At 40.0% G+C, this 57,671-nt stretch carries 56 protein-coding genes and 1 pseudogene; 17 read left to right on the top strand and 40 right to left on the bottom strand.

Annotation, left to right across the window (positions count from 1 at the left end; translation table 11 throughout):
* Positions 1–210: 210 nt before the first annotated feature.
* Positions 211–1,164, bottom strand: coding sequence for a stage II sporulation protein M (locus H6G28_RS28980; RefSeq protein ID WP_190676118.1), 954 nt, complete (start codon positions 1,162–1,164; stop codon positions 211–213).
* Positions 1,165–1,440: 276 nt separating this feature from the next.
* On the opposite strand from H6G28_RS28980, the gene H6G28_RS28975 reads away from it, so the two are divergent.
* Positions 1,441–2,295, top strand: a complete 855-nt coding sequence (locus tag H6G28_RS28975; protein ID WP_190676116.1) for a glycerophosphodiester phosphodiesterase family protein — start codon at positions 1,441–1,443, stop codon at positions 2,293–2,295.
* A gap of 16 nt (positions 2,296–2,311) precedes the next feature.
* Positions 2,312–3,094: an RDD family protein gene (locus tag H6G28_RS28970; RefSeq protein WP_190676114.1), complete on the top strand. Its 783-nt coding sequence runs from the start codon at positions 2,312–2,314 to the stop codon at positions 3,092–3,094.
* Positions 3,095–3,212: 118 nt separating this feature from the next.
* Here H6G28_RS28970 and H6G28_RS28965 read toward each other — a convergent pair whose 3' ends face one another.
* From H6G28_RS28965 to mfd, 10 genes are all read right to left on the bottom strand, one after another.
* Positions 3,213–3,560 (bottom strand): DUF5615 family PIN-like protein, encoded by a 348-nt coding sequence (locus H6G28_RS28965; protein WP_190676112.1) that lies wholly within the window; start codon positions 3,558–3,560, stop codon positions 3,213–3,215.
* Positions 3,550–3,933: a hypothetical protein gene (locus H6G28_RS28960; protein WP_190676110.1), complete on the bottom strand. Its 384-nt coding sequence runs from the start codon at positions 3,931–3,933 to the stop codon at positions 3,550–3,552. The genes H6G28_RS28965 and H6G28_RS28960 overlap by 11 nt, the downstream gene beginning before the upstream one ends.
* A 35-nt stretch (positions 3,934–3,968) precedes the next feature.
* A complete protein-coding gene (locus H6G28_RS28955; protein ID WP_190676107.1) occupies positions 3,969–4,928 on the bottom strand; it encodes a restriction endonuclease in 960 nt (319 codons plus the stop codon).
* A gap of 149 nt (positions 4,929–5,077) precedes the next feature.
* Complete coding sequence (locus H6G28_RS28950; protein ID WP_190676105.1) at positions 5,078–5,338, bottom strand: hypothetical protein; 261 nt, start codon at positions 5,336–5,338, stop codon at positions 5,078–5,080.
* A gap of 9 nt (positions 5,339–5,347) precedes the next feature.
* The gene (locus tag H6G28_RS28945; RefSeq protein WP_190676103.1) at positions 5,348–5,911 is read right to left on the bottom strand and encodes a Uma2 family endonuclease; all 564 of its coding nucleotides are present in this window, start codon (positions 5,909–5,911) and stop codon (positions 5,348–5,350) included.
* Positions 5,912–5,924: 13 nt separating this feature from the next.
* Positions 5,925–6,146 (bottom strand): type II toxin-antitoxin system HicA family toxin, encoded by a 222-nt coding sequence (locus H6G28_RS37040; protein ID WP_190592818.1) that lies wholly within the window; start codon positions 6,144–6,146, stop codon positions 5,925–5,927.
* On the bottom strand, positions 6,143–6,361 hold the full coding sequence (locus H6G28_RS28935; protein ID WP_199332963.1) for a type II toxin-antitoxin system HicB family antitoxin: 219 nt from the start codon (positions 6,359–6,361) through the stop codon (positions 6,143–6,145). The genes H6G28_RS37040 and H6G28_RS28935 overlap by 4 nt, the downstream gene beginning before the upstream one ends.
* Before the next feature lie 330 nt (positions 6,362–6,691).
* Positions 6,692–7,252: a hypothetical protein gene (locus H6G28_RS28930; RefSeq protein WP_190676101.1), complete on the bottom strand. Its 561-nt coding sequence runs from the start codon at positions 7,250–7,252 to the stop codon at positions 6,692–6,694.
* Positions 7,252–8,637 (bottom strand): AAA family ATPase, encoded by a 1,386-nt coding sequence (locus H6G28_RS28925; RefSeq protein ID WP_190676099.1) that lies wholly within the window; start codon positions 8,635–8,637, stop codon positions 7,252–7,254. The genes H6G28_RS28930 and H6G28_RS28925 overlap by 1 nt, the downstream gene beginning before the upstream one ends.
* 218 nt (positions 8,638–8,855) lie before the next feature.
* Positions 8,856–12,473, bottom strand: coding sequence for a transcription-repair coupling factor (mfd, locus tag H6G28_RS28920; protein ID WP_190676097.1), 3,618 nt, complete (start codon positions 12,471–12,473; stop codon positions 8,856–8,858).
* Between the two features lie 350 nt (positions 12,474–12,823).
* Between mfd and H6G28_RS28915 the strand changes: the two genes are divergently transcribed.
* A complete protein-coding gene (locus tag H6G28_RS28915; RefSeq protein WP_190592814.1) occupies positions 12,824–14,149 on the top strand; it encodes a hemolysin family protein in 1,326 nt (441 codons plus the stop codon).
* A 232-nt stretch (positions 14,150–14,381) separates the two neighbouring features.
* Here H6G28_RS28915 and H6G28_RS28910 read toward each other — a convergent pair whose 3' ends face one another.
* From H6G28_RS28910 to H6G28_RS28885, 6 genes are all read right to left on the bottom strand, one after another.
* Complete coding sequence (locus H6G28_RS28910; protein WP_190676095.1) at positions 14,382–15,563, bottom strand: aldo/keto reductase; 1,182 nt, start codon at positions 15,561–15,563, stop codon at positions 14,382–14,384.
* A gap of 544 nt (positions 15,564–16,107) precedes the next feature.
* Positions 16,108–16,359, bottom strand: a complete 252-nt coding sequence (locus H6G28_RS28905; protein ID WP_242048449.1) for a hypothetical protein — start codon at positions 16,357–16,359, stop codon at positions 16,108–16,110.
* Between the two features lie 286 nt (positions 16,360–16,645).
* A complete protein-coding gene (gene leuD, locus H6G28_RS28900; RefSeq protein WP_190676129.1) occupies positions 16,646–17,251 on the bottom strand; it encodes a 3-isopropylmalate dehydratase small subunit in 606 nt (201 codons plus the stop codon).
* Between the two features lie 109 nt (positions 17,252–17,360).
* Positions 17,361–18,764 (bottom strand): 3-isopropylmalate dehydratase large subunit, encoded by a 1,404-nt coding sequence (gene leuC / locus H6G28_RS28895; protein ID WP_190676093.1) that lies wholly within the window; start codon positions 18,762–18,764, stop codon positions 17,361–17,363.
* A gap of 147 nt (positions 18,765–18,911) precedes the next feature.
* A complete protein-coding gene (locus tag H6G28_RS28890; RefSeq protein ID WP_190592811.1) occupies positions 18,912–19,367 on the bottom strand; it encodes an NUDIX hydrolase in 456 nt (151 codons plus the stop codon).
* A gap of 48 nt (positions 19,368–19,415) precedes the next feature.
* The gene (locus H6G28_RS28885; protein WP_190592810.1) at positions 19,416–20,633 is read right to left on the bottom strand and encodes a TetR/AcrR family transcriptional regulator; all 1,218 of its coding nucleotides are present in this window, start codon (positions 20,631–20,633) and stop codon (positions 19,416–19,418) included.
* 175 nt (positions 20,634–20,808) lie between these two features.
* Between H6G28_RS28885 and H6G28_RS28880 the strand changes: the two genes are divergently transcribed.
* A complete protein-coding gene (locus H6G28_RS28880; protein ID WP_190592809.1) occupies positions 20,809–21,666 on the top strand; it encodes an acyl-CoA desaturase in 858 nt (285 codons plus the stop codon).
* 207 nt (positions 21,667–21,873) lie between these two features.
* Here the strand turns inward: H6G28_RS28880 and H6G28_RS28875 are convergent, their stop codons facing one another.
* The 3 genes from H6G28_RS28875 to H6G28_RS28865 all read right to left on the bottom strand — a co-directional run bounded on the left by H6G28_RS28875 (position 21,874) and on the right by H6G28_RS28865 (position 23,724).
* Positions 21,874–22,272 (bottom strand): TIGR02588 family protein, encoded by a 399-nt coding sequence (locus tag H6G28_RS28875; RefSeq protein ID WP_190676091.1) that lies wholly within the window; start codon positions 22,270–22,272, stop codon positions 21,874–21,876.
* On the bottom strand, positions 22,269–23,126 hold the full coding sequence (locus H6G28_RS28870) for a TIGR02587 family membrane protein (protein WP_190676089.1): 858 nt from the start codon (positions 23,124–23,126) through the stop codon (positions 22,269–22,271). Before H6G28_RS28870 ends, H6G28_RS28875 begins: the two co-directional genes overlap by 4 nt.
* Before the next feature lie 94 nt (positions 23,127–23,220).
* The gene (locus H6G28_RS28865) at positions 23,221–23,724 is read right to left on the bottom strand and encodes a methylated-DNA--[protein]-cysteine S-methyltransferase (RefSeq protein WP_190676087.1); all 504 of its coding nucleotides are present in this window, start codon (positions 23,722–23,724) and stop codon (positions 23,221–23,223) included.
* A gap of 149 nt (positions 23,725–23,873) precedes the next feature.
* Between H6G28_RS28865 and H6G28_RS28860 the strand changes: the two genes are divergently transcribed.
* Positions 23,874–24,416, top strand: a complete 543-nt coding sequence (locus tag H6G28_RS28860) for a Uma2 family endonuclease (protein WP_190592805.1) — start codon at positions 23,874–23,876, stop codon at positions 24,414–24,416.
* 224 nt (positions 24,417–24,640) lie between these two features.
* Here H6G28_RS28860 and H6G28_RS28855 read toward each other — a convergent pair whose 3' ends face one another.
* The 3 genes from H6G28_RS28855 to cysS all read right to left on the bottom strand — a co-directional run bounded on the left by H6G28_RS28855 (position 24,641) and on the right by cysS (position 29,731).
* The gene (locus H6G28_RS28855; protein WP_190592804.1) at positions 24,641–25,984 is read right to left on the bottom strand and encodes a TldD/PmbA family protein; all 1,344 of its coding nucleotides are present in this window, start codon (positions 25,982–25,984) and stop codon (positions 24,641–24,643) included.
* A gap of 83 nt (positions 25,985–26,067) precedes the next feature.
* Positions 26,068–27,507, bottom strand: a complete 1,440-nt coding sequence (locus H6G28_RS28850) for a TldD/PmbA family protein (RefSeq protein WP_190592803.1) — start codon at positions 27,505–27,507, stop codon at positions 26,068–26,070.
* Positions 27,508–28,264: 757 nt separating this feature from the next.
* Positions 28,265–29,731, bottom strand: coding sequence for a cysteine--tRNA ligase (cysS, locus tag H6G28_RS28845; protein ID WP_190676085.1), 1,467 nt, complete (start codon positions 29,729–29,731; stop codon positions 28,265–28,267).
* 277 nt (positions 29,732–30,008) lie between these two features.
* On the opposite strand from cysS, the gene H6G28_RS28840 reads away from it, so the two are divergent.
* The 5 genes and pseudogenes from H6G28_RS28840 to H6G28_RS28820 all read left to right on the top strand — a co-directional run.
* Positions 30,009–31,151 (top strand): CobW family GTP-binding protein, encoded by a 1,143-nt coding sequence (locus H6G28_RS28840; protein ID WP_190676083.1) that lies wholly within the window; start codon positions 30,009–30,011, stop codon positions 31,149–31,151.
* A 46-nt stretch (positions 31,152–31,197) separates the two neighbouring features.
* Positions 31,198–31,641 (top strand): D-aminoacyl-tRNA deacylase, encoded by a 444-nt coding sequence (gene dtd / locus H6G28_RS28835; RefSeq protein ID WP_190592800.1) that lies wholly within the window; start codon positions 31,198–31,200, stop codon positions 31,639–31,641.
* A 163-nt stretch (positions 31,642–31,804) separates the two neighbouring features.
* Positions 31,805–32,140 carry a photosystem II reaction center protein Psb28 gene (gene psb28 / locus H6G28_RS28830; protein ID WP_190592799.1) on the top strand — a complete coding sequence of 112 codons (336 nt, stop codon included), beginning with the start codon at positions 31,805–31,807 and terminating at the stop codon, positions 32,138–32,140.
* 613 nt (positions 32,141–32,753) lie between these two features.
* Entirely contained in the window at positions 32,754–33,257 is a 504-nt protein-coding gene (locus H6G28_RS28825) for a MogA/MoaB family molybdenum cofactor biosynthesis protein (protein ID WP_190676080.1), read from the top strand.
* 147 nt (positions 33,258–33,404) lie between these two features.
* Positions 33,405–35,540, top strand: a pseudogene (locus H6G28_RS28820) (esterase-like activity of phytase family protein); the annotation flags it as partial.
* Between the two features lie 109 nt (positions 35,541–35,649).
* Here H6G28_RS28820 and H6G28_RS28815 read toward each other — a convergent pair.
* Together H6G28_RS28815 and H6G28_RS28810 are read right to left on the bottom strand one after the other, a co-directional pair.
* Positions 35,650–35,844, bottom strand: coding sequence for a DUF433 domain-containing protein (locus H6G28_RS28815; protein ID WP_190676076.1), 195 nt, complete (start codon positions 35,842–35,844; stop codon positions 35,650–35,652).
* A gap of 213 nt (positions 35,845–36,057) precedes the next feature.
* Positions 36,058–36,465, bottom strand: coding sequence for a hypothetical protein (locus tag H6G28_RS28810; RefSeq protein ID WP_190676074.1), 408 nt, complete (start codon positions 36,463–36,465; stop codon positions 36,058–36,060).
* A 620-nt stretch (positions 36,466–37,085) separates the two neighbouring features.
* Between H6G28_RS28810 and H6G28_RS28805 the strand changes: the two genes are divergently transcribed.
* Positions 37,086–37,979, top strand: a complete 894-nt coding sequence (locus H6G28_RS28805; protein WP_190676072.1) for a phytanoyl-CoA dioxygenase family protein — start codon at positions 37,086–37,088, stop codon at positions 37,977–37,979.
* Here H6G28_RS28805 and H6G28_RS28800 read toward each other — a convergent pair.
* Both H6G28_RS28800 and H6G28_RS28795 read right to left on the bottom strand, forming a co-directional pair.
* A complete protein-coding gene (locus H6G28_RS28800) occupies positions 37,971–38,834 on the bottom strand; it encodes an HIT family protein (protein ID WP_190676069.1) in 864 nt (287 codons plus the stop codon). The genes H6G28_RS28805 and H6G28_RS28800 overlap by 9 nt on opposite strands.
* 150 nt (positions 38,835–38,984) lie before the next feature.
* Positions 38,985–39,395, bottom strand: coding sequence for a hypothetical protein (locus H6G28_RS28795; RefSeq protein WP_242048450.1), 411 nt, complete (start codon positions 39,393–39,395; stop codon positions 38,985–38,987).
* 297 nt (positions 39,396–39,692) lie between these two features.
* On the opposite strand from H6G28_RS28795, the gene H6G28_RS28790 reads away from it, so the two are divergent.
* Positions 39,693–39,965, top strand: coding sequence for a hypothetical protein (locus H6G28_RS28790; protein ID WP_190676126.1), 273 nt, complete (start codon positions 39,693–39,695; stop codon positions 39,963–39,965).
* A 29-nt stretch (positions 39,966–39,994) separates the two neighbouring features.
* On the opposite strand, the gene speB is transcribed toward H6G28_RS28790, so the two are convergent.
* The 4 genes from speB to pyrG all read right to left on the bottom strand — a co-directional run bounded on the left by speB (position 39,995) and on the right by pyrG (position 43,653).
* Positions 39,995–41,032 carry an agmatinase SpeB gene (gene speB, locus H6G28_RS28785; RefSeq protein ID WP_190676066.1) on the bottom strand — a complete coding sequence of 346 codons (1,038 nt, stop codon included), beginning with the start codon at positions 41,030–41,032 and terminating at the stop codon, positions 39,995–39,997.
* Between the two features lie 61 nt (positions 41,033–41,093).
* Positions 41,094–41,228, bottom strand: a complete 135-nt coding sequence (locus H6G28_RS37505; protein WP_277883264.1) for a hypothetical protein — start codon at positions 41,226–41,228, stop codon at positions 41,094–41,096.
* Between the two features lie 253 nt (positions 41,229–41,481).
* On the bottom strand, positions 41,482–41,904 hold the full coding sequence (locus tag H6G28_RS28780; protein ID WP_190592790.1) for a hypothetical protein: 423 nt from the start codon (positions 41,902–41,904) through the stop codon (positions 41,482–41,484).
* Between the two features lie 111 nt (positions 41,905–42,015).
* Positions 42,016–43,653, bottom strand: a complete 1,638-nt coding sequence (pyrG, locus tag H6G28_RS28775; protein ID WP_190592789.1) for a CTP synthase — start codon at positions 43,651–43,653, stop codon at positions 42,016–42,018.
* Positions 43,654–43,742: 89 nt separating this feature from the next.
* On the opposite strand from pyrG, the gene H6G28_RS28770 reads away from it, so the two are divergent.
* Positions 43,743–45,578 (top strand): N-acetylmuramoyl-L-alanine amidase family protein, encoded by a 1,836-nt coding sequence (locus tag H6G28_RS28770; RefSeq protein ID WP_190676064.1) that lies wholly within the window; start codon positions 43,743–43,745, stop codon positions 45,576–45,578.
* 112 nt (positions 45,579–45,690) lie between these two features.
* Here the strand turns inward: H6G28_RS28770 and crtC are convergent, their stop codons facing one another.
* The 3 genes from crtC to H6G28_RS37500 form a co-directional block, all read right to left on the bottom strand.
* The gene (gene crtC, locus H6G28_RS28765; RefSeq protein WP_190676062.1) at positions 45,691–46,563 is read right to left on the bottom strand and encodes a cyanoexosortase C; all 873 of its coding nucleotides are present in this window, start codon (positions 46,561–46,563) and stop codon (positions 45,691–45,693) included.
* A gap of 37 nt (positions 46,564–46,600) precedes the next feature.
* Entirely contained in the window at positions 46,601–47,209 is a 609-nt protein-coding gene (locus tag H6G28_RS28760) for a hypothetical protein (RefSeq protein ID WP_190676060.1), read from the bottom strand.
* Between the two features lie 707 nt (positions 47,210–47,916).
* The gene (locus H6G28_RS37500) at positions 47,917–48,042 is read right to left on the bottom strand and encodes a hypothetical protein (protein ID WP_277877271.1); all 126 of its coding nucleotides are present in this window, start codon (positions 48,040–48,042) and stop codon (positions 47,917–47,919) included.
* 18 nt (positions 48,043–48,060) lie between these two features.
* Here H6G28_RS37500 and H6G28_RS28755 point away from each other — a divergent pair, with 18 nt between their 5' ends.
* Positions 48,061–48,735, top strand: coding sequence for an N-acetylmuramoyl-L-alanine amidase family protein (locus H6G28_RS28755; protein ID WP_190676058.1), 675 nt, complete (start codon positions 48,061–48,063; stop codon positions 48,733–48,735).
* Between the two features lie 7 nt (positions 48,736–48,742).
* Here the strand turns inward: H6G28_RS28755 and H6G28_RS28750 are convergent, their stop codons facing one another.
* From H6G28_RS28750 to H6G28_RS28740, 3 genes are all read right to left on the bottom strand, one after another.
* Positions 48,743–49,006: an element excision factor XisI family protein gene (locus H6G28_RS28750; protein WP_313950013.1), complete on the bottom strand. Its 264-nt coding sequence runs from the start codon at positions 49,004–49,006 to the stop codon at positions 48,743–48,745.
* Between the two features lie 251 nt (positions 49,007–49,257).
* Positions 49,258–49,956, bottom strand: a complete 699-nt coding sequence (gene plsY / locus H6G28_RS28745; protein WP_190592784.1) for a glycerol-3-phosphate 1-O-acyltransferase PlsY — start codon at positions 49,954–49,956, stop codon at positions 49,258–49,260.
* Between the two features lie 276 nt (positions 49,957–50,232).
* Positions 50,233–51,711: an amidohydrolase family protein gene (locus tag H6G28_RS28740; RefSeq protein ID WP_190676056.1), complete on the bottom strand. Its 1,479-nt coding sequence runs from the start codon at positions 51,709–51,711 to the stop codon at positions 50,233–50,235.
* Between the two features lie 270 nt (positions 51,712–51,981).
* On the opposite strand from H6G28_RS28740, the gene H6G28_RS28735 reads away from it, so the two are divergent.
* Positions 51,982–52,776: an aspartyl/asparaginyl beta-hydroxylase domain-containing protein gene (locus tag H6G28_RS28735; RefSeq protein WP_190676054.1), complete on the top strand. Its 795-nt coding sequence runs from the start codon at positions 51,982–51,984 to the stop codon at positions 52,774–52,776.
* A gap of 75 nt (positions 52,777–52,851) precedes the next feature.
* Here H6G28_RS28735 and H6G28_RS28730 read toward each other — a convergent pair whose 3' ends face one another.
* Together H6G28_RS28730 and H6G28_RS28725 are read right to left on the bottom strand one after the other, a co-directional pair.
* A complete protein-coding gene (locus tag H6G28_RS28730) occupies positions 52,852–53,829 on the bottom strand; it encodes a DUF4437 domain-containing protein (RefSeq protein WP_190676052.1) in 978 nt (325 codons plus the stop codon).
* A gap of 58 nt (positions 53,830–53,887) precedes the next feature.
* Positions 53,888–54,340, bottom strand: coding sequence for a hypothetical protein (locus H6G28_RS28725; RefSeq protein ID WP_190592780.1), 453 nt, complete (start codon positions 54,338–54,340; stop codon positions 53,888–53,890).
* A 145-nt stretch (positions 54,341–54,485) separates the two neighbouring features.
* Here H6G28_RS28725 and H6G28_RS28720 point away from each other — a divergent pair, with 145 nt between their 5' ends.
* Entirely contained in the window at positions 54,486–54,884 is a 399-nt protein-coding gene (locus tag H6G28_RS28720; protein ID WP_190676050.1) for a nuclear transport factor 2 family protein, read from the top strand.
* 35 nt (positions 54,885–54,919) lie between these two features.
* On the opposite strand, the gene H6G28_RS28715 is transcribed toward H6G28_RS28720, so the two are convergent.
* Positions 54,920–55,396: a hypothetical protein gene (locus H6G28_RS28715; RefSeq protein ID WP_190592778.1), complete on the bottom strand. Its 477-nt coding sequence runs from the start codon at positions 55,394–55,396 to the stop codon at positions 54,920–54,922.
* 239 nt (positions 55,397–55,635) lie between these two features.
* Here H6G28_RS28715 and H6G28_RS28710 point away from each other — a divergent pair, with 239 nt between their 5' ends.
* Complete coding sequence (locus H6G28_RS28710) at positions 55,636–56,664, top strand: 1-acyl-sn-glycerol-3-phosphate acyltransferase (RefSeq protein WP_190676048.1); 1,029 nt, start codon at positions 55,636–55,638, stop codon at positions 56,662–56,664.
* Positions 56,665–57,671 lie beyond the last annotated feature (1,007 nt).

Raw genomic sequence — 57,671 nt, 5'->3', positions numbered from 1 at the left:
CCGAGACGCTGGACTCAGGGTAAAAAAGTCAAAAGGAAAAAGAAACAATGTTGTACCATAGAAATCATATTTGATTTTTGAAAAAAATCAGTACACCCAGATCAGGCTTCTTTCCTACTCCCGACTCCCCATTCCCTACCTACACAAATAAATTCAGAAATCAAACCGGATTCCTATAGTTCTACTAAGAAGGACTAGAGATAAAATTGACTAACCACGTTTGCGGTTACAATACAACACCAAAAATACAAATAATCCTAGTCCCGCAAGATATTTAATTGGGTCTGGGACATTGGGATTAGGCGAAAAAAAGCCTTCTATTGTACCAGCAATAATTAACATAGGTACAATCCCAAAAACTAATTGTGCCGCTTGAAAACTATAGAACTTTAACGCATCACCACGGCGATATTTACCAGGAAATAAAATTGCTCTAGCTAATAATAAACCTGCACCACCCGCAAAAAATATCGCAGGTAATTCCAAAGCCCCGTGGGGAAAAACAAACGCCCAAAAAGGATAAGCTAAATTATTTTGACCGACTAAAGTACCAACAGCACCAATTAATAAACCATTAAATACCATTAAATAAGTTGTGTATAATCCCGCCGTAATTCCCCCAGCAACCGCACCAAAAGACACCGAAAGATTATTAATCATGATGCTGCTGGATGCCAAAGGTTCAACTCCCACAATCGACCCCATCCATAATTTATGCTCATCCCGTACCTGAGAAATTAAGTGTTGTGGCACTACTAACGACATAAATGTTGGGTCTTGCCAAGCATACCACCAACCAACCACTCCCCCCAGCAAAAACAAAGCTGTAGCCAAAGCAATATAAGGAAATGTCTGCTGTACAACTAACGGTAAACCCCAACGGTAAAATTCCAGCGCCGCCCGCCATTCTTGTCGCCGCGAACCTTGGTAAATTTGGGTGTAACCGCGAGTTGTTAAAATTTGCAAACTTTGGATTAAAGTCTGACCAATTTGTTGTGTACGGGCGCGGGCTAAATCCGCCGCCACGGAACGATATAAACTGGCTAATTCCCTAATTTCTCCAGCGCGTGCTGATTTCAGTCCTTTTTTTTCTACTTGCTTTAATAAAGCATCCAAACGCTGCCAATTTGGTTCTCTGCGGGTAATCCATCGTTGAATATTCATAGAGTCGGGGAGTAAGGAGTAGCTTGGTAGAAGGGGGACAAGGAAGACAAGGGAGACACGGAAGACACAAGAAAAAACTATAAATTACATCTTCATCAAGAAATGATATGAGCAATTAGGATTCATTTTCTAAAATTTATTCCCTAACGCAGCCTAAAACCTCAATTATGTCTACATTTGTTAATTACGAATTACAAATTACGAATTACGAATTGCTATAACCTACCTTAAGATAGCCACAAATTCACAACTGTACTTTCAAGGAAATTTGGCATCATGTCGGGAAATATTGGTTCTCCAAGTCCTATACAACCACTCAGTGTGGGAAATGTTGTCAGTGCAGGTATAAGGCTATATCGCTCTCATTTGAAGGATTATTTTTTATTGGCATTAAAAGCTTATGTCTGGATATTAGTACCTATATATGGCTGGGGAAAATGTTACGCCCTCATTGCGCTAATTTCGCGCTTGGCTTTTGGCGAACTAGTTAATCAACCAGAAAGCATCTCATCAGGCGAACGCTTTGTCAATTCTAGAATGTGGCAATTTTTACTGATGACGCTGTTAATGGGTTTTTTAGGCTTAGGTATTGTGTTGGGAATGGCTATTGTATTTGGGCTGTTTGGTTTTTTGTCAGCAGTCTTAATTGGGGGATCTGGTCAACAGGCAAATCCTGCTAGTGTGATTTTATTGGTTGCGATCGCCATTATCGCAGGCATTGGAATTTTTCTGGGAGTTTTTTGGTTTTTAACTCGATTTTTCTTGGTTGATGTGCCTTTAGCTATTGAGGAAAATATTGACGCGACATCATCTATTAGTCGTAGCTGGGAGTTAACCGAAGGTTATGTGTGGCGGATTGTATTAATTTCCTTTATTACTTTTTTAATTACCATCCCAATTCAAATTCTCGTGCAGATTATTACTAGTATTCTTCAGGTGGCTTTTTTTGCAATTAGTGGAGAAGATTCTGGATTGTTTGCGCTGCTTTATTTTGTCTTAGTTCTGGCTTTAAGTTTTACTAGTGGTGCGGCAATTGTACCATTGTGGCAAGCAATTAAAGCCGTGGTTTATTATGACCTCCGTAGCCGCCGGGAAGGGTTAGGCTTACAGTTACGCGATCGCGAAATCTAAAGTAAAAATATTATTTATGCACTTTTTTAACCGCGTTAAATTCCGCACCCCCGAAAGCGTCGAACTAGAATTTACCCTCGCTGGGATAGGAAACCGTGCTTGGGCTTTGGTAATTGACTATCTGGCATTAGCTGTAATTATCTTAGTGTGCGTCTATGCCTGGATTTATGTATCTGGTCAGTTAGCTGATATTTTGGAACAACAAGAGGCTATTGGTTCACAAGTAGGACTTTGGCTAGTTGCCATTACCTTTTTACTTCTCTTCGGAATTTACGTTGGTTATTTTGTATTTTTTGAAACTCTATGGCAAGGGCAAACCCCAGGAAAACGCTTTGCCAAAATTCGGGTCGTGCGAGATGATGGTAGACCCGTTGGATTAGCACAGACAACTTTACGCGCCTTACTCCGACCTTTAGACGAATTTTTCTTTCTGGGTGCTTTTTTTATTATGTTTAGCAGCCGTGAAAAACGCCTGGGTGATTGGGTCGCTGGTACAATTGTGATTGAATCTGAAATAGCCACACCATCGGCAACTTTCACAATCTCAGAACAAGCAAAGTCACTTTACACAGAATTGCTAGATATTGCTGATTTATCGCAATTATTACCAGATGATTTTGCCGTAATTCGAGAATACTTGCAGCGACGTGGCGCAATGGCAACTAAATCAAGAGTAGCACTTGCTTCTAAGTTAACTCAACAAGTCGCAGCCATTGTTAACTTAGATAACTTGCCAGCAGTTGCGCCTGATATTTTTTTAGAAGCTGTTTATTTAGCTTATCAACACAAAGAATTTTAGTCTTATTTATTGGTATTTAACTCTTGGGTTTTGCCTGCACGAAATTTTGCGATTTAGCGATCGCCTCAGAGCAAGCTTTTCGTTGGAGAGATGAACTGGTGATTACAGAGGTTGAGAGTCAATAATTCCATTGATTAAGAATCACGAATTGATTATTAAGTATGTATTCTGCTGCTTCCAAATTTGCGATCGCCTTTACGATTAACTGATAGCTCATATTTTTAGTAGCATCAGAATTTTGATAAACAGCCAAAATTCCTGAATGTACTGGGTTGGCTTGATGCAATTCCTGGAAGTCATCACAGTTGCGTGTAAGTAGCACTCGCTGATTTTGCCTAGCGTAGTTTAGTACAACTGAATCGGAACGATTCATTAAACCTGCTGTATTAACTGTGACCACATCATAACCTGCTGCTTGTAGAAGATTGACCAAATATTTTGCCTGTGAATCCTCATCAAGCAGCATTCGTAGACTCAAGTGGGACTCCTTTTGCTTCTAAGCGATGACGTTCTTCGTCGGATTCTAACTTCAGTAGTTCTTGATGACTCTCACAATAACTAATCGCTTCATAAATAGCAGATATCGGTAAATCCCAATTTTCTGCTGCTTCCTCTGGCGACATCTGATTTACCATCATGTCTTGCCAAACAGTTGAGGCAAGTAATTTACGCCCTTTAATATAAAGTTGTTTCCGCCAACTGTGAGGACGTGCAACTAGATATTGCCAGTTATCCATCTGAGGCGTGTCTTGCAGGGATTGAATTACAGCACTGATGAGAGCAAGGCGATCGCTCACAGGAAGTTTACAAGCTTGTTCCTTCAGTTCTTGCAAGGACATAAGAAAACGCTCGAACAGGGTTTGGCATCTCAATTTTAGTATACTAATTTTCCATCAAGTTGTACTGCTTCCACTTTAGTTCTCAAAAGAGACTCAAAACTATCATTACCTTCCAAAAGAAGTACAAATTCCTTTAAAGTAAAAAGTACGATTAGCTTTTGACTGAGTGCTTTTTTTATATCAATAATTGCTGCATCCGTATAACCTGATTCAGAAATGAAAATGCCACGAGCATCACTCCTCAAAAATATTCGCATCATATGCTGTGCTACATCTCCAGGGCTTAATGCTTCTTTACACCATTTCATCTCGACTAAATACAAATGGTTGTTAACCTCAATTGCACCATCAATTTGTTGAATTATTCCTTCGTTATTTTCTCCAGTTATAGTGAAGGATTCTCTCACCAAAATATTCTCACTTTCAAAAAAAATATTTAAAATACTTTCTAGTTCTTTACCTCGCTTTTGAGGATTAGTTTCCTGATATAGCTTGATTAATTCAAACTTAATTTTTTCTCGTTTCTGTCTCTTAGATTTTAGTGCATCTACTCTTGCTTGCTCTTCGGCTTGACGTTTTTTCCTATCTTCTTGAAGATTTGACTCAATCACTTGCTGCATTCTGGTAAAATAGTCTTTAACATTGACTATCTCTCTCACCTTAGCAACTAACCCCATAGCTAGTATTTGATCGTTATCCCAACACCTAGAAAAATCCTCAAACTCAGTAACTCTTTTAACAATTTCCCTTCTTTCACGCAGTGCATCCTCTCCAGCTTCGTTAAGTCTAACTAATGTTCTACGAGCAATTTCATATTTGTTAATACTGCTTGGATCTTTCTGAAGTTGTTCGCTGATATCTGCTAAAGTTTTTTGGCTAACTCCTGCACTGGAAAAAAATATTAAAACATCTTTCTTGCTCTTACAAAGTTTAGGAATAGTATCTACTAACAGATTTAGAAAATCAGGTGTAAAATGGTATACTTGTCCGCCCATATTTTTAGTTTTTTAACAAAAATAACAATAATTTTATTTTTAAATTTTCTTTAAGAAGCTTGAATTTATAACTTTATAAAAATCATTATACAACAGAGTTTTTATAGTATAAATTATACCTCTACATATAGCAAATACATCAACTTAACCTAAGTTCGTTCACGGGTCTCAGCATCACGGCGTAATTGACGAGCGTAGGCTTGACTATCTGTAATATCAGGTCTTGAATTGATCACGCCTTCACTCTGCCAATAAGCAACAAGTTCTGCGCCTGTCTTTGGTTGATTTATTAAAACTTGCCGGACAGTCAGAACACGAAGAATATATTCAGAAAGAGTCAAATTAAGTTGAGAAGCTTCATTACAAAGCTCTTTTTCTAGGTCTAGTGGTAAATCAAGATTAATATTCATGTTCACTTTCTACTCTAATAGCCAACCGAACAAATCACCTACTGTAAGCTGTAACTCATTTGCAAAAGATGGAACAGGAAGTAACTGCTCTGCCTGATCAAATAACTCTGGTGGTTGGTTTGAGAAATATACAAATACTAATTTTTCACTAGAGTCAATAAGCCAACCCATTTTAGTTCCATGCTTCAAGGAATGCAAGATTTTAGCAATCACCTTAGTTTGACTTTGCTCAGAAGAAAGGATTTCAATTATCCAATCGGGTGCTAATGCAAAAACATTTGCTACACCCCCATTTTCATTTCGCGGAATTCTCTCCCAAAGAAACACAGATACATCTGGAACAATAGCACGTCCAGCAAAAATGCAGCGCAACTCTGGAAATGCACGCGCAATTTTCTGCGGCTTAGTGACTCCATTGATGGTGATGATTAGTTCACCTTGAATTGTACTGTGTTCACCTTGCGGCATGGGTTTCTGAATAATTTGAGCATCAATGTATTCACTAGCAGGTTTAGTTTCTGGTAGTTTGAGAAACTCCTCTAATGTCAAATTTTTGGATGGTGTCTGTACCATTGGGAACTATATCCTAAAGTAATGCGATAAACTCCTCTACACTTAAATCAATATCTCGAATAATCGCCCTCAAAGTTCCTTTAGCTAACTCTTGATGATCAGGAACAACAACTTGAGCAAATGGCTCATCTCGACGCATAATAATGTGACTGCTTTCTCTTCGCTTTTGGTAGAAACCAATTTTTTCTAAAGCTTTGACACATTCTTGCCCTGAAATGCTGGGTAGCTTACTCACACAACCACCAGAAATGTTTCAAAGTTTTCTTCTGGGATAGGTAAGCCATCTTCTTGGAGAGCTAAAATATAACCGGCGATCGCCTCTTTGATATTCAAAAGAGCTTCCTCTTTCGTTTTACCTTGGCTAACGCAACCTTTGAGGCTGGGACACTCCACAATCCAGTAGCCATCTTCGTCCCGATACATGATTACTTGCCTGATATTTTGGCTCATGTTTACAAGCTATGTATAGTCACTTCTAAATTTTATCGTTAACCAAGAGTAAGTACTGGCAGAAAGCAGGATTATAAACTGAACTACACGCTATTTAAACAATAGCTGCTTCTGCTTAGATGTTCAGAGGCTTGCCGTAGGCATTGCACCTTACATTCTCCCCATTGCATCAATCAAACTTTGCAGTTGTTAATAATGAATCTCAAAGGCAACACGTTCAATCTAGATTGCGCCGTCAATCAACACTCATTGCAACGTTAATTTTCGTAGGCGTATCATGAATTGGCGATCGCACAAATTGTGAACAAAGTTGAGGAGAGCTATTACCTATCATCCTCCGATCAAATGATTGAAATGAAGGTAATTTGGTGAGCTAATTTTTAGCATTTTATCTGGACGGTCATGATTGTTAGTTTGGCGACTAATACGTGTTTTTTGCTTGGCAATACTAATTTCCTTAATGCTGACGAAACGATATACATAATCGCTGAGAAAATTTTGCTGATTCCAAAATGACTGACCAATTTTTTGACAATAAGCAATAAAACACTCCCCTCCTTTAAGTTGCTGAATGATTTCTATTTCTGAACCGCCTTTTCCTCCCTTCATTTCAATATAGAGAATAACTTTTTTGTCCTCTGTATCAGCAATGATGACAAAATCTGCACGTTTGCATTCACCACGCTTTCCTTGAAATATCGTCTTTGGTGATTCAAAATTATCTGCCTTAATTACAATGACTTCATCATCTTTAGGCATCCCATAAATAGTTACCGAATATTTAGGATCTGTCAGTTCGGTGAGTATGACTTTCTTTTTGTCATAGTGTTCTTGCAATGGTACTGTAGCATTTTCCTGAATCATCTCTTTGAGGATAGCGATATCAGACATTACTCTTCACCCCAGACAATCGCTTCCTGAATGCGATTCATTGTTTCGATTGTTTTGTCAAAACTACGGGCTTCAATACCTAGTTGTGGATCAATATCTGCTGGTACCAGGGTCTGGCATTTTTGTCTTTTTGTTTTACCATCTGGTATTATCAGTTCTTCTTCCGCAATATAGACTTTGATTTTTTCAGCAGATATTAGTTCTTCTTGTCGATAACCTTCTTTTTCGGCAATTCGTTTGAGATAAGGTTTATCATGGTTGAGCATGATCAGTGTATTCAGTTCTTTGATAATATAATCACTGTGTGTGGTGATGAAAACTTTAATACCCAGGTTTACTAATCGAGCAAATAGCCGTGCGACGCAACGTTGATTTTCGGGGTGCAAGTTCAATTCGGGTTCATCTACCATGAGTAAATCGCCAAGTTGAGCCTCATGTCTCAGATAAAAACCAATGTCTAGTAGAGAACGCACCGCACTGGAACTTTCATCCATAGACAGCTTGACACGTTTACCCGTCGGCAAATAGTAAAGCTCATCATTGCGGGTAACTGTGTACTCACCACCGATAATTTTGGCAAAATCCGCCAGCACATCAGGATGATTTTCCGCGATAAAACTATTTTTTTTGACAATGCTTTCAAGTCGCCGTATAAAATCAACATTTTTCTTTATCGGTAGAGCATAATCTCCAAAATCTTTAAGTAGCAGTTCTACTCGATTGATATCTTGTCCAACACGACTAATTTCTTCTAGCAAGCGATTACGATCAAAATCTAAGTCTTTACGAAAAATAGCAGCCCCAGTTCGTTCGCTACTGGCGATGAAAGGGTTAGGAAAAAACTGATCAAAAATAATCTTTTTTAGTGCGTCGCTAATGATTTCTTCAAGGATTTCTGTGGGAATTTTTACTTTTTCTTTCTCAACCAGCAGAGTTACAACTAATTCTGTACTCTCTTCACTTTTGGTAATAGAAAAAAGTGATACCTCACCAGAACCAATTTTTAGATTAAATCCGCTTTTCAGAGGAATATTTTGGACATCAAGACTGATCTGAAACTCTGTTGTTTTAAATCGTTCGGCTGGTGCTGCAAAAACTTTTGATAATTCTTTAGTATAAGCCTGACAACCTTTAGTAATAATGTTTTCAGAGTGTTTGACATATTCTTTTATATCAAGACGAACTACACCGTCAGTAAGAAGCAGGTTAATCTTGTCAGTATTAATTTTGATTGACAACCTATCTTGCCAAGTAGATAAAAAGCCAAATAAGGCATAAGTAGCGTAGGTCTTTCCCGTATTATTGCAGCCACAAATTATAGTCAATTCGCCAAGTGTGAATTCGGCTTGCTTTAAAGCACCAAGATTTTTGACTTTAATTTTCATTGCCGTATTCCTTTAGCGATCATGCCCTAAAATTTCTGTCCAGCCATGCTTAAGCCTAAAACTTGTTATAGATGAGTTATCGAACTCAATAAACAAATTCCAAGCCCAGCATAGTTAATATTTGCATCGACTTGGGTGAATACACCAGAACATTAGCATTTAAATCATATCTCACCGATACTAATAAACAATCACTGTTTCATCAACTAAAAGATGTATTAAACAACAGCCGCCTCTGCGATCGCACCTTGCATTCTCCCCATTGCATCAATCAAGCTTTGCAATTGTTGGTCGGCTTTCATCACCGCTAAACCTCGGACTGTGACTTTTCCAGGGGAGTAAACAAAGCGGGTTTTCAGATGTTCTGGTAAGTTGGCTGCAAGTAAATTCCATGCAGGTTCTTCCATTGGGGTTTCTAAAATTACGTGTTGTTTGTTTTCTGGTTTGATGCGGCTAAATCCTAATTTTTTGGCTATTTGTTTGAGTTCCATAACGCGCAAAAGTTGATTGGCGGGAACGGGTAAAGTACCATAGCGATCGCTCCATTCTGCTGCAATCTGCGTGAGTTCTTCTTTAGATTTCGCCGCCGCTACTGCACGATACGCACTCATCTTTTGATCAATATCGGGAATGTAATCGGCGGGTATAAATGCGGTGAGGTTGAGGTCAATTTGCGTATCATCAACTTGGGGTATTTCTTGACCGCGAATTTCTCGAATCGCTTCTTCTAACATTTCCATGTACAAATCAAAACCGATCGCATCCATTTGACCAGATTGTTCTGCACCTAGTAAGTTACCCACACCCCTGATTTCCATATCGCGCATCGCCAATTGATAGCCGGAACCGAGTTGAGTAAATTCTTGTATCGCCCGTAATCTCTGCCGTGCTGCATCAGATAAGGTACGTTGCTTAGGATAAAATAACCAAGCATGGGCTTGAATACCTGCACGACCGACACGACCGCGTAATTGGTATAGTTGCGCTAATCCAAAACGGTGTGCGTCTTCAATTAAGATGGTGTTAACGCGGGGAATATCTAAACCAGATTCAATAATTGTTGTACATACTAAAATATCTGCGTCACCATTACTAAAGGTGAGCATGGTTGATTCTAACTCGCTTTCGTCCATTTGCCCGTGAGCGATCGCAAATCTTCCCCCCGGTATCATCTCGCGCAATTTGGCTGTCGTCTCTTCAATTCCTTCCACGCGCGGAACTACATAAAACACCTGTCCGCCTCTATCTAGTTCTTGGCGAATTGCACTGCGGACTGTTTCGGGATTTAACGGTGAAAGGTGGGTTTGAATTGGTCGGCGGGTTGGGGGTGGTGTGGTAATCAAACTCATTTCCCGAATCCCCGACAAGGACATATACAACGTACGGGGAATAGGTGTGGCGGAAAGTGTGAGTACATCAACCTGAGTTTTCAAGGATTTGATTTTCTCTTTTTGATTCACCCCAAATCTTTGTTCTTCATCCACCACCAATAAACCCAAATCGCGGAAAGATACGCCTTTCCCTAAAAGTTGGTGTGTACCCACAACGATATCTAACTCACCCGTCGCTAATCGCTTTTGAATATTACGGCGTTCTTCAGCACTGCGGAAGCGGTTGAGTAAGCCGACATTCACCGGGTAGGGGGCAAAGCGTTCTTTGAGGGTGTGGTAATGTTGCTGGGTAAGAATGGTAGTTGGTGCGAGGAGTGCGACTTGTTTACCAGAAGTCACAGCTTTGAAAATCGCGCGGATTGCGACTTCCGTTTTACCGAAACCAACGTCACCACATACTAACCGATCCATTGGCCGATCACTTTCCATGTCGCGTTTGACATCTTGGACGGCTTTTAGCTGGTCTGTTGTCGGTTGGTAAGGGAAAGAATCTTCCATTTCCTCTTGCCAAGGCATATCGTGAGGATAGGCGTAACCTTGTTGTTGCGATCGCGCTGCATATAATTTCAGCAAATCTACCGCTAATTTCTTGATGGCTTTACGGACGCGATTCTTGGTATTGTCCCAAGCCTTCCCAGTCATTTTGTGCAGTTCTGGGGCTTTATCGCCTGTGGCGCGGAACCTTGACAAAGAACCAACTTGGTCAGCCGCCACCCGCAACAAACCATCGGCGTATTGTACAACGATGTAATCGCGGGTTTCATTGTTAATCGTCAAACTTTCCAGCTTGACAAACTTACCTATCCCGTGGCTTCTGTGAACTACATAATCTCCCGGACGTAATTTATTCGGGTCAACTTGCTTGGAAGCCGCCTTCCGACGTTTGCGGATATATCCTGGCGTGGCGAGGGAATGCTGACCGTAAAATTCCCGGTCTGTGACCACGACTAAACGGAAAGTTGGCAGAATAAATCCTTCCAGTTCCGCCAAACCAGAGTATTTTAAGGCGACTGGGGTATGGTTGATTTGTAGCTTTTCAATGGCTTGGTAGTCGCGCGGGTTGGGGATAAATTGCGCCGGACAGTCGTGTTCTTGTAATAGAGAGACAGAACGGGAAGGTTGGGCAGAAATTAGCCAAATTGAGAAATTGCGATCGCGTTCTTGGCGTAATGTTTCCGCCAGCTTGCCAAACTGATGGGGTGTCACAGGTACAGAACGGCTGGCTAAATTAATCCCGTTGTTTTCCTCGGCGATTTCCGATAAATAAACAGTGGGAAATTGGGTAAGTTCAGTTAGACAATCATCAAACGACCGATGGATTTTCGGCAATTGCAGAGAACCTAAATCTAATTCCCCAGTCCCCAGCGACCATTGTTCCTCAGCATTTTCCACCCAGCGATCGCTATGGGCGTGACACTGTTCTGGTTCGTCAATGGCAATTAAAGTATTTTCAGGCAGATAATCTAAAACCGACGCAGGTTTATCAAACGCTAGACCCAAAAACCGCCGACTACCTTCTAGGAGTGCTGAGTGCTGAGTGCTGAGTGCTGAGTGCTGAGTCACCGAAGTTTGCTCAACGGGGGGAACCCCCGCACGCAACTTCTCGCTGAGTGCTGAGTCTGAGTTTGGTTCTTCTTTAAGAAAAGCTTGGAACTCAACACTATCTTTAAGTGCATCTAAGATAATCGGCGTAAAGCTGGTAGGAGTCAGCACAACCTGAGCTATTTTGTCAAGAGCAGAACGCTGGGTTGACGGGTCAAATTCTCTGATTTGCTCAATTTCGTCGCCAAACCATTCCAAGCGCACTGGCAATTCTGAAGAAACCGGGAAAACATCGACAATATCACCGCGCCGACTCCATTGACCTTCTGTTTCTACCAAAGGTACTCGCTCGTAACCCAAGGTAGTAATTTTGGTACTGAAAGTATTCAGGTCAAATTCCATGCCTTTAGTCAAGGTCAGGCTTAGAGGTGTAAAAGCCTCTGGCGGTGGTAAATGCGGCTGTAACGCCCCCGTAGTCGCAACCACAGCTATCGTCTTATTTTGACCATTAACTGATGACTGTTGACTGTTAACTGATAACTGTTGACTGATAACTGATGACTGACCCTTCACCAAATCCGCCAAAACCTGCATTTGTCCCCAGGTCATTTCCGTTTCGGGGTCAAAAGGCTCGTAAGGTGAGGCTTCGGAAGTTGGATAAAAATGTACTGTTGACCAGCCCATCGCCTCTAATTGAGCGTAGGCGCGTCCGGCTTCTTCTAGGGTCGCACAGACGACAAATAAATTCCTTCCTGAATTTTGTGCTAATGCCGATGCTACCAAGCCCTTGGGTAGACGGGGAATACCATTTAAGCGTAAATCTTGTTGACGATTGAGCTTAGAAAGTAGTTCTGTGGTGAGTGGCGATCGCGCCAAGGCACGCACAATCGAAGAAAATGCCATAAGTTCTACTAGAGGTGGAAGTCTTCAGTGATAAGAAAATCTATAGGTAGTTTATGTTCACTATTTTAAATGGGTTGACACTCCACTCATTACTTCTATGGAAGAATGAGGAAGTATGAAATATGAAGTATAAAGTATGAAGTATATGCCTATAGTCAGAGAATTTAGACATTTTCCAAGGTTAAATTCTGCGATTAGTAGTACTTTAACCTTCTACCTCCGAGTCTAGATTTTATTCTGGAGTCTTTTGCCTTTTTTGGTAAAAGCACACATCTCAGAACTTGAATAACGTTTAATACTAGATACTAGGGGTTAAGCATAGTTCGCTCCCTATTGCGGCAAATCCAAACATGTCCTCCATCACTTCTGAAATTTTAATCATTTTGGTACTAATTATTGCCAACGGGATCTTCTCGATGTCGGAGATGGCTGTTGTCTCAGCGCGGAAGGTCAGGCTTCAGCAGCTTGCTAATCAAGGAGATGCTAACGCCAGAGCAGCATTGAAACTAGCAGAATCTCCCAATAATTTCTTATCTACCGTTCAAGTCGGAATTTCCCTCATCGGTATTCTGACTGGTGCTTTTGGGGGAGCGACAATTGCTAACCGCTTGGCAGTATATGTAAAACTGATCCCCTTGTTAGCTCCTTACAGCGAACCAGTATCTTTTGGGATAGTCGTTTTAATTATTACGTATTTATCTTTGATCATCGGGGAATTAGTGCCGAAGCGTTTGGCATTAAATAACCCAGAAAGAATAGCAGCGTTTGTGGCGATCCCAATGCGGGCTTTAGCAGCGATCGCTTCCCCAGCAGTGCATTTATTGAGTGCTTCTACAGAATTGGTGTTGCGAATTTTAGGAATCACCCCTTCAGAAGAACCGCAGGTAACTGAAGAAGAAATTAAAATCTTGATTGAACAAGGTACAGAAGCGGGAACCTTTGAAGAAGCAGAACAAGATATGGTAGAACGGGTGTTTCGTTTAGGCGATCGCCCTGTCAGTTCTTTTATGACACCCCGCCCTGATATCATCTGGCTAGACTTAGAAGACACTGCCGAAGAAAACCGCCAAAAAATGACAGAAAATGGTTATTCCCGGTATCCAGTTTGTCAGGGAGGACTTGATAATGTCCTGGGGATCATCCCTGTCACCGATTTACTCGCTCGCAGTTTTCGGAATGAAGCTTTAGATTTAACAGTGGGTTTGCGTCAACCTGTATTTGTCCCCGAAAGCACCCGTGGCTTGAAAGTGTTGGAATTATTCAAGCAAACTATCACCCACATGGCCATTGTGGTGGATGAATACGGCGTAATTCAAGGATTAGTCACCCTTAACGACATTATGAGCGAAATTGTCGGTGATGTTCCCGCCGATCTCGACGAAGACGAACCCCAATATGTACAGAGAGAAGATGGTTCTTGGCTGTTGGACGGTATGTTACCCGTAGAAAAGTTTTTTGAACTATTCGAGATGGAAGAATGGGATGACGAACGCGGTAGCTATCAAACCTTGGGAGGCTTTGTCATCACCCATTTAGGCCGCATCCCCTCCGCCGCCGATCATTTTGAATGGGAAGGAATGCGGGTTGAGGTGATGGATATGGACGGTAATCGGGTAGATAAAGTGTTAGTTGTGCCAATGATTGATAAAGCAGAGGCGAAGAAAGAATCTGAGTAGAGGTTAGTGGCTAGAGGTTACAGGTTAAGTTGTTGCATTAGTCCCTAGCCTCTACTCCCTCACAAGTGTAGGTTTTTAACAGAGTGATGAGTAGCGACTCTAAAAATCACGATTTAATCAGAGTTCCACCCCCTCACACCCTTACACCCCTACACCCTAAATCAAGGTTTTTGGGGCATAACGTAAAAAACCTACACCAGTCAGCCACTCCCTACTCCCTACTCCCTAGTATTTACGATTGAGACAATCGCTTCACTTCTTCTCCACCCAACATTTCATGGGCTTTTGCCAAAATTTGGGGAATTTTCTGGGCTTGGGGACTCAGGACAAGACATTGGCGTAAATCTACTTCGTTGAGTTTATCTGCTTTGTTCCCAGGAAACCAATGACTAGCATTACCCATGAGATTGTAACGAGTTTTGGCATAGTCTACTAAGTCGTAAGCACGGGCTAAATTCCACAACCACAAAATTACCGGGATATTGATACCGCCGGGAGTGTGTTCCCAAGTGGGTAAGTTGAGATGCCAATTTTTTACCCAATCTTCGCCGAGAGTGGCGATCGCTTCTTCTTCCAGTCTTGCTAAAATTGGCGGTAAAATTTCGGAAGATTCATCTAATAACGCTAATGTCTTCAGGTGTTCATCAAAATCTTGGGGTTTGGCTGCGCCAATACTCAATGTATGCACCTGGGAATGACTCAAACAAAATAAATCATTAAACACCATCGGACTCAACGGCGCACAAAGATTCACTAATTTTTTTGGTGGGTTATATAACTTCCCTCCTTTATCCGAAGGACTAATAATAAACACACCCATATCCAGGCGAGTAGCAGCTAAAATAGCAGGCCAATTCCATTGATTAATGTAGTACCAATGCAGATTTACATAATCAAATTGATTGGTATTAATTGCCTGCACAATTAAATCTGTAGCACCGTGGGTAGAAAAGCCAATAAATCTGACTTTGCCTTCAGCTTGTAATTGTCTGGCTACATCCAAACAACCGCCAGGACGGACGCTATATTCTAGTAATTCCGCATCATTAATACCATGCAAACTAAATAAGTCTACATAATCTAACTGAAGATACTTGAGTGATTGTTCAAATGTTTTGCGGAATTCTTTGGCATCAGCAACGGGTGAAACTTTGGTTTGGACAACTAATTGTTCGCGCGGAAACTTGGGCAGAATTTTACCCAATTGCATTTCTGAGCTACCATAACCACGAGCAGTTTCAATGTGATTAATACCGAGTTCGATGGCTCTGTGAATTGTGGCTTCAAGATTTTTCTGGTTATCTGAAGGAATATCTGACCAAGCAACATCTTGCCATTTGAACTGATATCTCATGCCGCCGCAAGAAAAAACCGGCATCTGTAATTCTGTGCGTCCAAATCTTCTGTATAGCATTAGTGGATTGTGAATTTTTGGTATCAAGTCTCAGTTAAGCGATCGCTCTATCTATTTTTAAGTCCTGACACTGGTAATATCCATCGAGCCATAAAATGAGTCAGGTGTTTGGTTGTCAGATAGCGAGTTTTTTCAGTCCCACAAGACTAATTACCACATCCTACCCACTACTAGCAAGTGATTTTCAATTAAAAACATTCCATTATTTAGGGACAAGGGGGACAAAGGGGATAGTACTCTGCTTAGGTAAACAAATTAGATAATTTATTTTTTGGATTAATATATGCAAGAAATTAGACCAACATATCCCCAGGATTTGTTAGTCTAAATCTTTAAAAACCAACTATTTCAGCAATTGCTTATTGTTCTATCTAATTATGGTATTTGCACCCAGTTTATATTTGCTATTATCCAACTTTATTACAGCTGTAATCACAAACAATTAATTATAGGACTTACGCAAGAACCCTCTTAAATCCTCTTCACTTCGTGTCCTTTGCGCCCTTTGTGGTTCGTTTTTTCATGATTTTGCGTAAGTCCTGAATTAATATCTTTCGTAGCGGCCAGTCACCCAACGCCGACCGCGTGGTGTTCTTTCCCAGTGTGCTGGAACCCATCGCTGGCGAACAACTTTGCGGACAACAACAGGTTTACGTGCAGCAGGTTTACGTACAACAACAGTTCGGTAGTTATCACGTTTGATAATCACCGGTGCTGCTGATGCTTGGTTTTCGACAGCAAATATTGAAAGTGGTAAAGCTAGTAAAGCTCCAGCAAGAATACGTTTCATCATCATCTTGATATCTCCTGAAGTTTCTTTTTGTTGAGTTATCTACAGCCTGATTGAAGAATTTGTAAATTACACCCATGAGTGAAGTATTTATACCAGCTATTTAGGTATAAATTATTTTTGACTCCTCAATAAGATTGCTGATGAACTTTCATCTTCAGTTTAGAAAACTCCGCAGAAATTCGGATGTGAAAAAAGTCGTGATTATAAGGTGACTAAAGTCATAAACCAAGACGGTTGTGAGGTGGGGAGTAGGAATACTATTTCTTCCTTGTCTCCCTTATCTCTTCTGTTATACAGCCAACTTACCCCAACCGACATAAGGCAATTTCGCAGCAGTAGAGCGAATTTTATCAGCGTTAGCAACTAACTGACCACAAGCATCCCAACTACCAGAAACGAACATATTTCTAGAACCTTCACCGATGAAAACTGGGGCTGTAAAGTCACCAATCTGCACTTGTAAAGTTTCTAGATTTACCGTTACCGTTGCTTGGGGATTTGCTGTGACTAGTTCTTGTAATTGTTTGACTGTTGACCCATCCGCAGTTACACAAGGTACACCAATCGCCACACAATTACCCAAGAAAATTTCGGCAAAACTTTCACCAATTAAAACTTTAATACCCCATTTAGCGATCGCTTGTGGCGCATGTTCCCGCGATGAACCACAGCCAAAGTTACGATTCACAATCAACACATTTGCGCCTTGATACTGGGGCTGGTCAAAGGGATGTTCACCCTTTAAAGCGGTGCGGTCATCAATAAACGCATTTTCACCCAAACCATCAAAGGTAATCGCCTTTAAAAAACGAGCAGGAATAATCCGGTCTGTATCAATGTCATTACCAACTAAAGGTACAGCCTGCCCAGATACTTGTTTAATTTCACTTCCCATAATTTTCTTTGCGCCTTTGCGCCTTTGCGCGAGATAAAAAAGATTTGGTTTGTAAACGCAGAGGTAAACGCGAAGTATGAACATTTTACCTCCTGCCTTCTGCCTTCTCCTACAGCAAGTCCCGTACGTCAGCAACTTCGCCCTTAATAGCCGCAGTCGCCACCATCGCCGGACTCATCAGTAATGTGCGCCCAGAAGCAGAACCTTGCCTACCTTTAAAGTTGCGGTTAGAAGAAGAAGCACTGATTTGTCTACCTTGGAGTTTGTCGGGGTTCATCGCCAGACACATCGAACATCCTGGTTCCCGCCATTCAAAACCTGCGGCGGCAAAGATTTTGTCTAACCCTTCGGCTTCGGCGGCTTGCTTGACTCGTTCGGAACCTGGGACAACAAAGGCTTTGACTCCTTCAGCCACGCGACGACCTTGGGCAATTTTGGCCGCTTCTCGCAAATCGCTGAGTCTACCGTTGGTGCAGCTACCAATAAAGCAGACATCAATTTTTGTGCCTTTGATTGCTTGACCGGGTAATAAATCCATGTAACGGTAAGCTTCTTCGGCAATAAAACGGTCTTCTTCCGCCAGTTCTTCGGGTTTGGGGATGAATTGATTAATGCCGATTCCTTGACCGGGGGTGATTCCCCAAGTAACTGTCGGTGAAATCTCGGCTGCATCGAACACCACAACATCATCATATTCGGCATCAGCATCACTCTTGATGGATTCCCACCAAGTTACTGCTTGATCCCAGTCTGCACCTTTGGGGGCAAAGTCTCTATCTTGGAGATAATCGTAGGTGACTTGATCGGGATTGACGTAACCGCATCTCGCCCCACCTTCAATAGCCATATTACAGACGGTCATCCGTTCTTCCATGTTCATGGCTGCAAAGGTAGTCCCGGCAAATTCATAAGCGTAACCAACACCACCTTTCACGCCCAGGGTACGGATAATATGTAAAATTACATCTTTGGCGTAGACACCGGGGTTGAGAGTGCCGTTCACTTCTATTTTGCGGACTTTGAGTTTAGCGAGGGCTAGGGTTTGGGAGGCGAGAACATCGCGGACTTGACTTGTCCCAATCCCAAAAGCGATCGCACCGAAAGCACCATGACTTGATGTGTGGCTATCTCCACAAGCGATCGTCATTCCTGGCTGGGTTAATCCTAACTCTGGGGCAATCACATGGACTATACCTTGATTGCCGGAACCAATATTATAAAAAGTTAAATTATTTTCTTGACAGTTCTGTTCTAAGGCTTGAATCATTGCTTCTGCCACACTGTCAGCAAAAGGACGCGCCTGATTATCTGTAGGTACGATGTGATCTACTGTCGCTACTGTGCGCTGGGGAAACAGTACCTCCAGACCTCGTTCGCGCAACATCGCAAAGGCTTGGGGACTAGTGACTTCATGAATTAGATGCAGGCCGATAAATAGTTGTGTCAGCCCTGAAGGAAGTGTACCAACGGTGTGTAAGTCCCAAACTTTATCAAACAGGGTGCCTTTGCTCATATTTCAATCGTTGTGTAACGAGTCAGAATTTTTATCGTATCAAAAAAGCGTCGGACAATTTTAGATTTTAGATTTTGGATTTTGGATTGATTTCACAGATAAATTCGGAATTTTACCTTGATGGAATCATTGCTTTATGTCTTGCCTTTAGGCTGAAGTTTGTGTGTTGACAAATGCTAGACAAGAGTTGGATTGAAATTGGAGAAATTGATGCAAAATTTTTTTGAGGGAATTTTGTTTCACCATTTGAATGGCGATGTTCACATCTAACCATTCTCGCTGTCTCTGCCCAGCTTCGGGATAATCTTCACTCAGCATTTCAACTAACAATAAATACATCTGCACTCGGTAGATTTTGCCGCGTTTGCGGTATCTGTAACTACCTACGGCGTTGACATCTACTTGTCCAATGATCCCGGCTTCTTCCCAAGCTTCTTTGGCGGCGGAAGCAGGCGGACTCATACCTTTGGCAATTCCGCCCTTGGGAATTACCCAGTTATTGCGATCGCGGGTTGTAATTAGTAATATTTCAATGGTGCCGTTCTGCACTCTATAAGGAATGACCCCCGACTGCTGGAAGATTTTGCTGATTTTCTGATTCATGAATTTGTACTAGTCTTTTTACTCAGCACTCAGCACTCAGCACTTTCATTATGCTGGCTTATGATCTAAACGAATTGCTGCTTCTAAGGCTGCTTTTTCTTTAGCGCGGCGGGCGTAAGGCTGTAATTGAGAGCGATCGCAGCCTGTTAAAATAGTCAAATCATCTAAACTCACACCTCGCATTAACATTTCTACACACCATGTTTGTTGTGCTTGAGCAATTTCTGGTGGTTTACCTTGGGGTGTTAACAATCCTTGAGTCCAAATCTCCCAACGTTGCAGTAATTCTGACTCAGAAAGAGAATTACCTACATTGTCAATAAAGATTGCTGGATGATGATCTTTGCGACTTTTCAGCCATTTAATTAAAGGATTGTTGGTATAGGAACCGTAGTGTTTACCCAAAATCCACTGGTTCACAGGAACTTGGCGGGGTAAGGTTGGGGTGGTGATTTGCAGTATTAGTCCTTGAGTATCGGAAATTTGGTGCGATCGCTGCAAGTAAATTATCTCAGCAGCAGATAAACCAGCACCAAATAACAGGTATGCTAAAGCATAATCTTGTATTCCCGATTTTCTGGAGTTTTGCAGAATTTTATGCACTAAAATCGCAGGCAAATCAGCCACTTCTTTGATAATTACCGCTTCTTTTGTTAATTGGGGAACAGTAGACATCGCTCCATGTAAAAACAACTCCACTAAATTCTCTAAAAAATCATTTCGATCTTCCCATAATTCATGAAATTCGCTTGTGAATTCAATCACCGCATACCCTAAAATCATGCCATTCAGCAAGCTGGCTAATTTTTCTGCCGGCAGATAGGTGTTTATGTCTCCCTGTTGGATGACAGTAGCTAAATACTGCGCTACATAGCGGTTAGCTTCTGTTAATCCTCTCCCCAAAGCACGGCGATTTTCAGCAGGAAATTGGTCTGCTTCACCCACCACTGACCGCACAAACTCTGGGACTCTTTCTAATGTATGTAAGCTATCACTTGCATAATCTTTCAGGGCTTGATAAACGTTACCCGGAGGAGTAGCCCGTTTGACTAAAGACTCTCCCAAATCCTTAAATGCTGCTGATTCTTCTAATACTGCTAAAAGCAGCCCGTGTTTATTACCAAAATGGCGAAACAACGTCACTTCATTGACTCCAGCTTTTTCGGCAATTTGGCGAGTAGTAGTACTACTAACTCCTTGTGTAGTAAATAATTCTAGTGCTGCTTGGATCAAACGTTGACGGGCTGAGATTGATTGAGATGCCATAAGAAATAATGCAAGTGGCACTTGCATAAAAAACCAATAGTTGTTACGATGCCTAATGTAAGTGATACTTGCTTAAGTTCACTGTAACGAACTAGTTTACAGAAGGGGGAAATTTCTTGGGAAAGTTTACCCAAATTCCAGCAAATCACTTCATGATCCATCAACGGAAATGTTTATGACTGCAAAATATCTGGCGGTTGCTTCTGAGACACGAAATTCACCTCGCCTCAGATGGGTGAATGTGGCTTTTTTTGCAACTATTCACGCCTTAGCTATGTTGGCTCCTTGGTTTTTTTCTTGGTCGGCGCTAGGATTGCTAGTGTTTCTCCATTGGCTGTTCGGGAGTATTGGCATCTGTTTAGGATATCATCGACTATTAAGCCATCGGAGTTTCCAAGTACCCAAATGGTTAGAATATGCGATCGCCATTATCGGAGCCTTAGCACTTCAAGGCGGGCCAATTTTTTGGATTGGTGGACATCGCCAGCACCATGCCCATACAGAAGATATTAACTTAGATCCCTACTCTGCCCAGCGAGGATTTTGGTGGAGCCACATACTATGGATTATGTATCCCCGCCCAGAGTTTTTTGACTATGAAACTTATAAAAAATATGCCCCAGATTTAGAAAGACAACCTTTCTATCGTTGGCTAGATCGCTACTTTTTATTGTTGCAAATTCCCTTGGGATTATTCTTATACGCTCTAGGCGGCTGGTCTTTCGTAATCTACGGAATGTTTGTGCGAGCAGTATTATTGTGGCACTCCACTTGGTTTGTTAATTCTGCATCACATTTGTGGGGTTATCGCACCTTTGACGCGAATGATGGTGCGCGTAACTTGTGGTGGGTATCAATCCTAACTTATGGCGAAGGCTGGCACAACAACCATCATACTTTTCCCCATGTTGCCAAATCTGGATTCCAGTGGTGGGAAATTGACATCACTTGGTGGAGTATTAAAGCTTTAAAAAGTTTGGGTTTAGCGAAAAAAGTCATCTTACCGCCACCGCAAATTGCAAATCAAAGATAATAATCTTGAGTGGGAGTAGGGAGTAGGCAGTGGGGATTAGGAAATACTATTTCTGACAGCAACTTAGTATGAAGAAATTGAGTGAAGGGATATAAGGGTTTTGGATACATACACCCCTATACCCTTACACCCTTTCCTAAACTGTTGCTTTTTCGTTTTCATCCGTAATTCCTAAAATATTCTGACTCCTAAAGCCTTACACCTAAATTATGGTAATTTATAGCTGGCAACCCGGACATTTAATTGTCCTTGACTGGGATTTTTGCTAAAAATAAATGCACCTTCTTCCTTCTCGCCATCAGATAAAAAATCAATTTGTTGCTCTCCCGTTTCCACCACTTGATCAGCAAATTTTAACTCAGCAATAATCTGCACGGATTCAGCAGTTTCACCACCCGTATTAACTATTTCAAAGGGAACATAAAATTTCCCATCAATTTCTCTAATTGCTGATTTTTGATTTACTGACAAAATAGGAGGCTGATTTTTTTCATTCAGCCATATATACCCCACTAAACTAATTACAACTCCCAGAATAGATAAAGCTATTCCAAATGTGATCCACTCAGCTAAAGAGCGTTCTGATTGTGATTCTGTTTCCATCATATTGCTAACCTACCTGCCGCGCCGCCAATAGTCGCAGGTAATCCCAAAACTAAAGTATGTTCTAGCCACATCATCCAAGTGTCTGATAAAGTGAGCTTTTGAAAGAAAAATAACATTGCGCCACTAGCAAGCAAAGATACTAAATAAGATATGGTAGTTTCACTCAATGGGCGTTGAAAAATTCCTTTTTGCTGTCTACGTTTTTTTTGGTCGGAAAAACCAGCTTGAAAGACAATAGCGTAGGAAATTACTAAAGACGCAGCCATTAACACCCATAACCAAGGCGGAGAAATAGCCGCCGCTAACATAGGAACTTCGTCGGTTGGTGCAATGTTAAAAGCAATCACAGTTGCACCAATCACAGTTGCACCTAAGTCAGCGAATGTGGCGTGTAAATTATTTTTATGAGTGGCTGATGTTGAATTATTTTGATTACCTTCTTGGAGAAATTGGTTAGCTAAAGCTACACCGAGAGTAAATGGTAATCCTTCATAGACTACTTTTCCCAATGATTCTTTTAAGGATGTTGCTGGGGTAATTTCTTGCAATAACCACAACATAAATGCCGCACACACAAATCCAATGGCCATTGCTTCTACAGTATCTATTGCGGCTTCATCCAGTCGCCAAGTATTTCGGCGTTTCCGAAATCCCTCTGTATAGTTGAGTAAAAAAACTACAATAAACATTAAGGCGATCGCTATTGCAATTAATCTTGGTTTTGCTAATGAACCAATCCACCATACTTCCATTGTATATATTAGTGGAATCCCAAATAAAAAACCTCCACAAATACCACGGACAATATCGTTTATTTCTCGTTTCCAGGCATTTTTATACTGCTTTTTTCCCACTACTAATACTTACCTAATTATTTTGTTGTCAGATTTATATGTGTTGTCATATTTCTCATAAACTAGAGATTCTCCGCATCTATCTTAGGTTACGCTAAATCAATTTCACGCCTTCATGATGCAGCAACCAACGCTTGCGTTCTAAACCTCCTGCATAACCAGTAAGTGCAGCATTCGCACCCACAACTCGATGACAAGGAAGCACAATGGCAATGGGATTAAGTGAATTCGCCATCCCAACAGCGCGATATGCTGTCGGCTTACCAATTCTTGCGGCTAACTCCGCATAAGCAATAGTTGTACCCCAAGGAATCGTTAGCAATGCAAGCCACACTTGCTGCTGAAACACAGTCCCACCAGTGTTGAGGGGAATATTACTTAAACTGGTGCGCTGTCCTGTAAAATATGCTTGAATTTTATTACTAATACCTTGGGGATTTTTGATATATTCAAAATTAAAGTTCCCATAACGCTTTTGCAGCAACTTCAGCATTCTTGATTCATAATCTGCAAAGTCCAAAGCGCAGAGTTTTTCACCATCAGTCACAATTAAAATTGTGCCGATTTCTGAATTTATTTTGTCAATGAATAATTTCATAGTTTAAGGCTGATTTTAAAAATTTAATTTTGTTGTATGATTCCAGCTATCAAAAGGCTCATATCCCTGATTTATTGAAGAAGTCGGGGATATGTTTGTTGATAAAATCTACAATAGACTCAAGTATGACAACAGAGTAAAATTCTGAAATGAAGACGCTGGCTAAATGGTCTGTTGATGATTACCATTGTATGATTCAAGCAGGAATTCTGCGCGATCGCCATGTGGAGTTACTGGCGGGTGAAATTGTTGAAATGAGTCCAGAAACACCAATTCATTATAGTACTGCCAAAAGAGGGGCGAAATACTTAGAAAACTTATTGACAGGTCAAGCTGATATCCGTTTCAACGGCCCAATTACCTTATCTAACTCAGAACCTGAACCGGATATTGCAATTGTGCGATTACCAGAGTCTAACTATAGCGATCGCCATCCTGCACCGGATGATATTTTTTTTATTATAGAAGTCGCTCATACTAGTTTAAAGAAAGACTTGGAACTGAAAACATCACTTTATGCAGATGCTAATATTCCAGAATATTGGATTTTAAGCTTGTCAACCAAGGAAATAATTGTTTTTCGCTATCCCCAAAACGGTCAGTATACTTCAGTAGAAACTATTGCGGAAGGAACAATTACGCCATTAGCATTTCCTGACATTCAAGTATCAGTTAAACAGCTTTTGGGCTAAATTTTGTCCACGATAGTAGTCATGTTTAATATGTGAATAAAGGTGAAGACAAGAATTTATAAGAGTTTGAGAGAGTTGATACATATAGCGTTTCTTATTCTAGTGAAGTACAAGCAAGAATAATTAACCGCAGATGGACGAAGATAGATGCAGATAAATTTGTACCTCAGCAGACTAAGAAAGGCGATAAGCCCTAAACGCTGAGAGATTCACAAATGATTAATCTACAAAGTGTAGGTAAAATCATTGACTAACATCCCAGGTACTAAACTACCGCCTAATTTACGGTTTTCATAAGTGTCAACTTCGGGAATAAATTCTTGAAAATTAGTGAAATCAACTAAATTTTCTCCCCAAAACCTATAGAGGCTGTCGTCAAAGCGGAGATTTTCGATGGGTGCAATGATTTCGCCATTTTCCACCCAAAAACAAGCGTAACGGGTCATACCTGTAATTCTACCTGTGGGGCGATCGCTCCAATTTAAATAATGCAAATTCGAGACGTATAACCCTGTATCTAAGCTAGATAAAATCTGCTCAAATCTTAAATTTCCTGGACTGATTTCTGGCGTGCGTAAGGTTTCGGAACTGTTAGCACCATTAGCAGTTTTTTGATATTCTTTGGCAGTGCGCGAGTTAACTAAGCTATTTACTAATAAGCCATTTTCAATTATCGCTAACTCTGGTGCTGCCATTTCACCTAGTTCATTAAAACGCGGTACTAAGCCTAATTGAAAGTTTTCTTTTAAGCTAAATTTGGCAGATAACTGTTTTTCTTTACGAGATAAAGCGGCTAAAGCACTATTCCCTTGTTGGATATCTGCTTCACTGACAGCACCCCAAGATAGCATCTGTAATAAATCAGCCACAGCCGCAGGTGCAAAATAAGTTTTATACTGACCTCTAGGTAATTCTTTGGCTGGATGCGACAGCAAATTAAGTTGCTTTTTGGCTTCGTTGATTTTTGCGGCGTAACTTGCTACATCCCAATTATTACCAGCAAATGTACCTTTAACAGCTTTACCCGAACTGATAAACAATGAATAATCTAGTGTGAAAGTATCAGTCGCAAACCAATGTTTTTGCCCGCTAGAATCACCATAGGCTTTAATTACTATTCCACCCGCATAAATGCCTGTAAAATCGAGTTCTGTGACTTCTGCTAAGATGCTAGAAACTACATCTTCTTGCGCTAATACATTACTATGATGAACTTCCCGACTTGTATTATTGCCTGAAGGCAAAACTAAATAAGGGTCAATTGGTAAGATAGTTATTTCATCGCGTAATTCTTGTAAGGCTTGATGTGCTTTTTGCCAATCTTTTTCCGAATTTCCGGTAAAGGGAAACTGTCTAGAACTACTGCGTTGTTCTGCCATTAAAGTTAGTTCAATTGACCCATCAGCTACACAGCCAGTTTGTCTAACTTTCGCATGATTAAACCGCGTAAATTGACTTTGTTCACTGCTGAGTTTCAGGGTAAATTCCTCATGCTCTAATTTTTTGATGAGCAGAGTTTCTAACAACTGATTAAAGCTAGATTCTAAAGCAGTTAATTCTTGTTTCATTGGTATGACACACTTGACAAGGAAAATGAGATGGAAGCAAGGGCGATAATAAATAACTCAGCACTCAGCACTCAGCACTTTCTTCAACTCCCTCCCCCAAAGACTTCAACATTAGCAAATACACAAACGGGTGAACCATGTCCTACCCAAATTGCTTGATTTGGTTCGCCTTTACCACAGTATGGAGTGCCGTACATTTGCCAGCTATCTTGATTGCCGATTTTGATTAAGCTGTGCCAAAATTCTGGGGTTGTGGCGCGATAGTTGGGGTTGCGGAGGGTTTTGGTGAGTTGGCCATTTTCAATTAATTTGGCATATTCGCAGCCAAATTGGAATTTATAACGGCGATCGTCAATTGACCAAGAACGATTTGATTCCATGTAAACGCCATGTTCTATGTCGCTGATGATTTCTGGAAAGGTGGCGTTTCCTGGTTCTAGGTTTAAGTTTGCCATGCGGTCAATTGCTGGTCGATTCCAGGAACAAGCACGGGCGCAAGCCACCCCAGGAACTCCGGCTCTCGCTTGACTTTCTAAACTGCCTAAACCCCTTTGTAATACGCCTTCTTTAATCAAAAATTCCCTTGTGGCGACTGCGCCAGTATCATCAAAACCATAGCTGGCATACTCACCCGGCACTGTGGGGTCAAAGGTAATGTTCATTAATGGCGAACCGTAGACTAGCTGACCAAAATCTTGGGTGGAGACAAAGCTACCGCCAGCATAGTTGCGCTCATCGCCTAAAATTCGGTCGATTTCTAGGGGATGTCCGACACTTTCATGAATTTGCAGCATCATTTGGTCTGGGGCTAAAACCAAGTTGGTGCAGGTATTGGGACATTCTTCGGCGGTTAACAGTTCTAGGGCTTGTTCTCCTACTTGCTGTACCCGTTGCCATAAATGTTCCTGTCTTAAAACTTCCCATCCACCTTGATAACAGTGTGCCTGCCAACCGTTGTTTGTACGCTGTTGGACAATTGCGCCGTCTTGAGCGATCGCACCATAATGGGTTCCCAAGGAGATAAACTTTTGATATACTTCTGAACCATTGCTGCTGACAAACCAGCTTTCTCGCTCGCTTGTGCTAATGCTGGCTGTGGTTTGCACAATTTTGTCGTGTACTTTTAGCGTCCGGCACATCCGCACCAATAAATCATTAATTTCTCCGGGACTCAGCGTGTCTAAGGGTTCCAACAGTGGCGAATTGTATTCACCAACAACCTTGGGACGTTCGGTTTCTTTAAACGGATATATCCACCATTTACTAGCGGCGAGTGCTTGTTTATAGGCGATTTGCGCCGCCGATTCTAAAGATTCTAGCTCTAATGAGTTGGTAGCCGCATAACCCAGACAGCCATTCACCAAAACTTCGATCATGGCTCCCTCGGTGGTAGATTTACCGTTAGCTTGGGGTATACCATCCCGGACATAACGGTTTGCAGCTGTTTCTCTGACGGCTCTGATCCCAATCCAATCAGCCGGAATATGAAAACTAGCGATCGCTTTTTTTAATTCAGACCACATAATAATTGAAAGGTAAATTTCCTGACTTTGTAATTGACAATTGCGTTTTTTTATGAATGTTTTTTCTTCTATATTAGCTATCAACTAACCAGATATTAGGCAAGTTATGTAATATACTCTGCTTTTCTCGCCAGCCAGAGAAATTTTATGTTTTTTAACAAAATTGGTTGTATTTGATACTAATTTATATCCTGTAACTTTTACCCTAATCGATGTAAACTATCAGACCTGACCAGCTTTTTCAAGACTGTTCTGACCACACAGTCTCAAAGTTAAATTTAGTGCAATAATCCAGAAACCAGCAATTAATCAAGAAATTGGGAAATTCAAGAGAAAATTGCTTGCTAAGTAATGTCATGGAAACATAACATTACGCAGGAACTTAAGTTTTTGGTGATGAAAGTTTACCAAAAGAACAGCTTTTGTATTTGAGTTTTTTTCCTCAAAAAATTGCAATGTGAAGTTTACAAAAGCTGAAATATGGTAATAATATTTGATTTATCAAACAGAATTCAGGAGTCAGAATTGAGAATTGAATTATGTGTGACAATTACTAGATAGATTACTATCTAATTAGTTCGTTGCGCTGATTAATTGTTGGTTGAGACTGGGTGTAAGGGTTTTTCCCATTAAAAACCTTAATCATGAAAACTATTGTCATTAGAGACGTTGTATACAACGTCTCTACTTTTTTGGCTTGGTATAGCAATCTAAGCATCGATGATCACTAGTTCCTACTCAGCACTCAGCACTCAAATTAACTCCTATGCCAGCGCGTACCTTCAGGACTATCAATTAAGGTAACACCTTTGGCTTGTAATTCATTGCGAATGCGATCGCCTTCGGCAAAATTCCGCGCTTTCCTCGCGGCTTGGCGTTGTTGAATTAAATCTTCAATTTCCGCATCACTTAAACCATCATTTACAGTAGTTTCAGCTTCTGGCTGGGCGGTTAAACCTAAAACCTCTGCTAAAGTAACGAGTGTTTGCCATTGTTTTTGCAGTTCATCGGCGGGTGTGTCAGTTTTGCCTTCATGAACCAGGATATTTCCTTCACGGCGGAGTTCTTTGGCTAATTCAAACAACACCGATACCCCACCAGGGAAGTTAAAGTCATCGTTGACAGTTTCTTTGAAACGTTCCACAAATTCAGGGAGTAATGAGGGATTTTCCACTCCCCACTCCCCACTCCCCACTCCCCAATTTAGTTGTTTACCGTATTGATGACCAAACAGTAAACCTTCTTTGATGGTGTGCCAACCGTTGGTAGCGGCAGCGATCGCATCATCGGTAAAATCAATAGGCTTACGATATTGCGCCATTAGGACAAACAAGCGTACTGCCATTGGATCAACATGGCGATCGAGTAAGTCGCGGATGGTGGTAAAGTTGCCCAAAGACTTGGACATTTTCTCGCCGTCCACCTTGACCATGCCGTTGTGTAGCCAGTAAGTTGCTAAAGGCTTACCTGTGACGGCTTCCGATTGAGCAATTTCGTTTTCGTGGTGGGGGAAAATTAAGTCAGCACCGCCAGCATGAATATCTATTGTCTCACCCAAGCGATCGCGCACCATCGCCGAGCATTCAATATGCCATCCCGGACGGCCAGCACCCCAAGGTGATTCCCACGCAGGTTCACCGGGTTTGGCGGCTTTCCACAAAGCAAAATCAAAGGGGTCTTTTTTCTTTTGATATTCTGGGTCTTCTATATTAACGCGCTCGCTGGCTCCAGCCTGCATATCTTCCAACTTGCGACCAGAAAGCTTACCATACTCACCAAACTGGCGCACAGCATAGTAAACATCACCATCAGAAGGGTAAGCAAAGCCTTTATTTTCTAATTCATGAATTAATCGCTGAATCCCGTTCATTGTATGTGTCGCGCGGGGATATTCATCAGCTTCTTTAATTCCTAAGCGTGCCATATCTTCAAAATAAGCTTTGATGAACCGTTCCGCTACAACTTCCATTGATGAATGTTCTTGTCGGGCGCGATTGAGAATTTTGTCATCAACATCAGTAAAATTCTGCACATAGCGCACTTCATAACCGATAAACTGGAGATAGCGGCGCACAACATCCCAAACAATGCAAGCTCTAGCATGACCCAAATGACAGTAGTCATAGACCGTCACGCCGCAGTAATACATCTTAACCTTGCCTGGTTCGACTGTTTTAAACGGTTCTTGACGACGGGTGAGGGTATTGTAAACAGTTAGGGTCATAACAGAGTAATGCTGCAATAGAGGGATACGCAATAATAGGGTAAAACAACTGGAAAGTTTATCCAGCATCCCTATGCTAGTGTTTTCTGGACTATCTGCGCTACCCTTTGTAAATGTTAGAGAAATATGAGTGAAAAGAATTTGGATAAGGCGTATAAGGATGTAATGATTTTAAACACCTACACCCCGACACCCTGATTTCCTTACACCCGATCCCAACGGGTAGCCGCAACTTAGAGAAGTTTTTTATTTTTTTGATTTGTTTGATAACCGCGTTATGCAATCAGCAGTGAATTCTGAATCTCAATCAATGGATGCGCCAAAACAAGGTTTACCAGTCACAATTATTACTGGATTTCTTGGTAGCGGCAAAACGACCTTACTAAATCATATTCTCACAAACCAACAAGGTTTAAAAACTGCCGTGTTGGTGAATGAGTTTGGTGAAATTGGCATTGACAACGAGTTAATTATTGCCACCGATGATAATAACAATATGGTGGAATTAAGTAACGGTTGTATCTGCTGCACAATTAATAATGATTTAGTTGATGCCGTTTATAAAGTATTAGAACGGGAAGAAAAACTAGATTATCTAGTCGTAGAAACCACCGGACTAGCAGATCCGCTACCAGTTGCATTAACATTTTTAGGCACAGAACTGCGAGATTTAACTCGCCTAGATTCGATTATTACTGTTGTAGATGCAGCGAATTACAGCTTAGATTTATTCAACTCCCAAGCAGCTTACAGCCAAATTGCTTACGGTGATGTGATTTTGTTGAATAAAACAGATTTGGTTGATGAAGCAACTTTGACCCAGTTAGAGCGAAAAATCAACGAAGTCAAAGAAGGTGCGAGAATTTTGCGTACCAAGCGATCGCAAATACCATTGGCTTTAATTCTCAGTGTAGGATTATTTGAGTCTGACAAATATTTTGACACCGTTGATGAGCATGATCATGATGATCATGACCACCACGACCACGACCACGACCATTCAACCTGCGGTCATGACCACCACGACCACGACCACTCAACCTGCGGTCATGACCACCACGACCACGAGCATCATCACCACCATCATTCCGACCACTTAGAAAATGATGGCTTCACCTCCATATCCTTCCAAAGCGACAAGCCATTTTCTATCAGAAAGTTCCAATATTTCCTGGATAACCAGCTACCCACAAACATTTTCCGTGCTAAGGGTGTAATGTGGTTTGATGAAAGTCCCAAACGCCACATTTTCCACCTCTGCGGTAAACGCTTCACCTTAGATGATGACGAGTGGAAAGGTGAACCCAAAAACCAGCTTGTGCTAATTGGTCAAAATCTCGACCGCGAAACTTTACTAGCACAAATAGAAAACTGCATTTGTCTACCTTCCGTCAGTCGTGGTAAAGGCTTCAAAAAGTAAAAAGGAATATTTTTGACTTTTGACTTTTAACTTTTGACTTTAACTTATGCGCGTTATCATCCAGCGAGTGAAATCATCTCAAGTCACTGTTAACGGTGAAATCATTGGCAAAATCGGCCGAGGCTTAAATTTACTCGTAGGTATTGCTGATACTGACACAGATGCAGAACTCGACTGGATGGCGCGTAAATGCTTAGAATTGCGTCTGTTTCCCGATGACGCAGGTGGAGACAGATGGCAAAAATCTGTGCAAGAAATTAACGGTGAATTGTTAGTAGTGAGTCAATTTACCCTTTATGGTGACTGTCGCAAAGGTCGCCGTCCGTCTTTTGACCGTTCCGCACCGCCTCAAACCGCAGAAGATTTATACAACAGCTTTGTTAACAATTTACGCGCCAGTGGTTTAAGGGTAGAAACAGGCAAATTTGGCGCAATGATGCAAGTTTCCATCGAAAACGACGGCCCTGTAACCTTATTACTAGAAAGGTAACTTGGTCAATGGTCAACAGTCAAAAGGCAGAAGGACAAAATTTCATACTTCACACTTCATACTTCACACTTCATACTTCACACTTCATACTTCATAGACTACTGAGTTCTAAATGATGAGAGAATATTAAATCGACGATCACAAAACTTTAAATTCTTTTATCATGGCAAAAATCCAGTTTTCTAGAGGTGTTAACGAAGCAGTAGTACCAGATGTACGTTTAACGCGATCGCGTACTGGTGATACTGGTACAGCAACCTTTATTTTTACAAATCCCACAATTTTAGAGCAAGGCAATACAGATGAAGTCACCGGAATGTATATGCTGGACGAAGAAGGCGAAATAGTTACCCGCGAAGTTAAGGTAAAATTCATCAACGGTAGAGCAGAAGCCTTAGAAGCTATTTACATTATGAAATCTTCTGACGAGTGGGATCGCTTTATGCGCTTTATGGAGCGATATGCTGAAGAAAATGGTTTGGGATTGAATAAATCTTAAGCAACCGACTGAAGTATGAAGTGTAAAGTGTGAAGTGTGAAGTATGACGTATGAAATAGTAAGTATTCAGAATTCAAAAGTCAGAAGTCAGAAGTAATCACAGTTATACCAATCTTATTTGAAGCTGCACATTATTTTACCCCTCCCTAACCCTCCCCTTGTAAAGGGGAGGGAACTAGATTCTCTTATTTTCCCCCCTTTCCAAGGGGGGACTAAGGGGGGTAATTGGTTTTTAAGCTGATGTGCATTTAAACTGGGATTTTTGAGAGCTATACTCCTTGCTGTGTCGAGATTGCCCGCTCAATTTTAATGCTGAACAGCTTATATAGCAATCCTACCCCAAATGTGAGAAAATACTTAGATAAAAATCCTTGTTTTATAAGCGTTTGAGGCTTTTTGAACTCTCACATATCAAATAGGATTGCTATATGCGTCTTCATATTAAATTGGTATTAGATAAATGATGGTTCTAGACTATGATAATTTCTACCTAGCAAAACCTTGATTTACAAAATATTCTGGATTCTGACTCCTGGGTTCTTATGAAATAAACGCTTTAGCCTTCATTCTTCATCTTTTTTGTCAGTGAAACTCATTCAAAATTTCAACTCGGATGATGCAAAAACCCCATCCAGATACAGCAGCAATGACAGTAACTTGCGCTATAGTTACCGTCAGCGACACCCGCACCTCAGAAACAGACAAAAGTGGACAACTAATCAAGCAATTATTGTTAGGTGCAAATCATAGCATTGCCGCCTACACAATCATTAAAGATGAGCCAACGCAGATTCAAGCACAAATAGAATCGCTGGGTAAAACTGCTAATTTAGACGCAATAATTTTCAATGGTGGTACAGGTATTGCACCCAGAGATACCACTTATGATGCTATCGAAAAATTATTAGAAAAAACTCTACCGGGATTCGGAGAGGTATTTAGATTTTTAAGCTATCAAGAAATTGGTTCCCGTGCGATCGCTTCTCGCGCCGTTGCTGGGGTTTATCAAAATAAATTAATCTTCTCTCTTCCTGGTTCTAGTAACGCTGTGCGATTAGGTATGGAAAAATTGATATTACCTGAAATCGTTCATTTAGTCAGCCAGATGCGGAAATAAAAGTGCTGAGTGTCAAGTGCTAAATATAAGTGTTGCAATATCGCCATAAAACTTGACGATGGAAATTTATACATTACAGTTGTGTAATACTTTACTCTTTTCCATCTACTTCTAAATAATCATGCCGAGAATATGGCGACAACCAACACTATTATCAATGTAACATTTCAAGGACAAAGTATATTAAATACTAGTTTTATTCCTTCTGGTGCCGCAGGAACAGTCAATAACCTGCCAACCCAGTTGGGCGGGTTGTCTGGCGTAACTTATGACGCAGTGAATAATCGTTATTACGCAATTTCCGATGATCGCTCTCAATTTGGCCCTGCGAGATTTTACACCTTTACAACTGATCCCGCTACCATTAACACAACAGGAGTAAATTTTACCAATGTTACTCCCCTCACAGATAGCAACAATAACTTTTTTGCACTCAATACCATTGATTTAGAAGGTATTGCCCTAACAAATAATGGTACTGTTTTCATCTCCTCAGAAGGGGAAGTTACTCCTATTCGCGTTCTTGATCCTTTTATTCGAGAATTTTCTTTATCTACAGGGCAACAAATCAAATCTCTACCTGTTCCTGCTAAATTTCTCCCAGTTTTTAACGACATAAACAATAATGGTACTTTAGATCCTGGTGAGCAAACTTCAGGTATTCGGAATCAATTAGCTTTTGAAAGTCTCACCATTACACTAGACCAAAAAACTTTATTCACCGCCACAGAAAATGCTTTATTCCAAGATGCTTCAGCTAACAATACTGTTAATTCTCGCATCATAAAATACAATTTAGAGAGCAGTCAGCCAGAGAAAGAATACTTATACTCTACAGAGACCAACAACACTGGTTTAGTAGATTTGTTAGCTATTGATAACCAAGGTACTCTACTAGCTTTAGAACGCACCTTTGATCCAACTTTAGGAGTTACAATCAAAATCTACGAAATCAGCGTGCAGAATGCTACAGATATCAGTGCTATTGACTCTTTGAATAGTTTGACTACTCAAGAACTAGCAGCAATTCAACCTGTTAAAAAGCGTTTGGTACTTGATTTAACAGAATTGAATCTACCTAATAGTGATGGTTTTCACCCCACTGGTTTAGATAATATTGAAGGATTGACTTTTGGTCCAAAATTGGCAGATGGTAGACAGTCAATTGTTTTGGTAAGCGACAACAACTTTAATCAGTCTCAATTTACCCAAATTCTGGCTTTGAGTGCAGGTATTCAATCTATACCTGATGATGAATCAACTGTGCAACTCAGCCTAGTTGGTGATGATGTTTTTCAAATTACTGGAAATAACCAATCTCAACTAAAAGTTACTCTTTCGGGACGTAATTCTTCGCAAGTTAATGAGTTGGGAGTATTTACTGTTGATGATGCGGCAGGAACAATTGATGGTGTTGCGCCTGGCTCTGCTGAGTATACAGTCAAAGCACTGGCGAGAGCAAGAGTGATTTTTTCTGCGATCGCCAACAATCCCAATGGTTTTCATCCCGCCAGCTTATCGCGGTTGCTAGAATTTAGCAACAGCAGTCACCTGAGATTTTATCTCGTGAGCAACGCTTCCACCGATTTACTCAACACCGGAAGCATCTCCACCAGCAACATTATCTTCTCTAGTAGCACCAGCCAACAAATTACTAACTTGGGTGCAGAAGACTTTACCCTCGCTTGGCAAAATACTAGTAGTAGTAACTTCCAAGATTTAGTGGTGAGGATTCAAGCCGTTGATGAATCTTTACCCTTGGGGACAAGCTTACAAGGACAATCCCAAGGCGAAGTCATTGATTTACGCGATATCACTGCTAATGTCAGAGCCGATTTTACAGTCAACCGGGAAGCAGCATTTGATAACTTTGTGGGTTTCTACAGAGTCGCTAACGCCAATGGCGGTATTGATACTAACAGTGATGGTATTGCCGATATTCTCCCTGGACAAGCTGGATATATTCAAGCCGCCATTCAAAACCGTGTTGCGGGAATTGATTTAACAGTTAATAACCAAGGAACTGCAACTTATACTGGCACATTATCAGGCGGTGCGATCTTTGTACCTTTTATTATCATAGATGGCAGACCAGATGCTCTGCTGGATAGCAATACAAGTAATGATCCTGCGGTTTACTTCCCTTATTTGGGTGCGAACACTGACGGGTTTGATCACATTCGTTTATTGGGAGATAACACCTTTGGTTTTGAGGACTTACCAAACGGTGGTGATCAAGATTTCAATGATGTGATTGTTAAAGTGAATTTTAGTATTGCTTAGGCGATCGCTATGAGAAAACGCAGCAATTTCTAAGGATTGCTCAGAAGCGATCGCCTCAACGCACAATACTAGAAAAAGCACTTTTGAAAGGATAAACTTGCTCTTGAGTCTACCATGCTGCGTAAAGTAGAGATTCACGGATATCCTCTGGTTCTAAATCTGGGTATTCTTCTAGAACTTCTTCTAAAGGTTTGCCATTAGCTACTAAATTAACGACAAGAGAAACCGGAATCCGCATACCACGAATACAAGCTTGTCCTGCCATAATGTTACGGTCAAATGTAATTCTGCTCAGATTTAACATAAAATTACTTAAATTCTTTCTAATGGCATTTCTTTAATTAAATATAACTTCTATATAGCAGTCCCAAATGAGAGCCAAACAAATCTCTTCCCTGTTCTTACTAGCAAAATACTTTTTCAGCACACTATAACTAGTACAATCGGCGAAAATAAAGCACCCATTATAAATGCTCATTATAAAGGTTTATCCACTTCAGACTTCATGTTTTTTGTACTAGTTAATCAAATAACTGCGCCAAACGGGTTTAGATTCTTTACTGGTTTTATCGGGTAGCAGTAACCGCCAAGTTTTACCTTCTTGTTGAATTTGCAAGTAAAGTTCAAAAGGCTGTTGCAGTTGCTTTAACTGTCGCTGTGGTAGTTTGATAATTAAATCGTATTTTCCTTTGACACGGAAAGCAGGTAAATTTTTAATCGTCAGTGGCTTTTCTTCAGCAATTTTTAGCTGCTTAATTTCAAATCCCTGAAAATCTATATCTAATTTCTGGCTGAGGTCTTGTTTGGTTTGCTCTAGCTCAAGTGCGATCGCTTTCTCTACCAACTCACTTGTAGGCAGCAGTCCAATAGTACCACAAGCCGTTAACAACACCAGCAAAACCATTGCAACAAACAATCGCACCATCTTTAGTTATTCTACTCTCCAGGGCTAGTATAGCGGCATATATCTAAAATTTAGCTATTTACCAGCTTAAATAGCCATAATGTATTTAATTTTACCTGTCTAGTCCATGATTGCATCTTATTTATAACTAAAGTCATACATCCTCTTAGCATTAATTAAATATCTTGATGAAGAGTCTTATCCAGCTTTGGGTTCTGAGATATCTTTATTTCAGATCATCATAACTTTATAGATTTGTACATTTTTCGAGCTTGTGTAGGATAAGTATTATCAGGAAAATCAGTATTTATCTCGAATATATATCAATCCGATTTGATTTCTGAAAAAATTTTAGTATGTGTAGGGTGTGTTAGGCGTAAGCCGTAACGCACCGAAAACTTTGCTGTAGATGTCGTACTCTCGTCGATAACACATCCTACGTATTAGATTTTTGAGCAATCACATTTGATTCTTATATCTGATACCATTTCACTTTAAAAATGATACAGACATGAAAGCAGCGCCTCGACTTCGCTCGGCGACCGGAATCAGAGTTGCAGAGTAAGTGATTTGTATCAGTAATTTCGTGAATTGGTATGAGTTATCTGTAATTGTCATGCCATCAATTAACTAGAAAATATATGCACTTGCTATTACCTAAAATCCAAAAAAGAATCTTTAAAAAAATTTATCAATTTCCTTTTATAAAACATCAAAATGATGTTGCTTATCAGGAGGCAGTCAATCAACATCAACCCAATTTACCTACAATCTCAAAAGATGATTTAGAACTAGTTGACAAAATTCATCATGAAGGTGTTGTAATTACTTCTTTAGATGCTTTAGGAATTACACCTAATAATCAAATCCTGCAAACAGCCAAACATCTTTCTTCTCAAATAGAACCAGATATTAATAGTATTCATAATCAATATGTTATTCATGCCAGTCTACAACAAATCATGCAACATTCTGAAATTTTTTTATGGGGATTAGAACAACGTTTACTGAATATCACTGAGCATTATCTTGGCTTACCAGTCGCCTATCACGGTACATATTTTCGCCGAGATATCGCCAATAAATTAGAGCAAGGTTCCCGACGCTGGCATTTAGATCCCGAAGACCGCAAAGTATTAAAAATTATCATTTATGTTAATGATGTTTCTGAAAGTCAGGGGCCTTTTCAATATATACCCCTATCTTTTACAGAAAAGATAGTTCAATCTTTAAAATATACCTACGGCTATATTTCCAATCAAACAATGCAACAAATTATTCCACCAGATAATTATAAATCTTGTATAGGAAGTGCTGGTACAGTCATTTTTGCAGGGACAGGTAGCATTTTCCATAGAGGCAAACCCCCAGAAACTTCCGACAGATTCACGATATTCTTTGATTACACTTCTCGCCGAAAACGAGAGCTATTTTACATTAATAATACTTTGCCACGTCAAGATTTACTGCAACTCTCACAAAACCTGAATATGCGACAAAAACAATGTCTCTTTTGGCAAGATTACCTATTTTAAATTACTTTTTTTAGATATCACATTCCTAATACCAGTTTTAACACCCATATTATCACCTTGATAACGAGGTATGATATGAATACTGGCGTGCATAATATTTTGTCCAGCTTCTCGATTAATATTCATGCCTACATTAAAACCATCAGGTGTAAATTCTGTTTTGAGCATCTCTTGAACCTTGTTCACCATCCACCAACAAGCAGATTGTTCTTTAAATGGTAGTTCAAAATAATTACTTACATGGCGTTTAGGAATTACTAAAATATGACCTTTGCTTACAGGATAACCATCGAAGATTGCATAAGCTGTTGCTGATTCTGTTAATAGCTTTAAATTTTTATAGGGATTGCAGAATATACAATTATTCGAGGAATTTCTTTGGTAGTTATAGTGAGTATATTCATATACTTCTCGACTTTCATCTAAATAAATAGAATGAAATGGTAGCTTAACTATACATTGATAAGTTGGTTTTTTATGAACATAATGTTCTCTAAAACCTTGTTTTTTAATATCTCTTCTGACGACATAATAAGCTTTACCACCTGGTTTTAACAGATGAGATACTTCCATTAACACATTAGCTTGTTCTTCCGCAAACAAGACATTTAAGACATAAAAACAAATTATTGTATCAAATTTTCCATGAGGATAATCAGGTAAATAATAAGGATCATATCCTGTAATATCAAAACCTTGTTCGCGTAACAATTTCACATCGTTACCAAAACCACAGCCAAAGTCTAGTATTTTTCCTCGCAGGAGGTTTTGATTTAAGAGAAATTTTGCTGGAAATGACAGGTATGTTCTTTCTATGGCTGTAAGATGACTGAATTGATTTTTTTGCTGCTGCATGAAATGACGATTTTTAGGTCATTCCTGTCTTAGCACAACTAATCATCAAGTTGTTATTTAACTCACATCTTCAATAATCTTAAATAAGCAATAAAAAAGGATATGTAGCGTAAAATTACTTTACTATACATATCCTCTGCTTGACTTTATTTACTTAATAGCTAAAAGTTCTGAGACTACTGCATGTGCTAATACAACGCTCGGCTCACTTTGAAGCGCAGCATAGTATTTTCTCGCAAACTCATTACCAACCTCAGAAGGTACAATTAAACTGCGAGCATTGGCAATTAAATTCTGCACATCTTCTAGAGATATGGGTTGATCAGATGATAACGTTTCATCAATCTGCACCACTAATTCAGAAATTTTATGTAGCCAAGCAAATTGCTCATCTGAAATTACAAGTCGAAAGAGTTGATTAGTCGATACTCTGCCATGAACTTGCTCATAGTTGATGCGTTCTGTATCTAGTAACATCCGGTGAAGATGGAGTAATTTATTTCGCAATTCACGCAGATATTGATGTTGATTGATTCGTCCGAGAAGTGTGTTGACTGTCAATTTAATCTATCCTCTTGTTAAGATATTTTAAGGAGCTAAAGTACTAGAGCCGTAATTTGAGAATAGGTATAAAAGTTAAGATGAGTTAGATATTTAGGCTTAGACAGCAATCATCCTAGTTTTGTGAATTTAGAAGTTACTTTCTGCAAGCTGTCATGGAATTTACACTACTAGATATATTTCATATATGGTTCATCATAGATCAAATACCTGAAGCATAACAAATAGAGCTTACACTACTTTTATTTCGGGAAACCCTCGCTAAATTAAATAGGACGGTTTTTGTCAAGCTTGCAAATGAATATGGGAATAATCGAGCCTTACAGTAGCGGGTTTCTAGAAATTTTACCAGAGGGCGAATGCAGCGATTATTGGTTGATTGCAGGGATACACATCAATGGCGAAGTTTTCTGTCCGAGTCCACGCCTGTATCGTTCTGAAAGGGTCGCCCTAGCAAGAGCCGCACAACTTTATGATTGGATAGTTGACCATCAGCAGCAAATTGTTGCGGGAGATTACTTTTGCTCACAGTTGAATTTATCCCTGTGGTATCAACCAAAAGTATCATGATGTTTGCTGAAGTTTGATGGCAATATCCATTATCGTTGAGATAATTCCATGAAATTGGCTAGTTTATAGACTACTCTCGCACCTACGTTGCCATCCCACTCTGCATCACCCACTTCACAAACATCAAAGCCAATAATTTTTCTACCGCTATTGACTAGTTCACGGAGTATACAAAATGCTTGTTCTAGTTCCAAGCCGCCAGCCACAGGTGTACCTGTGTTGGGGCAAAGTTTTGGATCTAAACCATCGATATCAAAGCTAATGTAGACATATTCTGGCAAATGGTTGATAATTTCGCGGCATATCTCTATCCAGGTGATGCCAGCATAAAGTTTTTGCTTGATGACTGGGTCATAATAGGCAACAATGCGATTATGAGATTGATCAATCATCTGCACCTCATCATGGCTGATATCACGTAAACCTACCTGGACTAATTTAGAGATTTGCGGTAGTTTCACAGCGTTAAACATGATGGAAGCATGAGAAAATTCAAATCCTTCATAGGCATCGCGTAAGTCTGCATGTGCATCAATATGCAGAATGCCGTAGTTAGAATATTTAGTTGCCAGTGCTTGCAAATAACCTAATGGAGAACTGTGATCTCCACCAATAACTGCAACTTGCTTACCTTGATTGATGGCTGCTTGAGACTGGGTAAATAACCACTGATTTACTTGTTGAGAAGCGTGATTAATTTCTGTGAGGATGGGAGTTAAATCGGGTGTGTCTGTGAGGGGTTTAGCTTGTGCCAGTCTTTCGATGATTTGGGCTGCTAGGGTGCGGTAGTAATTGTTTTTTTCTAAAATATCTTGAGGAATTTCCACTAAGAAAATTCCCTGTTTCCAGCCATCTGGGTTGTCAAAGTCAAATAAATCTAGTTGTGTTGAGGCTTCGAGGATTCTTTGGGGGCCGTTGGCTGTACCTGCACCATAGGAAACGGTGACTTCCCAAGGTACAGCAAAGACAATTAAGTTGGCTGACTCGTAATCAAAGGGCAAACCAAAGAGGTTGCCATTAATTTCACCGACACCACTGGGATTATAGTCTGGGAGTGGGTTTGTCATCGATCGCCTGCTAGATTTACCTGGGTTGTCTGTATGTATTTTAGCGATCGCTCGGAATTATTCACCATTTTCTCCTGGCGTTCGTCAACAGCAGACTATCTTCACTATCATCTACTACCAGAATTTGCAAACCGTCTAAAGATTGGTCATTTTTTACATCATCTTGGAGATGTGAATCTTCGTAATTATTTGTCATGATCAGCTGTGCCTCCTTAGTTGGCCTTATCAATTACGGAGGATTTCCCGGTAGTAGTCAGCCGCAAACTGATACTACTGGGCAACTGTAATCAAGCTACCACGACATCACAACACAAACCAAAATAATCAACCCAAGAGACTGGAAATCTGGGGCTATACAAACAAAGCCTGCGATCGCAGGCTAATTATTGGCTGCTTCATATCGATTTGGGATGAGTGCTGTATTCTAAATACTGACGATTACTCTGGGATTAAGACAAAGAATATCCTGTGGTATTTTTGACAAACTGCAAAACTTTCAGATAAGAATCTGGATTATTGGAGGGGTTGATCACGATTGGGATAGTGCCATCTGGTAGCCAAAAAGTTATCCTGCCATTGGGTTCTTGACAGAAAGAACTAATGCAATGGAGGTTAACTACATATTCATTTTTGCCGTCGATAATTTTCACCCAGTGACCACTGTCTACTTCGACATCGGTGACTTGTTCGAGATATTTGAGAACTTTTTGATAGTCTTCTAAGTTATTTTGAGGATTAATGACAATTGGAATGGCGCTATCAGGCAACCAAAAAGTAACTCGGCCGTTCTGTTCATAGCAAAAAGCATTTACACGGTCAAAATTAATCACATATTCTTTCCTCTCGTAAAAGATTTTCATCCAGTACGGCACAACATCTCCTTAAGTCCAATGTGGAAAAATGATGCTAACCCTGTATAACAAAATATCTCTGTCCTAAGTCAATGTTGGTTTGGGTAAATTCACAACTCAAGTTTGAGTGGGTTAAGAAACCTCTACAGGTGTTTGTAGATTAGTCTTTGGGTATTTAAGAGCGATCGCAGCCTGCATAAATCCCTCAAATAAAGGATGAGGATTGCTAGGACGCGATTGAAACTCTGGGTGAAATTGACAAGCGATAAAGAACGGATGATTGGGAAATTCGACAATTTCCACTAAGCGGCCATCGGGAGAAGTACCACTAATCACATAGCCAGATTCTAACAATAGCTTACGATAAGCATTGTTGAATTCATATCTATGTCGGTGCCGTTCATAAATCACATCATCTTGATAAAGCTTCCCAGCTAAAGTATTGGGCAGAATGTGACAAGGATATAAACCCAAGCGCATTGTCCCGCCTAAATCAACTACGTCCTGCTGTTCTGGCAAGAGGTTAATGACTGGATTAGTCGTATCAGGGTCAAATTCAGCACTGTTAGCATCTGAAAAACCGCCGATATTTCTAGCCCATTCAATGACAGCACATTGCATTCCTAAGCATAAACCCAAAAATGGGATATGGTGATCGCGGGCATACTTGATAGCTGCAATTTTACCATCTACTCCCCGCGTTCCAAAACCACCAGGCACTAGTACACCGTCCACGCCTTCTAAATAATTTTCGGCTGGTTCTGTTTCTAAGATTTCTGAGTTGATCCATCGCAGGCGCAAATCAGCATGGGTAGCGATGGCTGCATGGCGTAAGGCTTCTACCACAGATAAATAAGCATCACTTAACCGCACATATTTACCGACAATGGCAATTTCCAAAGTCCGCTTCGGACTGTATAGCCGTTCTACCATTGTGCGCCACTGAGTTAAATCAGGTGTGCGTTGTTCCATTTGCAGCAATGCTAGTGCTTGTTCTGCCAAGCCTTCCCGTTCTAAAATCAGTGGTACTTCATAGATACTCAAGGCATCTTGAGAAGTAATCACACATTTTTCGGGTACATCACAGAATTCAGATAATTTTTGCTTTAATCCTGCGGGGATCGGGCGATCGCTCCGACAAACTAAAATATCTGGTTGAATGCCAATGGATCTCAGTTCCTTCACAGAATGCTGTGTTGGCTTGGTTTTCATTTCCCCAGCCGAAGCAATGTAAGGCAATAAAGTGACGTGCATATACAACACATTCTGCCGCCCCACTTGCTTCCGCAACTGGCGAATTGCTTCCATAAACGGCAGAGATTCAATATCTCCTACCGTACCACCAATTTCCGTAATTAACACATCAGGATTGGTGTCTTTAGCAACCAAAGTAATTCTGTCTTTAATTTCGTTGGTAATATGGGGAATTACCTGGACTGTGCCGCCATTGTAGTCACCGCGCCGTTCTCTGTTAATTACAGCTTGGTAAATTGAACCTGTCGTCACACTGTTAAAGCGTGACATTAAGGTATCGGTGAAGCGTTCGTAATGACCCAAATCTAAATCGGTTTCCGCCCCATCTTGGGTAACAAAAACTTCCCCATGCTGAAAAGGACTCATTGTACCGGGATCGATATTAATATAGGGGTCTAATTTTAAAATTGACACCGAATAATCCCGTGATTTGAGCAAACGTCCTAGACTTGCTGCTACAATTCCCTTGCCGATACTGGAAACTACACCTCCAGTTACGAAGATAAATTTAGTCATAGTAATTTTGTATTTCTCTCTTGCGCCTTCTCAAAATACATCCCGTAATTGTGCCATAGGCACTGTCATGAAATCTTCTGTGATTTGTTGTGAAAAAATTTCTCGCACTAGTCTTATTCGGCTTAATTGCTACCTCCTCTGTTGCATTAGCAGATTCATCTCTTATTGTTGTTTTTCCACCACCTAACCACCAAACCAGTACGGAAAAAATATTTTTTTTGGGTACAGCCCCAAATAATGGACAAGTACTAATTAATGGTAAGGTCGTTAACCGCAGTCAATCCGGGCATTTTGCTCCGAGTTTCCCGTTACAATTGGGAGAAAATCTTTTTACAGTCCGTCACAAAAATCAAACTGTTCAGATTAAAGTGACAAGGCAGGCAACTGCGCCTGTTGTCCCACAAGGCTTAGAATTTGCTCCAGGTTCTCTGACTCCAGCAGGGGATATTGCTAGACTACCAGGGGAACTAATTTGTTTCAGTGCGATCGCCCCATTTAATGCTAACGTCTCTGTAAACCTCGCTAATCAAACTGTTGCCCTAGCACCACAACCCCAACAAGTACAACTACCTAGTAATTTGGCAGCCCTGACGGGCAGAAACCAACCTACTTCTCAGCCAATTGCTGGCAAGTATGCGGGTTGCACAACGGTGCAGAAACCTGACTCTGAATCTTTAAGCCTACTTTACGGTAACAACATCATTTCTGCTGCTATTGTCCCAGATGCTAATCAAGAGATAGATTTAGGTCAACCTCAGTTTAAACTGACGTTGAATGGTCAGACAATTACTCAACCAGGAACTGGCAAAATAGCAATTTTCTCCCCAACGCAGTTACCTGTTGCTGAAGTGATAGTAGATGCAGGTGTAGCCCGCACTGGCCCCAGCACCGATTATTCCCGGCTGACACCACTACCGAAAGGAACACAAGCTACAGTCACAGGGAAAGAAGGTGAGTGGTTGCGCTTGGACTACGGTGCTTGGATTAATAGCAAGGAGACTCGCATTTTACCGGGGGCAATTCCGCCACGCACAATTATTCGGAGTGTCGGATATCGCAGGCTGATGGATGCTACAGAGATAGTTTTTCCCTTACAATTTCCTGTACCTGTGAGTGTGCAGCAAAGTGATCAGACTTTGACTCTGATACTTTACAATACCACTGCCCAAACAGATATTATTCGTTTGGATGATGACCCTGTAATTTCTCGCCTTGATTGGCAGCAGCTGATTCCGGGACAGGTGCAGTACACCTTTAACCTCAAACAATCGCAACAGTGGGGATATCAACTGAGATATGAAGGAACTACCCTGGTTTTAGCTTTACGTCATCCGCCTGCCCTGGAAAATCGGCGAAGTAAGCCTTTATCTGGTATGAAGATTCTACTTGATCCGGGGCATGGTGGTAAAGAATCTGGTGCATCTGGCCCGACTGGATATTTAGAAAAAGATGTGAATTTGGCAGTGGCGAAGTTGCTGCGCGGGAATTTGGTCGAACTTGGTGCAACAGTGGTGATGACAAGAGATGTTGACAAAGATGTGTCTTTACCAGCGCGTCAAGCAATTATCACTCAAGAAAAACCTGCGATCGCACTTTCCATTCATTACAATTCTTTACCCGATGACGGCGATGCGGAAAATACCAAAGGAGTTGGGATGTTTTGGTATCATCCCCAAGCTCATAACTTAGCAGTATTCATGCACAACTATCTAGTTAAAAAACTCAATAGACCTTCTTACGGTGTTTTTTGGAATAACTTGGCCTTAACTCGACCAGCCGCCGCACCATCAATACTCATGGAATTAGGTTTTATGAGTAATCCCAATGAATTTGAATGGGTGACAAATTCTCAAGAACAGCAAAAATTAGCCAAAGCTTTAAGCGAGGGAATTGTTGAGTGGTTTAACAGTGTTAAACAGAAATAAGACTTACGCACCAAGATTTTATGTAGAGACTGGGTGTATAGGGTTAAGGGTAAAGGGGTGTAAGGGTTTTGCATACCTACACCCTTACACCCATTCTTGAAAGACGTAAGTCCTAATTACTGCTATGAGATTTGCGAGCAAAATCTAGTAAACGCATTTGCATTAACAGATAATAAAATGCGGTAAACATAGCTAAAGAAAAAATTTGTCCGCCCCAGCCACTATGCCAAAAATCAAATGATTGCCCATCCCAATAAGCAACGGAAATTGCCAGCAATGTAATGCGGGCAGTGTTGAAGACAAAAGCAATCACACATCCCAATAAACTTATGATTAATATCTGCCGGCTTTTTAGTCTGTAAGCCATACCTATTAACAGACTAGTCATCAACATCAACACCATCAAATCAAATCCGTTACAACCCCATCCTATATTGACGCTACCTGTAGGCAAGTTTACCCATGTTCCATCTATGTTGCTGGGATAACCCATAGTGTGAAGTGCTAAATTAACACTCCAAGCTTGAATTTGATCCATTGTTCTTTCGGGAGTCAACGCTTGCCATATATATCCCGGTAAAACATTAATGCCAGGATAGATACTGAAAATGATTAAAAAAGTTGGGCGTAGATAGTATTTAAAGAACTTGATTCCCCAAGTGCTAATCACAATACCGACGAAGATACTTAACCAGACTAATGCTTGTTTCCACCCTTTATCCAGACTGAATGGGAAAAATAAAATTCCACATCCTATCAAAATATGACCTAATCTTCTCTGAATATTGGTAGCCCTGAATCTCACAATTTTAGCTTTATTTTGCCATAAATCTTGTAATGCTAAATAAACGGCAGTAATAGTTAATAATGGAAATGTACTACCACCAATTAAAAACTGTACTAGCGTTTTTAACCAAAAAAATAAGTAATAGTAAAAACCCACAATCAAACCACACCAAACAATGAGATTATGTTTTTTACTCATATTGATAACTATTGACTTTCACAGGTAATCAATTCATCTATTGCATCTTTATTTGCTTCTGCTCTTGGCGATGTTTGCGAATTAACCCTACTCCAAAAGCAGTTAATCCTGGTATTAATAAGGGAACAGGAACTTCTTTATAGTTAGATGGGTGCTTTGGATCTTTTGGTGTGTGTATATTTGAGTCGCCTGTATTTATTGGTATCGGATGATGTGGGTGATTTGCGTCATCGTTAGACGGGTGGTTTGTACCGTTTGGCGTGTGTATATTTGAGCCGCCTGTATTTATTGGTATCGGATGATGTGGGTGATTTGCGTCATCGTTAGACGGGTGATTTGTACCGTTTGGTGTGTGTCTACCTGAACCACCTAGATTTGTTTGTATTGGACGATTTGGGTTATTGGCATAGGTAGCATCATCAATTAAATTTTGGCTTCTGGGACGCTTAGAATGTGTATTCCATGTAGGCCAGGGTATAAACCCTAAAAGCCATTGAATTTCTAAAGACTTTGAACCTCTTGAACTGCTTTGTTCAGTTTGGTTTGCACTTTTTTGAGCTAGTGCATTATCTGGGGTAACAGATATCATACCTGTAGCGATCAATGTAGCGATCGCCATACTTGCATATACAGTTTTAACTTTCATAAATTATTCTTCTCCTAACAAATGTTGACAGGATGAATCTCTGCAATTGGTGATAATTGCAGTAGTGATATACCAGCTATAATTCATCCATCTGATTGGGAAAATTCCTAGTTGGCAATTATTTTAATCAGGAACAAAAAATATTCCTTGATTATACTTAGGTGCTAATTCATAAAGAAAATATTAAGGAAATTCAAATAATTACTAGTATTGGGTTCCTGGGAATAAATACTTAATTTAAACCCTTACTAGATGATTACTGAACTTGAGTTTACGAATTAGCTCTGACTTTATGGATGAATTTTAACTCCGCAAAGTTTCTACATCATAAGTCAAGTCTAAAGTATTTTGGGTAATGTTTATTTGTTTTTTACTAACACTTCAACATTTCTCTACAAATTTTTACTTAAATATGAATGAAAGTTCATCCATCTGTAGATATAAGGTGATACCCATTCTCTAGAGATACTTTTGTATATGCTAATAGTTAACTCTTTAGTCAAGCAATTATTAGCTTATCATCAATCAATGCTGATATTTGCTAACTACTACAACCATCAATTTTATTGAGAAAACTTTTATAAATTACCAGTATACTGAGTAGCAGCTTGCTGAACTTGCTCAATTAATAAACTTAAAGCTTCTGCTATCTGTTATACAGTTAAAACCATTGCTAACAGTCGGGTTACTGTTGCTAATCAGGCTTCTTACTTTGCTTCTTCTCTGGTTTTACCAGGAATTGTGGGATTAACCGGAGTAATTGCTGTATTTGGTACTGTACTAGGTGTATTATTGGGAGTACGATCGCCTTTGGTATTTATATAGGTTGGCAAGCCATAACCGGAAATGAAGTGAAATTCATCCCACTACTGATAGGATTAGTAGTTTTAAATTCTCTCACCAATTCTCCCGTCACTTGGGCGCAAGATAAAACTCCAAATCTAGCTAATTTTTCTGTTGAAAAGCCCTTATCTGGAATCAAAATTTTACTCAATGCTGGACATGGTGGTAAAGAATTGGGCGCAGTCGGGGCTACTGGTTTGTTAGCAAAAGATTTGAATTTGCAAGTAACCAAGCTATTGCGAGATGAATTAGCGCGGCGGGGTGCAATTGTGGTGATGACTAGGGAAGATGATCGAGACTTATCCCTGGTAGAACGTCAGAAAATTATAGAGCAAGAATCACCTGCGATCGCTCTTACTTTTCACTATCGCTCCCTCCCAGATGATGGTGATGCGGAAAATACCAGGGGTGTCAGTACATATTGGTATCATCCCCAAGCCCATAGTCTAGCTGTCTTACTACACAACCGCTTAGTTAATGATTTGGGTAGGCCTTCTTATGGTTTGTATTGGCAAAATTTAGCACTGACTCGTCCCCATACTGCACCATCAGTATTATTGGAATTAGGTTTTATGAGTAACCCTGACGACTTTGAGGAGGCGACAAATCCCCAGGAACAGAAGAAGTTAGTCAAAACTTTAGCAGAGGGTATTACTGAGTGGTTGAGAAGCGTTAAACCCTAAAATGCTGTCAAGAAACTACAGCAAAATTTGTATACTGTCTCATCTTCGGCTCATGAAATGCTAAAACAATCTCTTCTTTGGGAACACCAGCACGCAGCAAATCAGTTGCAATACAGTTTTCCGTCCAATCTTCTTCGATGCAGAACTTATCATCACGAATCCGCACATAGACAGTCATAGCAGAAATGCGTTCCCTACAGGGGTTGCCGCAGGCATCGCCATTTTGCCAACCAAGATTCATCCAAATGTAATGAGCCTTTGATTCGTCCACAATTAAAAATCTCTGGCAGACGTTTCATTGTTAGTACAACTATCTCACTGGTTCTAGCTTAAAATCCATTCCCTCTCACCTAGAAGTGTTTTAGATTTTCTTTACGAATCAGCTCTAAATGTTCTCACGTAGAGGCACAAAGGCACAGAGAGAATGAAAAGTTTTTAATTACCCAACATCATCAAGTAGGCTTTGTTGGGTTCCACTTTGTTTCACTCAACCTACATTTCTCCTGCTATTACCATCAAGCATTAAACAGTTTGTTCTGTGTTTTCTGTTTTTTCGGTTTCTGTAACTACCTGCTGTCCAATTTTGGGTTCAGTTCCCGCTAAAAGGCGCTCTATATTACTGCGGTGGCGAATAATTACATAAAAACCGCCAAGAATACTAAATAAAATATAAGGTAATGGTTGGTGGAAAACTAACATCAAAATAGAAACAGCGATCGCACCAGAAATTGAACTTAAGGATACAATTCGAGAAATAGCAACAACAATGGCAAATACTCCCAAAGTTGCCAAACCAACTTGCCAACTCATCGCCAATAATATCCCTAAACTGGTAGCCACAGATTTACCACCAGTAAAGCCCAGAAATATTGATTTACTGTGTCCCAAAATTGCAGCTAAACCCGCTAATATCACCATCCAGGGTTGCCATAATTGCAAATCTACGGTTTTGGGAATCAAGTTGGAAGTAGCGGCAAAATTCAAGAAAGCGTAAACTAAAGCGATCGCTAATACTCCTTTTAAGCAATCAACTCCTAAAACAAACGCTCCCGGCCCTTTACCCAAGGTTCTTAATACATTCGTCGCCCCTGTTGAACCAGAACCCACTTCTCGAATATCAATACCTGTTAGCTGCTTCACCGCAATATAGCCAGTGGGAAAGGAACCCAGTAAGTAAGCCACTACGAAAATCGCTGCACACAAACTTAACCAAATAGCCATAAACCATCCACACAAGAGTCCGTAGTCAATAGTTTAAACAATTGTGTCCTTGATAATGCGATCGGCCGGGTGGGGTTCTTTAGTTTTAGTCAGTTCAGTTAAGAGAATAGTAGGTTGGGTGTAGCGATAGCGTAACCCAACATTCTCAATACTCTGTTGGGTTCCGTTCCTCCACCCAACCTACACCAGAATTGCTTTTTAGTCTTAACTGAACTTTATTGGATTATGATTAGGACTGACGCATAAAGGTTGTCTATTAAATTTCTGCTGTTGAATTTATCCCAATATAGAGCGTTTTAAATAACTCCCAGTCGGTAAACCTACAACCTGTCCGTTGTGATAAATCAAATTTCCTCGCAAAAAAGTACTCTTCACCCTTGCGGTTAACTCCATACCCTCAAATGGTGTGTAACCTTGTTGTGATTCTGACTCAGCCGCACGTACCACAAAACTTTCGTCAGGGTTTACTAACACCAAGTCTGCATCATAACCAATTGCAATATCTCCTTTTTGCAATACACCAAAGCGCCGCGATGGGTTCCAAGATAGCAATTTAGCAACCTGGTTGTAAGACATTCCCCGCTTACTACCTTCACTTATTACACCCGAAAGTAGATATTCTGTACCGCCAAAACCAGACTTGGCTAACCAAATATTATTCGGGTCTTTCGCACTACGTTTTTGTTCCGCAGAACAACAAGCATGGTCACTCACTATCCAATCTACTTGATTATCTAATACCGCTTGCCATAAATATTCCACATCAGCACGGGGACGAATTGGCGGGTTAACTTTTGCCCAAGTACCATTAGGACTATCAACATCTAATAGTAAATGTCCTACTGTCACTTCTCGCCGAAAATTAATATGAGGAAAAGCAGTTTGCATCGTCAACGCTGCTTCCATTGCTTTGCGCGAACTCAGATGTAATAAATTGATATTTGCACAGTTAGTTTCATGTGCTAAATAAGCAGCAATACAAATTGCTAAACCTTCAGAATGAGGCGGACGTGCTGCACTATAAGCAGATAGTCCAGTCAGGTTAGAATCATTGGCGACTATTTTGGTATAAGCGTTGAGAATTTCGGCAACTTCGCAATGCAAACTTAAGCTAATAGTATCTCGTGCTGTGGGATATTCTTCCATCAAACGAGTTATCCCACGCATGATAAATTCAAAATGGGCAAAGTCGTAGCGTTCTTCTTGATTAATCATCAAAAACAAGTTTTGCTGGTCTGACAAACCATGCAACCCATAACCGCCATAAAACATGAAAATTTTAAATGAAGATACCCCATGTTCTGTAAACAATAAAGGTATTTCGTCGATATGTCGGCTGGCTATGGGTGCAACGTGATAGCTATAATCAACAAAAAAATTACCTGCGGATAATGCCAATACTTCAGGAAAAAAATCCTGGTAAGAACCGCCTTTATTCAGATAATATTGTCCAGTGCGAATGTAATTTAAACTAGTTGTGACTCCCCCCATTGCGGCGGCTTTACTTTCTGTGACTGCATCTTGATTGAGGGGTTGATAAATACCAATGTGCATGTGAGCATCCACAACCCCCGGAAAGCCGAGTAAATTTTTAGCATCGAAGATTTCTTTGGTTTGTGTGGCGCTAATATTAGGGGCAATTTCCACAAATTGACCATCTTTAATGCCTAAATCCAGTAGTTCGACTGCATCCTGATGAGGGCGAACAACTCGCACATTTTTAATAACTTTATCTAATAAGGGAGGTTCAGACACAGTAGACCTCAGACTAAAATAAGTATATCAGCTTAAATTCTGGCTGGTTTAACCAGAAATTTTTATATATTACTGGAACCTCGGCTAAAAACTCTGATTATGTAATAGTTTTTAGTAAGTATTCAGAATAAAGAATACAAAAGTAAGAAGTGATCACATTTGGATAACTTGTAGTTTGAGGCTACGAGAACCTCTGTCTAGTAAAACCTTTACTTATCAATGATTCTGAATTCTGACATCTTTTATTCAATTAACTTCAGGATAAAAACAATGGCAACTTTTAATGAATATCATCTCGACCCCCAGCAATTTCCGTTTCTCCAAAGTCTTCAAGATGAATGGCAAGTCATTAGGGATGATTTCACGCGCTTTAGGCAGCAGGCATCAACTGAAGAGTTAAAATTTGCTTACGATGTTTTGGGGCCTAAGAGTAAAACAATTAAAACCAAAGGTGATTCAAAATATAGTGCCTTTGGAATTTTATTTCAAGGGTTATTTATTGAAGAATATATTCAATTACATCAAATCCAATATCCAGATTATGCCACAGAGGAGGCAGCAGCAAAAGCTTTAAGCTTAAGAAAGAAATATTTCCCAAATTTGGCGAAGGCTATTGAAAAAGTTAACTTTGGTGAAGATAATATCCTGAGAAATGTTTATTTTGGGACATTTCATCCAGGCTTAGATATCAAGCTGCATGTTAACTATAACCCACACATGAATCGCGGTTATTTGGGCTTGATTGTGCCGGAGGGTGATGTGGCTATGAAAATTTGCTATGACCAGCTTTATTGGAATGAAGGTAAGTTTTTGATTTTAGATCATAGCTATCCCCACTGTCCACACAATTATACTGATTATGATCGAACTGTTTTGGTTGTAGACTTTTTTAAGCCAGAAAAACCTAGAGTAGAAGTCAGAGAATTTGAACAAGAACAAGTTACACAACGTATGCAAGATAATCCTTACAGTTTAGGTGTGTTTGGTAAGAGTGATCAGGCAACAGTCGAAGATTTTATCAAGTATGGTTTAGCTCATCAATTAGAATGGGATAAGGCTTTGTAAGTGGAATTAATTCACAGGCAAATGTCAAATAGATTGTTAATTTTAAATTTTAGACTTTTGCCTGTCATTGACTATTTACTTGTGCTGATTCAGTGCAGACTGAAGACGTGCATCGTCTTGCTGAGTAATATCTGGGTTATGCAGTATCCAATAACAATCTAAGCGATCGCTCGTCCGAAATAACAGTAGTGCGCCACTTTCTGTCCAGAATGGGCCGTGGGGAACATGGGCAGGTCGCCAATAATAACCATCTTTGCACATTGCTGCATAACGTCTATTAAATGGATCATCGCTCATTGACCAATGTCCCAGTACATCTCCACTGATGACATAAGCTTCTTCGGTAGTGGGATGACCTGCATAAAAGTTACCTTCTATCCACATTGGTACTAAGCCAAGAACCCAGGTGGCGCGTCCAGTTTTTTTGTTGGTATACAAACTTTTACGCGCTGAACCAGGCGGTAAGAAAGTTGTGCTTTCCCATTTCATGGCGTGGAGTTCTTGCAATGGTACATACTCAGCCATGCGTGGGTGCGTCTGCATATTCCCGTGGTATAAAGAAGTGGCAGGAATTTGCTCTAGGCTGGCATAGTCTTCTGTAATATAAGTGGGGGTAGCATCTGGCATCCACAACAGAATTGTGTCTTCTTCGGTTTTCCAAGGGCCTGTAGGCATACCAGCCGGGATATATGAATAACTGAGATTGCGAAGTTTAAATCCACCTTGGCAAAGTGTACCTGTCAGGACGAAAAGTTCTACATCTGTGGTGAAATGACCAATAGGTGCATTCCAACCTTGTTTGAGGATGACTCGTTGTGTAGATTCACCAGTACTGTCGTTGGTGGATAAAATCTGAGTTGTACCATATTCAGCAGTGACAAAGTTTTTTACCTCAAACAACACTTGCGGGAAGTTAATCACTGAGTTGAGTGATTCTTCTGTTTCAATATGTTTGCGTCCTGTCCCAGTTTGATTACTTGTGTCTATCTGTGGAAGGTTCACATTTTGATGTTGTAAATATGAACTTTTATTATCTTCGTATGCTTGCACCATATTTATTTCTGACATCCATTGTATTGATGAGTTACAAAAGTTAGATTTAGTTAAAAAACTAATGACGAGTATAGGCACGTTCAAATTTAGTTTTTAATTGCTGTGCTGCAAAGGCTAAGATTATTGCTAATAAACCACCCACTACAGCTACAGGTTTAACCCAAGAGTTATCTGTAAGTATAGCTAAAGCTGCAAGTGCGATCGCTACTCCAATGAAAATTTGTTTGCTGAAGTTTGTTACCCGATAAACTTGATTGCAAGAACTACAAATTTGAGTATGTTGGGATAATCTATCTAAAGTCAGCGAATTTTCCTGTAACTCATCGCTATGAAAGTTTTTCTCTGAGTCATAACCTTGATAAAATGGCAATCCTTGACCAAATTTATCTAACCATTTGCGATACTCAACTACTAATGTGTCGGAAGTTTTGAGTGGTAAATAAATTTCTTTGAGACTTTTTCCTAAACGCTCAATTTGTCTTTTTTGCTCGACAACAATGTTAATTAACATTTAGGAGAGATATTAAAATATAAAAATTTTAATATCTCTCGCTAGAGAATGATGACTTTATACATCAAGTCTGAATAAGACGTTTTTATGTGAGATAACAAATATAGTTTAGAGTTAATGCTGAGTGTATAACTAGTTGAGAACAATGAAACAAGACCCTGCAAATACATTAAAAGTTGCTCACCAAGCATTTGAAAATTTTATATACGGTCTAGCGACGGGAGAATGGCAAAAGTTTCTCGATATGCTGACAGAAGATTTTACTTTATGGTTTCCGATGGGTAAGTTTCATGGTTTGAATGAGGGGAAAGAACGCGCCCAAGAGTTTTTTCAATATGTCTCAGAATCTTTTGGTTCGGGAATTACCTTAACTGCGGTTGACCGTGTTACGAGTAATGATCAAACAGTCGTTTTTGAGTTCCGTGACGAAGGTCTATTATTAGGAAAACCTTACAAAAATCGTGTTGCTGTGTCTTTTGATGTGCGCGGCGATAAAATTTGTGCTTATCGAGAATATTTTGGCAGTGATGGGAAATCTTATTAATTAGTCAAGAGTTAATAACCTATATATAAATAGTGTTAATTGCGTTCTTTTAATTCTTGACATTTAGCCTCGGCGGCTTGATAAGCTGCTAAATATTCTTTACCTCCTAACATTACATCACCGTAGTATTCATAAGGTGTTGTGCCGTAAATTGGTAAGGGATCATCTTCGGGATAATCTTCTTTTGATTCTTCGATGATGGCTTTGAGTTGTTTAGCATTTAAACTTTGTGCGGCAAAATACCAAAGTTCTTGGTTAGCTTTACTGATGTGGGGTAAGTTGGGGTCAATGATGCGTGTGATTGCATCTTCCCCAGAGGTATCATTTAATTCAATCCAACCATGTTCCACAGGGCGATATGGTTTACCAGCATACACTAAGAAACCTTGAACATAAATTGCCCCCTCTGTTGCTAATGCTGCTTTATAAGCATTATCAAAAGTTTTATTTGCTTTACTTTTAATGCGTTTAGCAATTGCTAACGAAAAAGTTTCATCCAATACTTTATTCATTTACAGAGGAAATTTCAGTGCGTACTTATATTATTGTATCACTGGCGTAGACTGGATTGAATTAATTTAAATATCAGGCGATCGCTCTTTGTCTTCACAAAAATACTACTAACTACAAATATTGCTAAACTTCAGCAACAAATGTCAATTATTTTACATCTACAGCAGGATGTCTAGCTTAAATTTCAGAACTTAAAATACATACTTAAGTATACCGTTGTCTAATCCGCATAACCACCGTGATTAATCAACAATCCGAGAATGTCTTTCACCAAACGCTAGAAACATCTTCCGATAAAAGCTATAAATTTAGTTGGTTTGATTGGGTTTGTCTGTGGTATCCGCCAGGATGGTTAGTTTTGTTTAACCGTCACTGGCAACATTATCATAGTGACCCAGATGGTTGGAATTGGTTGGAGTATATATTATTTCTGATACCTGGCGGGTTTTATTTAGCACTAATAATTCGATGGTTGCGCTTGGGTTGTCGTCCTCCCAGAAAAGAAGTTGGAGAATTTAACCCCAAATATCAGCAAGCTTTTCGGCAAGAAATTTTAGCCCCAATTGTGAAATATTATTTTCAGGGAGAACTGCAACACATTGAGCATTTACCGCCAACAGGGCCAATGATTGTGGCGATGAATCATGCGGGGATGTGTTTCCCTTGGGATTTTCTGACTTTGGGTTATTTATTGAGTGAGACACGGGAATGGGTAGTGCAACCCTTAGCCAATGTCTCTTTATTTGAACATCCTTGGATGATTTGGTGGCTACCATCCCAATGGTCGCAGGTATTAGGTGCAGTGCGAGCAGAAATTCATAACTTCGAGACAGCGATCGCAGATGGTAGAATTTTACTGTATGCACCAGAAGGCATACGCGGGCCTGGTAAAGGTTGGCAGAAACGCTATCAACTGCAAAAATTCGATATCAGCTTTATTCAGTTGAGCGATCGTTATCAAATTCCGATTATGCCAGTAATTTGCATCGGTAGCGAATCTTTACACCCTTGGACTGTTAATAGTAAAAAGTTACAACGCATCATCAAACTACCATTTTTACCCATATCACCATTAATGTTTATCTTGCTATTATTTCCCTCAATGGGAGTTTGGGCAATGAAAACACGCTTACAATACTTTATTCAACCCTTAGAACAGCAGATTCATACAAGTAAAGACCGTGCTGATATTTATCAAAAAGCTCAACTATTGAGAAATAAATTGCAAACTCAAGTTACTCGAATGTTGAATAATGTAAACTCGTAGAAATACTCAAATTACTTCTCAAGCTTATCTAAGTATAATTTGGGAGTCAAAAGTCAGAATTCAAGATGACTTTTGACAAAGTTATGGATGAATCAGTTCTGCAATACCAAACTCAATTTTAAATTAGCAGTCTACAAATAAGTGCGATGCTTGGCCACAGGCTCTTATTCTGATTTCTTCCTTTATTCTTCAACAAGAATATTGCCTAAAATGTTGAATATATCTGCATAAATTAGAAACCATTGAAAGGGTAAATGTAACTGAAATTTATTGTTAAATCTAATTCCTAGCTTCATAGTATAGGACTGATATTTGATTTGGGAAAAAAATCAGTACACTCAGATCAGTCTTCTTTCCTACTCCCGACTCCCCATTCCCTATTCCCTACCTACACAAATAAATTCAGAAATCAAACCGGATTCCTATAGTTCTTGTTGATTTACCTTAGAAGTCAGAATTGTAAATCATCAATAAATCCGCAATCCCATAGATTAAAAGTTTGCCAATTTGTCTTGATGTAGCAATTTTTTTTGAACATTTGGGTATAAACACTGCATATATATATAAATACATAAAAAATCTTCTTTTCATTCCTGAAATTAAAGTTCTGATAAAAAATAAAGAAACTTATAGACTCTTAGGAACTTGCTGTGCCAAGTTATATCTATCAATCACTGAGAAGAACAATTCAGAGATTGACTTTAGGTGCATCTTCCATTGAACTCGCTAGCAAGTAGAAATTGCTGTTAGATAACTCAGTGAGCTAACCCAGGATTGAATACTGACTAATTTGCAGGAATCGATTAGCTTTCGCAAAGCAATTTATAGGCTTAGTGCGTAATGGCTTCAAAATCTACTTTTGAAGGAGAGTTTCTGCGGCCAAGTGTTTTTATGAAACTTTTTAGATGCGAAAAGGAGAATTAAAAAAAGTGACACAAATGAAATCAAAAAAACTCATAGGTTACATAACCTGTGGCGTATCATCATTAGCAGTAGTCATGGCAGGA

The sequence above is a fragment of the Nostoc sp. FACHB-190 genome, from assembly GCF_014696905.1.
Taxonomy (GTDB): domain Bacteria; phylum Cyanobacteriota; class Cyanobacteriia; order Cyanobacteriales; family Nostocaceae; genus Nostoc_B.
This window is presented reverse-complemented; position numbering and strand designations above follow the sequence as displayed.

What these genes read in the sequence shown, in the direction of transcription:
- H6G28_RS28980 (WP_190676118.1), bottom strand. Translation starts at nt 1,164, where the DNA reads ATGAATATTCAACGATGGATTACCCGCAGAGAACCAAATTGGCAGCGT.
- H6G28_RS28975 (WP_190676116.1), top strand. Translation starts at nt 1,441, where the DNA reads ATGTCGGGAAATATTGGTTCTCCAAGTCCTATACAACCACTCAGTGTG.
- H6G28_RS28970 (WP_190676114.1), top strand. Translation starts at nt 2,312, where the DNA reads ATGCACTTTTTTAACCGCGTTAAATTCCGCACCCCCGAAAGCGTCGAA.
- H6G28_RS28965 (WP_190676112.1), bottom strand. Translation starts at nt 3,560, where the DNA reads ATGCTGCTTGATGAGGATTCACAGGCAAAATATTTGGTCAATCTTCTA.
- H6G28_RS28960 (WP_190676110.1), bottom strand. Translation starts at nt 3,933, where the DNA reads ATGTCCTTGCAAGAACTGAAGGAACAAGCTTGTAAACTTCCTGTGAGC.
- H6G28_RS28955 (WP_190676107.1), bottom strand. Translation starts at nt 4,928, where the DNA reads ATGGGCGGACAAGTATACCATTTTACACCTGATTTTCTAAATCTGTTA.
- H6G28_RS28950 (WP_190676105.1), bottom strand. Translation starts at nt 5,338, where the DNA reads ATGAATATTAATCTTGATTTACCACTAGACCTAGAAAAAGAGCTTTGT.
- H6G28_RS28945 (WP_190676103.1), bottom strand. Translation starts at nt 5,911, where the DNA reads ATGGTACAGACACCATCCAAAAATTTGACATTAGAGGAGTTTCTCAAA.
- H6G28_RS28935 (WP_199332963.1), bottom strand. Translation starts at nt 6,361, where the DNA reads ATGAGCCAAAATATCAGGCAAGTAATCATGTATCGGGACGAAGATGGC.
- H6G28_RS28930 (WP_190676101.1), bottom strand. Translation starts at nt 7,252, where the DNA reads ATGTCTGATATCGCTATCCTCAAAGAGATGATTCAGGAAAATGCTACA.
- H6G28_RS28925 (WP_190676099.1), bottom strand. Translation starts at nt 8,637, where the DNA reads ATGAAAATTAAAGTCAAAAATCTTGGTGCTTTAAAGCAAGCCGAATTC.
- mfd (WP_190676097.1), bottom strand. Translation starts at nt 12,473, where the DNA reads ATGGCATTTTCTTCGATTGTGCGTGCCTTGGCGCGATCGCCACTCACC.
- H6G28_RS28915 (WP_190592814.1), top strand. Translation starts at nt 12,824, where the DNA reads ATGTCCTCCATCACTTCTGAAATTTTAATCATTTTGGTACTAATTATT.
- H6G28_RS28910 (WP_190676095.1), bottom strand. Translation starts at nt 15,563, where the DNA reads ATGCTATACAGAAGATTTGGACGCACAGAATTACAGATGCCGGTTTTT.
- H6G28_RS28905 (WP_242048449.1), bottom strand. Translation starts at nt 16,359, where the DNA reads ATGATGATGAAACGTATTCTTGCTGGAGCTTTACTAGCTTTACCACTT.
- leuD (WP_190676129.1), bottom strand. Translation starts at nt 17,251, where the DNA reads ATGGGAAGTGAAATTAAACAAGTATCTGGGCAGGCTGTACCTTTAGTT.
- leuC (WP_190676093.1), bottom strand. Translation starts at nt 18,764, where the DNA reads ATGAGCAAAGGCACCCTGTTTGATAAAGTTTGGGACTTACACACCGTT.
- H6G28_RS28890 (WP_190592811.1), bottom strand. Translation starts at nt 19,367, where the DNA reads ATGAATCAGAAAATCAGCAAAATCTTCCAGCAGTCGGGGGTCATTCCT.
- H6G28_RS28885 (WP_190592810.1), bottom strand. Translation starts at nt 20,633, where the DNA reads ATGGCATCTCAATCAATCTCAGCCCGTCAACGTTTGATCCAAGCAGCA.
- H6G28_RS28880 (WP_190592809.1), top strand. Translation starts at nt 20,809, where the DNA reads ATGACTGCAAAATATCTGGCGGTTGCTTCTGAGACACGAAATTCACCT.
- H6G28_RS28875 (WP_190676091.1), bottom strand. Translation starts at nt 22,272, where the DNA reads ATGATGGAAACAGAATCACAATCAGAACGCTCTTTAGCTGAGTGGATC.
- H6G28_RS28865 (WP_190676087.1), bottom strand. Translation starts at nt 23,724, where the DNA reads ATGAAATTATTCATTGACAAAATAAATTCAGAAATCGGCACAATTTTA.
- H6G28_RS28860 (WP_190592805.1), top strand. Translation starts at nt 23,874, where the DNA reads ATGAAGACGCTGGCTAAATGGTCTGTTGATGATTACCATTGTATGATT.
- H6G28_RS28855 (WP_190592804.1), bottom strand. Translation starts at nt 25,984, where the DNA reads ATGAAACAAGAATTAACTGCTTTAGAATCTAGCTTTAATCAGTTGTTA.
- H6G28_RS28850 (WP_190592803.1), bottom strand. Translation starts at nt 27,507, where the DNA reads ATGTGGTCTGAATTAAAAAAAGCGATCGCTAGTTTTCATATTCCGGCT.
- cysS (WP_190676085.1), bottom strand. Translation starts at nt 29,731, where the DNA reads ATGACCCTAACTGTTTACAATACCCTCACCCGTCGTCAAGAACCGTTT.
- H6G28_RS28840 (WP_190676083.1), top strand. Translation starts at nt 30,009, where the DNA reads ATGCAATCAGCAGTGAATTCTGAATCTCAATCAATGGATGCGCCAAAA.
- dtd (WP_190592800.1), top strand. Translation starts at nt 31,198, where the DNA reads ATGCGCGTTATCATCCAGCGAGTGAAATCATCTCAAGTCACTGTTAAC.
- psb28 (WP_190592799.1), top strand. Translation starts at nt 31,805, where the DNA reads ATGGCAAAAATCCAGTTTTCTAGAGGTGTTAACGAAGCAGTAGTACCA.
- H6G28_RS28825 (WP_190676080.1), top strand. Translation starts at nt 32,754, where the DNA reads ATGATGCAAAAACCCCATCCAGATACAGCAGCAATGACAGTAACTTGC.
- H6G28_RS28815 (WP_190676076.1), bottom strand. Translation starts at nt 35,844, where the DNA reads ATGTTAAATCTGAGCAGAATTACATTTGACCGTAACATTATGGCAGGA.
- H6G28_RS28810 (WP_190676074.1), bottom strand. Translation starts at nt 36,465, where the DNA reads ATGGTGCGATTGTTTGTTGCAATGGTTTTGCTGGTGTTGTTAACGGCT.
- H6G28_RS28805 (WP_190676072.1), top strand. Translation starts at nt 37,086, where the DNA reads ATGCACTTGCTATTACCTAAAATCCAAAAAAGAATCTTTAAAAAAATT.
- H6G28_RS28800 (WP_190676069.1), bottom strand. Translation starts at nt 38,834, where the DNA reads ATGCAGCAGCAAAAAAATCAATTCAGTCATCTTACAGCCATAGAAAGA.
- H6G28_RS28790 (WP_190676126.1), top strand. Translation starts at nt 39,693, where the DNA reads ATGAATATGGGAATAATCGAGCCTTACAGTAGCGGGTTTCTAGAAATT.
- speB (WP_190676066.1), bottom strand. Translation starts at nt 41,032, where the DNA reads ATGACAAACCCACTCCCAGACTATAATCCCAGTGGTGTCGGTGAAATT.
- H6G28_RS37505 (WP_277883264.1), bottom strand. Translation starts at nt 41,228, where the DNA reads ATGACAAATAATTACGAAGATTCACATCTCCAAGATGATGTAAAAAAT.
- pyrG (WP_190592789.1), bottom strand. Translation starts at nt 43,653, where the DNA reads ATGACTAAATTTATCTTCGTAACTGGAGGTGTAGTTTCCAGTATCGGC.
- crtC (WP_190676062.1), bottom strand. Translation starts at nt 46,563, where the DNA reads ATGAGTAAAAAACATAATCTCATTGTTTGGTGTGGTTTGATTGTGGGT.
- H6G28_RS28760 (WP_190676060.1), bottom strand. Translation starts at nt 47,209, where the DNA reads ATGAAAGTTAAAACTGTATATGCAAGTATGGCGATCGCTACATTGATC.
- plsY (WP_190592784.1), bottom strand. Translation starts at nt 49,956, where the DNA reads ATGGCTATTTGGTTAAGTTTGTGTGCAGCGATTTTCGTAGTGGCTTAC.
- H6G28_RS28735 (WP_190676054.1), top strand. Translation starts at nt 51,982, where the DNA reads ATGGCAACTTTTAATGAATATCATCTCGACCCCCAGCAATTTCCGTTT.
- H6G28_RS28730 (WP_190676052.1), bottom strand. Translation starts at nt 53,829, where the DNA reads ATGGTGCAAGCATACGAAGATAATAAAAGTTCATATTTACAACATCAA.
- H6G28_RS28725 (WP_190592780.1), bottom strand. Translation starts at nt 54,340, where the DNA reads ATGTTAATTAACATTGTTGTCGAGCAAAAAAGACAAATTGAGCGTTTA.
- H6G28_RS28720 (WP_190676050.1), top strand. Translation starts at nt 54,486, where the DNA reads ATGAAACAAGACCCTGCAAATACATTAAAAGTTGCTCACCAAGCATTT.
- H6G28_RS28715 (WP_190592778.1), bottom strand. Translation starts at nt 55,396, where the DNA reads ATGAATAAAGTATTGGATGAAACTTTTTCGTTAGCAATTGCTAAACGC.